The sequence below is a fragment of the Flavobacteriales bacterium genome (assembly GCA_016699575.1).
GTDB lineage: Bacteria > Bacteroidota > Bacteroidia > Flavobacteriales_F > PHOS-HE28 > PHOS-HE28.
In genome coordinates, this window is record CP064979.1 from 287,362 (window position 1) to 345,032 (window position 57,671).

The 57,671-nt window shown below is 58.0% G+C and carries 49 protein-coding genes and 2 tRNA genes (2 of these 51 only partly in view); 26 read left to right on the top strand and 25 right to left on the bottom strand.

From position 1 onward, the window contains the following. The 3 genes from IPJ76_01300 to IPJ76_01310 all read left to right on the top strand — a co-directional run. A protein-coding gene (locus IPJ76_01300; protein QQR86890.1) for an OmpA family protein crosses the window boundary here: on the top strand, positions 1-1,011 show its 3' portion. 753 nt of this gene lie to the left of the window's left edge; 1,011 of the gene's 1,764 nt are visible here — the last part of the coding sequence; its start codon lies off the left edge, out of view; its stop codon occupies positions 1,009-1,011. Between the two features lie 110 nt (positions 1,012-1,121). Beyond that, complete coding sequence (locus tag IPJ76_01305; GenBank protein ID QQR86891.1) at positions 1,122-1,763, top strand: response regulator transcription factor; 642 nt, start codon at positions 1,122-1,124, stop codon at positions 1,761-1,763. 109 nt (positions 1,764-1,872) lie between these two features. Further along, complete coding sequence (locus IPJ76_01310; protein ID QQR86892.1) at positions 1,873-3,528, top strand: CTP synthase; 1,656 nt, start codon at positions 1,873-1,875, stop codon at positions 3,526-3,528. 3 nt (positions 3,529-3,531) lie between these two features. Here IPJ76_01310 and IPJ76_01315 read toward each other — a convergent pair whose 3' ends face one another. Beyond that, complete coding sequence (locus tag IPJ76_01315) at positions 3,532-4,008, bottom strand: DUF4293 domain-containing protein (GenBank protein ID QQR86893.1); 477 nt, start codon at positions 4,006-4,008, stop codon at positions 3,532-3,534. Positions 4,009-4,178: 170 nt separating this feature from the next. Between IPJ76_01315 and rho the strand changes: the two genes are divergently transcribed. Next, a complete protein-coding gene (rho, locus tag IPJ76_01320; protein QQR86894.1) occupies positions 4,179-6,116 on the top strand; it encodes a transcription termination factor Rho in 1,938 nt (645 codons plus the stop codon). Beyond that, positions 6,116-6,589 (top strand): DUF4199 family protein, encoded by a 474-nt coding sequence (locus IPJ76_01325; protein QQR86895.1) that lies wholly within the window; start codon positions 6,116-6,118, stop codon positions 6,587-6,589. The genes rho and IPJ76_01325 overlap by 1 nt, the downstream gene beginning before the upstream one ends. 3 nt (positions 6,590-6,592) lie before the next feature. Here the strand turns inward: IPJ76_01325 and IPJ76_01330 are convergent, their stop codons facing one another. The 3 genes from IPJ76_01330 to IPJ76_01340 form a co-directional block, all read right to left on the bottom strand. Next, complete coding sequence (locus IPJ76_01330) at positions 6,593-7,978, bottom strand: peptidoglycan synthetase (GenBank protein ID QQR86896.1); 1,386 nt, start codon at positions 7,976-7,978, stop codon at positions 6,593-6,595. Between the two features lie 84 nt (positions 7,979-8,062). Continuing rightward, positions 8,063-8,218, bottom strand: a complete 156-nt coding sequence (locus IPJ76_01335) for a hypothetical protein (GenBank protein ID QQR86897.1) — start codon at positions 8,216-8,218, stop codon at positions 8,063-8,065. Further along, positions 8,211-8,735, bottom strand: a complete 525-nt coding sequence (locus IPJ76_01340; GenBank protein QQR86898.1) for a zeta toxin family protein — start codon at positions 8,733-8,735, stop codon at positions 8,211-8,213. The genes IPJ76_01335 and IPJ76_01340 overlap by 8 nt, the downstream gene beginning before the upstream one ends. Positions 8,736-8,782: 47 nt before the next feature. Between IPJ76_01340 and IPJ76_01345 the strand changes: the two genes are divergently transcribed. Next, positions 8,783-9,652 carry an MBL fold metallo-hydrolase gene (locus IPJ76_01345; GenBank protein ID QQR86899.1) on the top strand — a complete coding sequence of 290 codons (870 nt, stop codon included), beginning with the start codon at positions 8,783-8,785 and terminating at the stop codon, positions 9,650-9,652. Here IPJ76_01345 and IPJ76_01350 read toward each other — a convergent pair. From IPJ76_01350 to IPJ76_01365, 4 genes are all read right to left on the bottom strand, one after another. Next, entirely contained in the window at positions 9,649-11,430 is a 1,782-nt protein-coding gene (locus tag IPJ76_01350) for a T9SS type A sorting domain-containing protein (protein QQR86900.1), read from the bottom strand. The genes IPJ76_01345 and IPJ76_01350 overlap by 4 nt on opposite strands. A gap of 53 nt (positions 11,431-11,483) precedes the next feature. Beyond that, on the bottom strand, positions 11,484-12,149 hold the full coding sequence (locus IPJ76_01355) for a hypothetical protein (GenBank protein ID QQR86901.1): 666 nt from the start codon (positions 12,147-12,149) through the stop codon (positions 11,484-11,486). A 47-nt stretch (positions 12,150-12,196) separates the two neighbouring features. Next, positions 12,197-13,321, bottom strand: a complete 1,125-nt coding sequence (locus IPJ76_01360; GenBank protein QQR86902.1) for a peptidoglycan DD-metalloendopeptidase family protein — start codon at positions 13,319-13,321, stop codon at positions 12,197-12,199. Positions 13,322-13,476: 155 nt separating this feature from the next. Further along, complete coding sequence (locus IPJ76_01365) at positions 13,477-14,064, bottom strand: nitroreductase (protein QQR86903.1); 588 nt, start codon at positions 14,062-14,064, stop codon at positions 13,477-13,479. A 55-nt stretch (positions 14,065-14,119) separates the two neighbouring features. Here IPJ76_01365 and IPJ76_01370 point away from each other — a divergent pair, with 55 nt between their 5' ends. After that, the gene (locus tag IPJ76_01370; GenBank protein QQR86904.1) at positions 14,120-15,118 is read left to right on the top strand and encodes a T9SS type A sorting domain-containing protein; all 999 of its coding nucleotides are present in this window, start codon (positions 14,120-14,122) and stop codon (positions 15,116-15,118) included. A 10-nt stretch (positions 15,119-15,128) separates the two neighbouring features. Here IPJ76_01370 and IPJ76_01375 read toward each other — a convergent pair whose 3' ends face one another. From IPJ76_01375 to IPJ76_01385, 3 genes are read right to left on the bottom strand one after another with little or no spacing between them, the layout of a single operon-like run. Beyond that, positions 15,129-16,388, bottom strand: coding sequence for a polysaccharide biosynthesis C-terminal domain-containing protein (locus tag IPJ76_01375; GenBank protein QQR86905.1), 1,260 nt, complete (start codon positions 16,386-16,388; stop codon positions 15,129-15,131). Beyond that, positions 16,385-18,058: a hypothetical protein gene (locus tag IPJ76_01380; GenBank protein ID QQR86906.1), complete on the bottom strand. Its 1,674-nt coding sequence runs from the start codon at positions 18,056-18,058 to the stop codon at positions 16,385-16,387. Before IPJ76_01380 ends, IPJ76_01375 begins: the two co-directional genes overlap by 4 nt. Position 18,059: 1 nt before the next feature. Continuing rightward, positions 18,060-19,217 carry a glycosyltransferase gene (locus IPJ76_01385; protein ID QQR86907.1) on the bottom strand — a complete coding sequence of 386 codons (1,158 nt, stop codon included), beginning with the start codon at positions 19,215-19,217 and terminating at the stop codon, positions 18,060-18,062. A 73-nt stretch (positions 19,218-19,290) separates the two neighbouring features. On the opposite strand from IPJ76_01385, the gene IPJ76_01390 reads away from it, so the two are divergent. Continuing rightward, positions 19,291-19,364, top strand: a tRNA-His gene (locus IPJ76_01390). 79 nt (positions 19,365-19,443) lie between these two features. Here the strand turns inward: IPJ76_01390 and IPJ76_01395 are convergent. From IPJ76_01395 to IPJ76_01420, 6 genes are all read right to left on the bottom strand, one after another. Then, a complete protein-coding gene (locus IPJ76_01395; GenBank protein ID QQR86908.1) occupies positions 19,444-20,904 on the bottom strand; it encodes a T9SS type A sorting domain-containing protein in 1,461 nt (486 codons plus the stop codon). Beyond that, on the bottom strand, positions 20,901-22,409 hold the full coding sequence (locus IPJ76_01400) for a hypothetical protein (protein QQR86909.1): 1,509 nt from the start codon (positions 22,407-22,409) through the stop codon (positions 20,901-20,903). Before IPJ76_01400 ends, IPJ76_01395 begins: the two co-directional genes overlap by 4 nt. Beyond that, entirely contained in the window at positions 22,406-26,665 is a 4,260-nt protein-coding gene (locus tag IPJ76_01405; protein QQR86910.1) for a hypothetical protein, read from the bottom strand. Before IPJ76_01405 ends, IPJ76_01400 begins: the two co-directional genes overlap by 4 nt. 208 nt (positions 26,666-26,873) lie before the next feature. After that, positions 26,874-27,362: a DinB family protein gene (locus IPJ76_01410; GenBank protein ID QQR86911.1), complete on the bottom strand. Its 489-nt coding sequence runs from the start codon at positions 27,360-27,362 to the stop codon at positions 26,874-26,876. Positions 27,363-27,398: 36 nt separating this feature from the next. Then, complete coding sequence (locus IPJ76_01415; GenBank protein QQR86912.1) at positions 27,399-27,647, bottom strand: GIY-YIG nuclease family protein; 249 nt, start codon at positions 27,645-27,647, stop codon at positions 27,399-27,401. 181 nt (positions 27,648-27,828) lie between these two features. After that, a tRNA-OTHER gene (locus tag IPJ76_01420) sits at positions 27,829-27,911 on the bottom strand. Between the two features lie 106 nt (positions 27,912-28,017). Between IPJ76_01420 and IPJ76_01425 the strand changes: the two genes are divergently transcribed. Next, positions 28,018-29,448, top strand: coding sequence for a site-specific integrase (locus IPJ76_01425; protein QQR86913.1), 1,431 nt, complete (start codon positions 28,018-28,020; stop codon positions 29,446-29,448). 226 nt (positions 29,449-29,674) lie between these two features. Here IPJ76_01425 and IPJ76_01430 read toward each other — a convergent pair whose 3' ends face one another. Continuing rightward, on the bottom strand, positions 29,675-30,307 hold the full coding sequence (locus IPJ76_01430; GenBank protein ID QQR86914.1) for a hypothetical protein: 633 nt from the start codon (positions 30,305-30,307) through the stop codon (positions 29,675-29,677). Positions 30,308-30,391: 84 nt separating this feature from the next. Here IPJ76_01430 and IPJ76_01435 point away from each other — a divergent pair, with 84 nt between their 5' ends. Next, entirely contained in the window at positions 30,392-31,051 is a 660-nt protein-coding gene (locus IPJ76_01435; GenBank protein QQR86915.1) for a hypothetical protein, read from the top strand. A gap of 531 nt (positions 31,052-31,582) precedes the next feature. Here the strand turns inward: IPJ76_01435 and IPJ76_01440 are convergent. Further along, positions 31,583-32,716 carry a hypothetical protein gene (locus IPJ76_01440; protein ID QQR86916.1) on the bottom strand — a complete coding sequence of 378 codons (1,134 nt, stop codon included), beginning with the start codon at positions 32,714-32,716 and terminating at the stop codon, positions 31,583-31,585. 129 nt (positions 32,717-32,845) lie between these two features. Between IPJ76_01440 and IPJ76_01445 the strand changes: the two genes are divergently transcribed. From IPJ76_01445 to IPJ76_01465, 5 genes are all read left to right on the top strand, one after another. Next, positions 32,846-33,043 (top strand): hypothetical protein, encoded by a 198-nt coding sequence (locus IPJ76_01445; GenBank protein ID QQR86917.1) that lies wholly within the window; start codon positions 32,846-32,848, stop codon positions 33,041-33,043. An 82-nt stretch (positions 33,044-33,125) separates the two neighbouring features. After that, positions 33,126-34,694, top strand: a complete 1,569-nt coding sequence (locus tag IPJ76_01450) for a type IV secretory system conjugative DNA transfer family protein (GenBank protein QQR86918.1) — start codon at positions 33,126-33,128, stop codon at positions 34,692-34,694. A gap of 32 nt (positions 34,695-34,726) precedes the next feature. Further along, positions 34,727-35,461, top strand: coding sequence for a hypothetical protein (locus IPJ76_01455; GenBank protein QQR86919.1), 735 nt, complete (start codon positions 34,727-34,729; stop codon positions 35,459-35,461). A 158-nt stretch (positions 35,462-35,619) separates the two neighbouring features. Then, positions 35,620-38,364 carry a relaxase domain-containing protein gene (locus IPJ76_01460; protein ID QQR86920.1) on the top strand — a complete coding sequence of 915 codons (2,745 nt, stop codon included), beginning with the start codon at positions 35,620-35,622 and terminating at the stop codon, positions 38,362-38,364. Beyond that, on the top strand, positions 38,348-38,737 hold the full coding sequence (locus IPJ76_01465; protein ID QQR86921.1) for a hypothetical protein: 390 nt from the start codon (positions 38,348-38,350) through the stop codon (positions 38,735-38,737). The genes IPJ76_01460 and IPJ76_01465 overlap by 17 nt, the downstream gene beginning before the upstream one ends. Positions 38,738-38,768: 31 nt before the next feature. On the opposite strand, the gene IPJ76_01470 is transcribed toward IPJ76_01465, so the two are convergent. Both IPJ76_01470 and IPJ76_01475 read right to left on the bottom strand, forming a co-directional pair. Next, positions 38,769-41,063 (bottom strand): AAA family ATPase, encoded by a 2,295-nt coding sequence (locus tag IPJ76_01470; protein QQR86922.1) that lies wholly within the window; start codon positions 41,061-41,063, stop codon positions 38,769-38,771. A gap of 155 nt (positions 41,064-41,218) precedes the next feature. Then, positions 41,219-42,043, bottom strand: coding sequence for a hypothetical protein (locus IPJ76_01475; GenBank protein ID QQR86923.1), 825 nt, complete (start codon positions 42,041-42,043; stop codon positions 41,219-41,221). 653 nt (positions 42,044-42,696) lie between these two features. Between IPJ76_01475 and IPJ76_01480 the strand changes: the two genes are divergently transcribed. Both IPJ76_01480 and IPJ76_01485 read left to right on the top strand, forming a co-directional pair. Further along, positions 42,697-42,888: a hypothetical protein gene (locus IPJ76_01480; protein QQR86924.1), complete on the top strand. Its 192-nt coding sequence runs from the start codon at positions 42,697-42,699 to the stop codon at positions 42,886-42,888. 255 nt (positions 42,889-43,143) lie between these two features. After that, positions 43,144-44,460 (top strand): integrase, encoded by a 1,317-nt coding sequence (locus IPJ76_01485; GenBank protein ID QQR86925.1) that lies wholly within the window; start codon positions 43,144-43,146, stop codon positions 44,458-44,460. Here the strand turns inward: IPJ76_01485 and IPJ76_01490 are convergent. The 3 genes from IPJ76_01490 to radC all read right to left on the bottom strand — a co-directional run bounded on the left by IPJ76_01490 (position 44,423) and on the right by radC (position 47,194). Beyond that, positions 44,423-44,929, bottom strand: a complete 507-nt coding sequence (locus IPJ76_01490; GenBank protein QQR86926.1) for an antirestriction protein ArdA — start codon at positions 44,927-44,929, stop codon at positions 44,423-44,425. The two genes, IPJ76_01485 and IPJ76_01490, sit on opposite strands and share 38 nt — an antisense overlap. Before the next feature lie 420 nt (positions 44,930-45,349). Further along, on the bottom strand, positions 45,350-46,504 hold the full coding sequence (locus IPJ76_01495; GenBank protein QQR86927.1) for a toprim domain-containing protein: 1,155 nt from the start codon (positions 46,502-46,504) through the stop codon (positions 45,350-45,352). Between the two features lie 12 nt (positions 46,505-46,516). Next, on the bottom strand, positions 46,517-47,194 hold the full coding sequence (gene radC / locus IPJ76_01500; protein ID QQR86928.1) for a DNA repair protein RadC: 678 nt from the start codon (positions 47,192-47,194) through the stop codon (positions 46,517-46,519). 327 nt (positions 47,195-47,521) lie between these two features. Here radC and IPJ76_01505 point away from each other — a divergent pair, with 327 nt between their 5' ends. The 6 genes from IPJ76_01505 to IPJ76_01530 all read left to right on the top strand — a co-directional run bounded on the left by IPJ76_01505 (position 47,522) and on the right by IPJ76_01530 (position 54,899). Then, positions 47,522-49,810, top strand: a complete 2,289-nt coding sequence (locus IPJ76_01505; GenBank protein ID QQR86929.1) for a TonB-dependent receptor — start codon at positions 47,522-47,524, stop codon at positions 49,808-49,810. 6 nt (positions 49,811-49,816) lie between these two features. Beyond that, positions 49,817-50,719 carry a DUF4249 family protein gene (locus IPJ76_01510; protein ID QQR86930.1) on the top strand — a complete coding sequence of 301 codons (903 nt, stop codon included), beginning with the start codon at positions 49,817-49,819 and terminating at the stop codon, positions 50,717-50,719. 244 nt (positions 50,720-50,963) lie between these two features. After that, on the top strand, positions 50,964-51,644 hold the full coding sequence (locus tag IPJ76_01515) for a response regulator transcription factor (GenBank protein QQR86931.1): 681 nt from the start codon (positions 50,964-50,966) through the stop codon (positions 51,642-51,644). Then, positions 51,641-52,891, top strand: coding sequence for a HAMP domain-containing histidine kinase (locus IPJ76_01520; protein ID QQR86932.1), 1,251 nt, complete (start codon positions 51,641-51,643; stop codon positions 52,889-52,891). The genes IPJ76_01515 and IPJ76_01520 overlap by 4 nt, the downstream gene beginning before the upstream one ends. Before the next feature lie 69 nt (positions 52,892-52,960). Beyond that, positions 52,961-54,175, top strand: a complete 1,215-nt coding sequence (locus IPJ76_01525; GenBank protein QQR86933.1) for an acyloxyacyl hydrolase — start codon at positions 52,961-52,963, stop codon at positions 54,173-54,175. An 85-nt stretch (positions 54,176-54,260) separates the two neighbouring features. Beyond that, positions 54,261-54,899, top strand: coding sequence for a PepSY-like domain-containing protein (locus IPJ76_01530; protein ID QQR86934.1), 639 nt, complete (start codon positions 54,261-54,263; stop codon positions 54,897-54,899). On the opposite strand, the gene IPJ76_01535 is transcribed toward IPJ76_01530, so the two are convergent. Next, positions 54,786-55,325 carry a hypothetical protein gene (locus tag IPJ76_01535; protein QQR86935.1) on the bottom strand — a complete coding sequence of 180 codons (540 nt, stop codon included), beginning with the start codon at positions 55,323-55,325 and terminating at the stop codon, positions 54,786-54,788. The genes IPJ76_01530 and IPJ76_01535 overlap by 114 nt on opposite strands. A 9-nt stretch (positions 55,326-55,334) precedes the next feature. On the opposite strand from IPJ76_01535, the gene IPJ76_01540 reads away from it, so the two are divergent. The 3 genes in view from IPJ76_01540 to IPJ76_01550 are tightly spaced (each overlapping or abutting the next) and all read left to right on the top strand, a layout consistent with a single transcriptional unit that may run on beyond the window. After that, positions 55,335-55,967 carry a DUF1003 domain-containing protein gene (locus IPJ76_01540; GenBank protein QQR86936.1) on the top strand — a complete coding sequence of 211 codons (633 nt, stop codon included), beginning with the start codon at positions 55,335-55,337 and terminating at the stop codon, positions 55,965-55,967. After that, on the top strand, positions 55,964-57,244 hold the full coding sequence (locus tag IPJ76_01545) for a TolC family protein (GenBank protein ID QQR86937.1): 1,281 nt from the start codon (positions 55,964-55,966) through the stop codon (positions 57,242-57,244). The genes IPJ76_01540 and IPJ76_01545 overlap by 4 nt, the downstream gene beginning before the upstream one ends. Next, a protein-coding gene (locus tag IPJ76_01550) for an HlyD family efflux transporter periplasmic adaptor subunit (GenBank protein ID QQR86938.1) crosses the window boundary here: on the top strand, positions 57,241-57,671 show its beginning. The gene runs 496 nt beyond the window's last position; 431 of the gene's 927 nt are visible here — the first part of the coding sequence; its start codon is at positions 57,241-57,243; its stop codon lies beyond the right edge, outside the window. The genes IPJ76_01545 and IPJ76_01550 overlap by 4 nt, the downstream gene beginning before the upstream one ends.

Consider the following 57,671-nt stretch of genomic DNA (forward strand, 5'->3'; position numbering starts at 1 on the left):
AAGAAGGACGGCATGCAGCTCTTTCTCAGCGACAACGGCAGCAACTGGGCCACCGCACAGCCTATCATAAATAGTTGGAGCGTCCAGGACGAAGGCATTAAAGAGACCTACAAGTACCAGAACCCGCCAGCGCTGAAATGGCCGGCCATGGAGTACATGCAATACACCGGCAGCACCCCTGAACCGCGCAAACCCATTTCGCCGGCCATGCCGCGCGAACCGCTGAAGCCGGTGCGCGAGCGCTACACCACGGCCTGGAACTGGTGGACGTTCACGAGCAAAGCGGCCCATGCCGCCGAAGACCAGGCTCGTTTCGACAAGGCGCACGAGGCCTACTTGGCACGCATGGAGAAGTTCCACAGACAAGTGAAGCAATACAAGGCGGACAGTGCTGCTTTCCCGCAACGGCTGGAAGAACACGCCGAAGCCATGGGCAAGTGGGCGTGCGACGAGGAGGCTTCGTTGGCCGCTTGGCAACGGGACGTGTACCAACCAGCCTTTGAGCTCTACGAGCGACGGAAGGAAGCAGTGCGGCCGCGCAACGACAGCATCATGGCAGCCTGGCGGGTTGAACGCGACAGTGCGTTCTCGGCCTACGTGGCCAAAGCCGACAGTACGGGCACCGGGGCGACCAGTGGTCTCCTGAACGCCTACGTATTCGCAGTCTCCTCGCTGGGCTGGATCAACTGCGACAGGTTCTATGGAAGCGAAGAGCCACAAAGCATCATCGCCTTCCGCGATCCGGACGCAACTGAAGAAGAAGTCTTCCTCGTGTTCACCGGCATCAAGAGCATCCTGGCCATTGGCAAGTCCGATCAAGACCGCTACACCAGCCCACGAGTACCCGTTACGGAACCGGCCATCCTCTTTGCCTACAAAGTGCAGGACGGCAAGCCGATGCTGTGCAAGAAACCCGTGGACCGGGGCCAGCGGCAATCGTTGCAGTTCGAACCAAGCAGTTTCACGGAGATCAGGAGCGTTCTCAAAGAACTTGATGGGCGAGGCACCTAATGGACCTGTGCCTTCGTCAGTGCTGTGGGTTGGCAGGAAAGAGCGTGCGGCCGGGCGGGAGTCCGGCCGCGCGCGTTGTGCACCAACGCGCAGCTTGCTTTCTTAGCGGCATGTCCCCAGTATCCATTGTTGTGGCCGATGCGCAGACGCTCGTGTTCGAAGGTCTGCGCAAGCGGTTCTGGAACGACCCGGTGCTGAGGTTCGCTGCGCACGTTCACAACGGGGCGGAGCTACTGCGATACTTGAACGAGCATGAAATAGGACTGGTGCTCATGGACGTCTCCATGCACATCATGGACGGCATCGATACCGCGCGGACGATGCGCACCCGCTTCCCACTGGTCCGCATACTGGCCCACAGCGCACTAACGGAGATCGAATACGTGAACAGCATGCTCATCGAAGGCGCCCGGGGCTACTTGGTAAAGGGCTGCTCGGACGACGAAATGCGCTCGGCCATCGAGCTGGTCATGGACGGTGGGCGCTACATCAGTCCAGCCGCGCGTGACAGTATTGCGCGTGGCTACCAGCACACGGACAAGCGGGTTGATGGCGAGTATTTGAGGCTCACTGAGCGCGAACGGGCTGTCATCAGGCTCATCGCCCTGGAGAAAACGAACGACGAGATCGGCGCCGAACTCTTCATCAGCACCGATACGGTGAAGTCGCATCGAAAGAGCTTGATGACCAAGCTCGATGTGCGCAGTACTGCGGGACTTGTGAAGTACGCCAAGGACCGGTGTTGGGTGTGATCCGCGCCATCCCGCCTTCGACTTCGGGCGGTGTTGCCCCACCGGCAGTTTCCGTTCCTACATTTACGCCCCGTGATCGCGGCCCGTCCAGTGGCCCTCTCACCATGCGATGACGGGTTCCACCAAGTACATTTTCGTTACCGGCGGCGTTACCAGCAGCCTGGGCAAAGGCATCATCAGTGCTAGCCTGGCCAAGCTGCTGCAAGCACGTGGCTTCTCCGTCACCATCCAGAAGCTGGACCCCTACATCAACGTTGATCCCGGTACGCTGAACCCGTACGAGCATGGCGAGTGCTATGTGACCGAAGACGGTGCAGAGACCGACCTTGACCTGGGCCATTACGAGCGCTTCCTCGGAACGCCCACGAGCAAAGCCAACAACGTCACCACGGGCCGCATCTACCAAAGCGTGATCAGCAAGGAGCGGCGCGGCAAGTACCTCGGCAAAACGGTGCAGGTGATCCCGCACATCACGGACGAGATCAAAGACCATGTGAAGGCGCTGGGGAAAAAGGGGATCTACGATTTCGTGATCACCGAGGTAGGCGGAACCGTCGGCGACATAGAGAGCCTGCCGTACATCGAAAGCATCCGCCAGTTGCGTTGGGAACTGGGCCACGACGCGCTCAACATCCACCTGACGTTGCTCCCCTTCCTGAACACCACAGGCGAGCTCAAAACGAAGCCCACGCAGCACAGCGTGAAGGAACTGCTCAGTCTTGGCGTGCAGCCTGATGTTCTCGTGTGCCGTACGGAGCATCCCATGGGCAAGGGAATGAAGGAGAAGATCGCCCTGTTCTGCAACGTGGCCACCAACGCAGTTATCGAAAGTGCTGATGCATCCACGATCTACGACGTGCCGTTGTTGATGCAACAAGAGGGTTTGGACACGGTGGTGCTGGAAAAGCTGGGCCTCACGAACGCCCCCGAGGCCGACCTCACGCAGTGGATCGCCTTCCTGCACCGGTACAAGAACCCGAAGCACACCGTGCGCATTGGCCTGGTGGGCAAGTACGTGGAACTGAAGGATGCCTATAAGAGCATCAAGGAAGCGCTGGAACACGCCGGTGCCGAAAATGAGGCCCGCTTGGACATCCGATGGGTGCATAGCGAACGTCTGACAAAGGAGAACGTGACCGAAGAACTGGCCGGCCTGAGCGGCATTCTTGTGGCGCCCGGCTTTGGCAATAGGGGTATTGAAGGCAAGATCGAAGCGATCCGTTTCGCCCGCGAGAACAAGGTCCCATTCCTGGGCATCTGCCTGGGCATGCAGTGCGCCGTCATCGAGTTCGGGCGCAACGTGCTGGGCTTTGCCGACGCCAACAGCACCGAAATGGCCCCCGACACCGGGCATCCGGTGATCGCCATGATGGAAGACCAGAAGAAGATCACCGACAAGGGCGGCACCATGCGCTTGGGGGCCTACCCGTGCACCGTGGGCGAGGGCACACGTGCGTTCGATGTCTATGGTCGGACCGACATCACTGAGCGGCACCGGCACCGGTTCGAGTTCAACAACACCTACCTGGCCGAGTACAAACAGGCCGGCATGCTACCGAGCGGTATCAACCCGAAGAGCGGCCTAGTGGAGATCGTCGAGTTGAAGGACCACCCGTGGTTCGTCGGTGTGCAGTTCCACCCGGAGTACAAGAGCACGGTAACGCAGCCGCACCCCCTGTTCATCCGTTTCGTGAAGGCCGCCATGGACGCAGCTTTTGCGCAAGTGACGAGCCCAACGAGCCGGGCCAAAGCTGTGGCTGGCTGAAGTTCAGCGCAAGCGGTCGGCGCTCTTCACCAACTCCTCGTCGGCCTTGATGCCGCGGACCGCCAGAAAAGTGAATGCCAAGGCAATGAGCGGAAGGAAATATCCAATGCCGACTCCGCCCGCACCGCCCTTCTCCTCAATGACCGCCTGCATGCTGTGCTCGCTCATGAACACGGCCGCGAACAAGGCGAGCAGCACCATGTAGCAGAAGTTGGCGAAACGGAGTTGCCGTTTACGGTCCTTGAACATGAAAACAGTGGCACCCAGCATGAGGATGGCCAAACCGGCTACCGCTTGCAACGGCACGAGGGGTTTCGGCGCAAAGAGCGCATCCTGTCCACCCACCATGGTACCAAGCACACCGAACGTGACTTCCGTTGGCTGGTCCGGCAGCTTATAGATGCCGATGGCGAAAACGAACATCAGCGCCACACACAGTGCGGCGAGAGCTAAAAACAGGGTCTGCTTGCGTTGGATCATGGCCGGGTTGCGCGGCGAAGATGGCACCACGGAACTTTCGCCTATCATTGCCCCCGACTTTCTGCGGTGGCCCGGTTCCGGGACACTGCCCCTCTCCCTGATCATCGCTTACTGACCGATAGGTTCACCCGGTGCACGAGCACCGTTCCACACCCCCGACATCCTTTCTCATGCACGACGCGAAGGCGCTGAACGACATGAAGCTGGCCGAGCTGCGCGAGCTCGCCAAGAAGCTCAACCTCAAAAAGGCCGACACCCTGCGCAAGCAGGACCTCATTGACAAGATCCTCGGCGAGCAAGGGGGCGGCGCAAAAGCCGAAAGGCCGGAGCCCAAAACCGCGGCCGAAGATCCGCTGGCCATGGAGGCCGTGGCTGACGAAGTTGAGCCCGTGGAAGATCCGGAGCCCGACGAGGACGACGATGATGAAGAGGAGAACGGCGCCAACGGGGAAGACGGGGATGATGAAGACGAGGATGATGAGGACGGCGATGATGATGAAGAAACGGAAGGCGTGAACGGAGGCCCGGAAGCCCCCCCCGCGCCAACGCAGCCCAGCGATCCACAGGAAATCCGCCGCCAGCGCGAGCGGGAGTTCCGCGAGCGCAGGGACAGCAAAGGCCAGCGCGACCCGCAAGCCGCCAAGCTGGAAGGTGGCGAACGCAACGAAGGCCGTCGTGATGACCGCAACGACCGCGGCGACCGCAACCATGGACAACCGAACGACCAGCAGCGCCAAGGCGGCCAACGGGACGACGGCAACCGCAACGACCGTCGCGACCGGTGGCGCGACCGCGACCGCCAACAAGGCGACCAGAACCAAGGCGGGCAGCAACAGGGCAATCAACCCCGTGATGACCGCAACCAAGGCCAACGCAACGACCGCCAACAACAGGGTGACCAACAGCGCGGTGGCGATCAGCAGCGCAACGGTGACCACCAACGCAACGACCAGCGCCAGGACAACCGCCCGCACCGGGAGCCACCACCGCAGTTCGATGCGTTCGTGGAGACCGATGGTGTGCTGGAGATCATGCCTGACGGCTATGGATTCCTGCGCAGCAGCGATTACCACTACCTGGCATCGCCGGACGATGTGTACGTGAGCCAGCAGCAGATCAAGGCGCACAGCCTGAAGACCGGCGACACCATAAGCGGTTATGTGCGCCCACCGCGCGACGGCGACAAGTTCTTCCCGCTGGTGAAGGTGGACCGTGTGAACGGCCGCGACCCCGATTGGGTTCGTGATCGCGTGCCCTTCAAGTTCCTCACGCCGCTCTTCCCCGATGAGAAGTTCGATGTAACCACCAAGGGCGGCAACCTCAGCACGCGCATCCTCGACCTGTTCTCGCCCATCGGCAAAGGCCAGCGCGGCCTGATCGTAGCGCAGCCCAAGACCGGTAAGACCATCCTGCTGAAGGACGTGGCCAACGCCATCGCGGCGAACCACCCAGAGGTGTACCTCATCGTGCTGCTCATCGACGAGCGGCCGGAGGAAGTCACGGACATGGCCCGCAGCGTGCGTGCCGAGGTGATCGCCAGCACGTTCGACGAACCTGCCACACGCCACGTGCAAGTGGCCAGCATGGTGCTCGAAAAAGCCAAGTGCATGGTGGAATGCGGCCACGATGTGGTGATCCTGCTGGATTCCATTACCCGTCTGGCTCGTGCCTACAACACGGTGCAACCGGCCAGCGGCAAGATCCTCAGCGGCGGTGTCGATGCGAACGCACTGCACAAACCGAAGCGCTTCTTCGGCGCTGCACGGAAGATCGAGAACGGAGGCAGCCTCACCATCCTTGCCACGGCGCTCACCGAGACCGGCAGCAAGATGGACGAGGTGATCTTCGAGGAATTCAAGGGCACGGGCAACATGGAACTGCAGCTCGACCGGAAGATCAGCAACCGCCGCATCTTCCCCGCCATCGACATCCTTGCTTCCGGCACACGCCGCGATGACCTTCTGCACCACAAGGACGTGCTGCAACGCACTTGGGTGCTGCGCAAGCACCTGGCCGACATGAACCCGGTGGAAGCGATGGAATTCGTGAAGACGCGCATGGAAGGCACCAAGAGCAACGAAGAGTTCCTGGTGAGCATGAACGGGTGATGCGCTACACCGCCATCATCGCGTTCGCGGCCATCACCCTGCGCTGGCTGCTGCACGCCGACAAGGTCATCACCGACGGGCACTCTTTCACGCCCATCCACTTGCTCGCTTTGCTGCTCGCGGTCTTCTTCGCGCAGCACCTCTCGCTGCGGTCCAATGCCGCCTCGACATTTCCGATGCTCGTGCGCGCAGGCTTCCGGAATGCTGTCGTTTATGCGCTCAGCATCGCGGTATTCAGCTACGCGCTCTACACCTGGATCGACCCGCTCTACTTCCCCATCGAGGTGAACGAGCGCATCGACATGGCCGTAGCCGACGGTGTGCCAGAGGCGGAAGCACGCGCACGCATGCAGTCCATGTTCACCCCACTGAACTATGCCACGTTCACGCTCATCATATACATGGCGGCGGGCATCCTCTTCGCCTTGGTCATGGGCGCCGTGCACCACAAGGTGCTGCGCAAGCTGCGCTGAACACTACGCAATGAAGGCTTCGGCCATGGCCTGCTGATCGAGGCCGCCGAAATTGCCGCTGCTCATCATCAGCAGCACGGCCTTGTCATCGGCCCATGTGCGCACGCCGCCCATCACTTCGATAGGATCGGTGAGAACTCTGAGGTCCGCACGGCCGAACGCACGCTGGATACGTTCCGGTGGGATCGGCGGTAGGCGCTTCAGCTCCACGGCGTGCGGATCGTAGAACACGATGGCATGATCGGCCATGTCCATGGTGTGCGCATATTGGTCGAGGAAACCTTCGCTCAGGCTGCTGAAGGTGTGGAGCTCCATGCACGCCGTGAGCTTACGATCGGGGAACTGCTCTCGCACGGCCTGCACCGTGGCGGTAAGCTTGCTCGGAGAGTGCGCGAAGTCCTTGAAGACGACACGTGAACCGCTCTCGGCCAGTTTCTCCAAGCGTTTGGCCGCGCCGTGGAAGGTCGCGATGGCCGAGTAGAACTCCCGATCACCGATGCCCAGTTGATGGCACACGTGCCGCGCGCCTTCCAGGTTCTGCAGGTTGTGCTTGCCGAAAACCTGGAGGCGGACATCGCCCTGCGTTGTTTCCAGCACGGTGACACCGTTCTCGATGCGGTGCTTCGGAGTTCCGTATGGAATGCTCGCAGTGGGCGCCCCTTTCCCCATCGGGGAAGGGACGGGGATGGGGTCGGCCAGCTTGCGCACCTCAGGGTCTTCGCCGCACCATATCAATTTGCCACCCGGCTCTATGCACCGGATGAACATGCGGAACTGGTCCACGTAGCTCTCGAACGTCTTGAAGACGTTGATGTGGTCCCATGCGATACCGCTGATCAGCGCAATGTCGGGCTTGTACAGATGGAACTTGGGAACGGGCTGCAGGGTGCTGGCCATGTACTCATCGCCCTCGATGATGGCCACCTTGCTCGTGGGGCTGAGGCGCACCATACAATCGAAACCGTCGAGCTGTGCGCCAACGAGGTAATCGAACTCCACCTTGCACTGTCGCAGCACATGCACGATCATGCTGGTGATGGTCGTCTTGCCGTGGCTGCCACCGATCACCACACGGGTCTTGTCCTTCGTTTGCTCGTGGAAGAAGGCCGGGTAGCTGAAGACCGGCAAGCCCAGTTCCTGCGCGCGCTTCAACTCGGGATTGTCAGCGCGGGCATGCATGCCGAGAATGACCGCATCCAGGTCCTTCGTGATGTCCTCTGGATGCCACCCTAGCGCACTTGGCAGGAGGTTCAAACGCTCCAAGCGGCTGCGGCTCGGCTCGAAGATCTCGTCGTCGCTGCCCGTTACGTCGAAACCCTTCTGGTGCAGCGCAATGGCCAGGTTGTGCATGGCGCTGCCGCCTATGGCGATGAAGTGGACGCGGTTCATGGCGTGAAGATCCCATACGGCCATCCCCCGAAGCAGCCCTGCACAACAATGTGTGAACGCCGGGGTGTCAAACCATTGACCCGATCACGGCTTCACCAGCACCACCTTCCCATCGATCCACTCGACCAAAGGAGTGCCGTGCATCTTGGCCGACTTACAGGCATCACGATAAGCCCGTTTCAAAGCCCGCTCAACTGACTTGGCGAACTCGGTTTTCGGTTTCAAGCGCTTCTCAGCCATTTGATTGATCAACTAGAACAGGGCGCCTGCCCTGATTATCATACACAGCCCATGAATCCACAAGGGTCTTGTAAGCGGCACCGAAATTATGCCAACCACGCTTGAAACGCCGCCGAATGTCGTGGGCCGGCACATGATGTCCGCCTTGTTTCACACGCAAGGCCACACGTTCAATGGCCATTTCCGCGCTCGGCAACTTCAGGAACACCAACTCCAATCGGTATCCAACGGCTTTCCAACGCCGCAGCCGACCAACGTAGGACAAGCCGCTCAGAGTGGTCTCGAAGGCAAAATCCGCCCTGGCCGACACCAAGCGGTCAAGTTCACTCAACAGTATCCGTCCAGCACGCACTTGCACAGCCGACGGATCCAAGGGCGACAATCCAGCAGCGATAAGGTCCGCGTTCACGAAATGCAGAACGTCCGCCTCATTGGGCAGAAATTGACGCGCGAACGTCGTCTTCCCTGCCCCGTTCGGACCAGCGATCACAATGCACCGTGGACGACGTTTGGCCATGCATCGCAAATGTGCAGCCTCCAACCGTACAAGCGATCTTCGCCGCTATGAACCTCTACCCCATCGACACCGGTTTCTTCAAGCTCGACGGCGGCGCCATGTTCGGCGTGGTGCCCAAAACGTTGTGGGGCAAAATGCACCCGCCCGATGAGCGCAACGCTTGCACCTGGGCCATGCGCTGCCTCTTGGTGGAAACCGGTGGCCACCTCATCCTCATCGACAACGGCATCGGCGACAAGCAGGACGCCAAATTCTTCAGCCATTATGACCTGCATGGGGGCGACACCCTCGACAAGTCGCTCGCCAGGCACGGCTTCAACCGCAACGACATCACCGATGTGTTCCTGAGCCACTTGCATTTCGATCATTGCGGCGGCAGCATACGTTGGAACAGCAAGCGCGATGGCTTCGAACCGGCCTTCCCCAACGCCACCTACTGGAGCAACGAGCACCATTGGTCCTGGGCCATCCGCCCCAATGCACGCGAGAAAGCCAGCTTCCTCCAAGAGAACATCCTGCCCATTGAGCAAAGCGGTCAGTTGAAATTCGTTCCCATTGCTCGCGGCCAGGCCCATGAGAACGTGCTGGTGAAGGACCTGTTCCCGGGTTTCGACGTGCTCACGGTGAACGGCCACACCGATGCGATGATGATCCCGCACCTGAAGTGCAAGGGCCGCACGGTGGCCTACATGGCGGACCTGCTGCCCAGCGTGCACCACGTCCCGGTCGCCTGGGTGATGGCTTATGATACGCGACCACTGCTCACGCTGGATGAAAAAGCCGCCTTCCTGAGCAAAGCCGCAGCAGAGCAATACGTGTTGTTCCTGGAGCACGACCCCAACAACCAATGCTGCATGGTGCAGCAAACGGAAAAGGGCGTGCGCTTGGAGCGGGCCTTCAGCCTCTCCGAACTCTAGCGCTCCACCACGAAACGTCCCACCGGGATACCTGCATCGGCGGTGAGCAAGTAGCTGCCAGGAGCCAGACCACCTACATCGAGGCGCAGAAGCATGCCGGGAACGTTGGCCACCTGGGCTACCCGCCGACCGGAAAGGTCGAGGATGTTCAGTGCATGCACCTCGTTGGGGAGCCCGAGGACGGTGAGTTCGCTGCGTGCAGGCACCGGGTAGATCTGCACACCGGCCAACCGGTTCTCAGCAACACCATCGGGCAAGGCCGTCTCCACGCAGATGGTGAAATCGCCGGCCTCAACGCCACCGCCGTTCCATACGCGCACCAAGTAGTCGGTGCCAGCATCCAATCCACTGAAAGTGTATTCGCCGATGCTGTCCGTGAAGCAGGCGATGTAATCCGGCTCACTGCAAGCTTCATACAAAGCCACGCTGAGAGTGGTGGCATCACCGAGCGCTGTGATGATGGTATGCTCGGTTTGCAGGCCGGTATTGAAAACGAACCACGCGTCGTTCACGTTCTCGTACGGATCGCAGCCGGGGTTCGGCAGCGGCGAGGCGTAGGCGCATACCAAGGTCGCTACAGTAGGCGCGCACTGATCGATGGGCTGTGGCACCAGCACGGTAGGGCTGTCACAATCATCGTTGGCCAGCGTGGGTGAACAAGGTGGGTTGCAGGATGCGGAGAGCGAAAAGTTTCCCACCGCTCCGTTGTAGCCGTGAACCAGCACCCCGTAGCTCACGCCCATCTCCGCAACGAACGTGGTCACGGAAGTATTGCCATTGCACGACGGTCCGTCATCATTGCCGGCCATGCAGGTGAGCGCATTGCAGTTGCCAGCGAACACACTGATCTTGCTATCGAAGTTGGCATCGTTGCACGTGCTCAGGGTCACTTCATCACCTGCACCAACGAGGTAGTACCAAACACCTGCCGTGTTCACGTTCGCAGATCCGCACTCCGGGGCGATGGACACGATCGAGCCTTCGGTGGTACCATCCAGGGTATCACCACAAACGATCAGCAACGCATCGGCACAAAACGCATTGGCCGGTGGCGGTAGTTCCAACGTGGTGAACGCAAAGGGACCTCCCCAAGCGCTAGTGTCTCCACCGCCGCAATCCAGCATCACGTATACCTCGTAGTCCGTAGAATCATCGAGGCCGGTGATGTTCGCCGGAGGGCCATCGACACCGATGGTGCCTGAGGTGAGCGTTCCGGTGCCGGGCGTAAAACCGGTCGGACCATGCTCGATGATGAAACCCGTTGCGCCGAGCGGATCGAAGAACACGAACGCCTCCACATCGCTTGGGCTGATGAACACGTCCTCGGCCGTGGGACAGGTCGGGCACTCGAGCGTGAGCGTGAAATCACCGGTCTCGCCGTCGTAGCCCTGAACAAGGATGTAGTAGGTAGTGCCGCTCACCGACTGGAAGTTCACGGTGCTGAGCAGGTTGCACTGCGCATCGTCGTCGTTGCCATCCACGCACACCAGATTGCCGCAGGAACCGCTGTACACGTTGAGGCGCGTGTCGTACGAAGCGCCGCTGCAGGTGGTAACGGTCATATACGCCCCGGTTCCAGGAAAGGTGAACCACACACCTGCTGCTTCAATTCCGGTTCCACAGAATGCGACGGTATCCACGGCCGCACTATCGGTATTCCCATTGAGGCTTTGGCCGCACCCGATGGTGATGGCCCCGGTGCATGCGTCGTTCGGCACCTGGGCAACTAGAGCGGAGCAGCAAAGCAGTGCGGCAAACAGGGTATTCGTTCTCATCATAGGGGGCGCTGGAGTGGCGCCGAATATACCCGGCCGTTCCGCCTCGGGAACTGTCAATTGCGGTTCCTGCGTCCGCGCCGTTCCGGGTCTTCGTGGAAGAAGTAACGCACGTCGAAGGTGAGGTAGGTGCCTACGATACCTTGCCGGGTGCTGTATTCACCGCCATTGATCCGCATGGTGTGCTCCGCGATGGCCATCTCGCCGAATGGCCGGTGATAGGACGCGCCCAAGTAGAAGTAACCGGACTTCGGAGTACGGTACTCGAAACCCAAATTGGCCACTACAGCCGCCTGCAGCCAATTGTTGCGGAACCAGAACGTGCGCAGTTCAACGTCGTTTTCCACGGCATCGGTGGGGTACATGTCCGCGCTGGCGCCGGCCGCCGCGTTCATCCAGGTGCGCTCACCCAAGCGCACGTACACCAACCCTTGCACGGGGATCTCATAGCCGACCCACTTGATGGTGTTGCCGCCGCCGAGCGCCGTGGTGTCGTTGGTGAGCGACCATCGGTAATTGCGCTGGATCTGGTTGATGCCCACCTCCAACGACAGCATATTGGTGAGCCCTGCTCGGACCACGCCGCCGAACGCGATACCGCCTTGAAGTTCCACCTCGCCGTTCAACGCGCCCTCCTGCCATGCGGTAAGCGGCTTGAAGAAGCTGAGCGGGAATACCGGCTTCACCTGCAGCCCGAACGTGGTGACACGCTCTTGGGCCATGAGCGCAAGGGAGAACGAGATGAAGAAAAGGGCGGACGGGAACCGGATCAGCGCGCGGCGATGAGCAGTTGCTGGCCAACGCGCAGCATGCTCCGTCGTGATATCCCGTTCAATTCGCACAGTTGCTGGATGCTGACGCCGTAAAGGTCAGCTATGGCATTGAGATGATCGCCCTTGCGCACCGTATGGAACGTGGTGCCCAACGGATACGCAGCATAGCTCCAACGCGTTTTGGCCAGCACCAGTGTGTCGCAGAGCAATTCGCCGTTCCTCAGATCGATGAAACGACCGGCATCGATGGGCACGCCTTTGAACCGCACCTCCAAGTGCAAATGGCTGCCATGACTGCGACCGCTGTTGCCGCCGAGCCCGACCAACTGACCCGCGTCCACATGATCGCCCACCTTCACCTTCAAGCGGTGCAAGTGCGCGTAAAACGTCTCCAACCCGTTGTAGTGGCGCACGACAACAAGCCTACCGAAGCTGCCGTACGGCCCACTGAAGCGCACCACACCTGGGAACATCGTCCTTACGGTATCCCATACGGCAAGGTCCAAGTCGATGCCGTTGTGCGGACGACCATCGCGCCACCCGAACCGGCTAGTGAGCACCCCGGGCACTGGCATGTGGAAACCACAAAGGGCGTCATCGTCGGTCAGTTGCACCAGCACCACACTGTCGCCCTTGCTCAGTTCGGGGCCATAGGCGTTGGGGTTGGTGGTGTTCCAAGCACCATAGATCTCGTCGGCCGGATGGGCCAGGCCTGTGTACCAAGGCAGCGCGAAACCGTGCGCCACTTCATTGGCCGTGGGCATCTGGCTGGCGTAGAGGTTGATCTCATTGATGAGCGCATAGGGCACCGTATCAAGCTCGAAAAGCGAGTCGATCATATCCACGATGCCGTGATCGTCCAACGACCGGATCCGCTTGAAAAGTTCAAGATCGCGGATCATGTCGGACGGTGCGTCCTCCAAGGCGCAAAGGGAGTCCAGCAGATGGTCGAGCCGTTCGTCCGTTAGGGCCTCCCCTCCTTCCAGCAGCTTTTCGTTACCGTACTGCACCACGGCCGCCACCGTATCCGTGCCACCTCCACCGTCCGCGGCCTTTCCGTGGAGCGGAAAAGCCAGCGCCGCGCACAGCACAAAGCAGAACATTTGAAGGGGGCGGAACATGGTTTTGCAGAGCAGGCATTTGCGGCCCAGCGGGCCGTACTACGTTGAAAAGGGCCGCGAGGATACCTGCGACCCGGAAAGCACCCTCCCCGGATCCGACAAAAGGGCAGCTTCGCCCGGCGAGCGCATCCCCGTCTTGACCGGTCACAAAAGGCTCATTCGGCCTTCCACACCACGAAGTGATCGAGCGGCTTGCGATACCCCTGCGGCCATTCCATGGCGGGGTAACCTGCATAGAACAGGCCCAGCACATTGTCCCCGTCAGGCATGCCCAGGAAAACCCGCATGGCATCGCTTGTCAGCACGGCACCCGTGGCCCAGAATCCCCCTAGGCCATAGGCAGCGCACGTGAGGTACATGTTCTGGACCCCACAGGCCACAGCGAACTTTTCCTCCTCCTCACTGATCTTCTTGTTCGGATCCCGGGCCATGCCCAACGCGATGACCACCGAGCTCTGCAAGGGCCGCTGTGTCACGTTGTCGTACTTCTTCTGAAGGAATTTGTCCGGAGGTGTGCTCCGTGCATACTCCTCGCCGAGGAACGCGCTCAATCGATGACGGGCAGCGTCGGTGAACACATGGAACCGCCACGGTTGGGTCATGCCATGATTGGGCGCCCAGGTGGCGTTGGAGAGCATCCGCTCGACGATGTCGCGATGGACAACGCGGTCGCTGTAGTCCTTGGGGAAGATCGTGCGGCGGTGACGGATGACCTCGGTGAGCTCGCTGACGCTGAATTTCATGGGGCAACGAATGTATCGGCAGTGGCATCTACGTTTGCGACGAACCCAAATGACAATGAGGATCACTACCGCCCCCTTCCTGCTCTTCGCTGCGCACGCCATTGGACAGATCACTCTTGTGCCAGCCGAGCACGATCCTTTGATCGGCACCGGCTTCAGCGTGAACACCGGTACGTACATCGCTCCCGGGAGTGCGGGCGCAGGTTTGTTCTGGGATTTCAGCGCATTGTCGGCAACGGGCTCGGACGAGCTCCAGTTCGTTGACCCCGCAACCACTCCGAACGGTGCGGATTTCACCACGGCCACCATCGCCATGGTGGACAACGATGGCAACTACAGCTACTTCCAAAGCGATGCAACGGGCTTCACGTTGGTGGGCAACGACGATGGTGCTATTGCATTCCCCTTGAGCGATGGCGCCAAGTATTGGCCTTTCCCGTGCGACTATTCGGACACCTGGAACGACATCCTCGCCGGCACCATAGTCATCGCAGGCCAGAACGTGACCCGCGCCGGCACCATCGAAGGCATCGCTGACGGCTACGGCGACCTTGGTTTGCCTTGGGGAACGGTGTACGGCGTGTTGCGGGTGGCTCTGCACGAGGAATACCAGGACGCCACGCCGCTCGGTACCGTGGTGCACGATGTGATGACGCACCGCTTCTTCACCCGCTTTCTGCCCTTCCCAGTGCTGCAGATCACGGATGCGAGCACAACGGTGAACGGAAGCACGACCACCTCACAGACGACCCAATGGGTGGACAGCACCGTGGTGGGTCTGTTCGAAGCCAGGACCGCTACTACAGCGAGCCTCGTTCTTTGGCCGAACCCAGCATCCGGGATGGTCACTATGAGTACCGGAGACACTGAAGTCTTGCGTGTGGAGGTGACCGACGCAACGGGCCGGTTGGTGCTGTCCGTTCCGTATGGCAGTGCCACGCGGGATCCAGGAAATCACCGTTTGGATGTATCCACGCTGTGCGCAGGCAGCTATGTGGTAAGCACCGTCGGTTCTTCGGGCCGTCGGTCTTCCACAAGGCTTCTGGTGCGCTGAAGAAGTCGGCTCACGACCGCTGAACGAGGCGAGCGGCGGAGCGCAGGTCGGCCATCGTCGGCAGAAGTTCGAGCCACCGCGTTCCGGTAACGCGCAGAAAGACCAGGGCTTGGTACAGCGTGTTGGTCATGTACGCCAAGGACGCTGTGACGGCTGCCCCGTGCAGGTGTTTCTCTGGAATGATCATCAGCCCGACCACAATGGTCACCATCAAGCCGAGCCCGCTTCCGATCGCATTGTGCTGGTTGCGGCCAGTGCCCGAGAAGAACATCCCGAGCGCTTGCGAAACGCTCATGGCCAGGATGCCGGGCGACAGGTACAGCAGGATCATCGGTATCCCACTGAAGTCACCTCCAAAGACAGCTTCGTAAATGGCGTTGGGCACCAATATCAACGCAACCATGGAAATCGCCGCGAACATGAACGAGGCCTTCAAGAAGACGATGGTGCTGGCACGTTGTTCCTTCAGTTCCGGCGTGTTGCTCAATTTGCCATAAAGGACCGTTGCCAGCCCGCGCGGGGCAAGCCAGGCACTTTCGGCCACTTGGGTACCAACGGTGAATACCCCGAGCGCCGGGGTTCCGGTGATCCGATCAATGAACCAGTACGAGCAACGATAGGTGAGCAGTTGCAGCGCGTTCGCAAGCTGAGTGAAGCCGCCGTGCCTGAAGAGATTGCGCCACACCGGCACATGCTCCTCGCTTGTGCGTGCATCTTCAGCGCGAACGAACACCACCAGCGAAGCGAGAAGAGTAGCTCCATTGGCGATGTAACCAGCGTGCACGTATGCCATCGGCGACCTGTTCTCCTCGGCTGCCGATAAAAGAGCGAACGAGGCCAGAAGCACAACGCTCTGAAGGATGGAGATCCAGCTGAACGCCTTGATGCGCTGTTGCCCAACCAGCAGGCCCATGTGCACGGTGAAGAGCATGGTGAGCAACGCCAACGCGATGACGTGCAGCGCGAATGCATCCGGCACGACGCGGGTCAGTCGGATAATGCCATACGAGATCAACGCGGACACCACGGCCCACGCATAAGCCCGCCAAAGCAGATCGCGTCGCCGCACGCGTGCTGCCAGGTAGGTGAGCGCAGGGCCGCAGACCACATTGCCCAAGAGCACGGCCAGCGTTATGCCGAGCACGATCAGCCCTATGGTGCCCAAGCCCTCCTTCCCCAGCCGGTGGCCCGCCACCGAGAAGATCAGCAGGTTGCTCAACGCCACCACGATGCGCGCTGCAATGGACCCTATGGCCGATCGCACCATCATTCGTCGTCCGCTTCATCCTCCTCGGGCAGTGGTCGACCGCGTTGGGCCTGTACTGCTTGCACGTACCGTTTGCCATCGAGAAGCGTGATGTTCCCTGCGGCGGATACCGTGTGAAGGCCTTTGTTGAAAGAGGTTCCACGCAAAGGCTCCAAGTACTTAACCGTTGTTTCAGCGAAGTCGGTCGGTGAGAGGCGGTCGATACGATTGAAGGCGATGCGTCCGCCGTACGTGCGACTGCTGTCCTGGGCCGGGCGCCAGAGTTCCTTGCCCCGCCTGAAAGGTGTGCCGCCGGGCCGGGCCGTCCGGATGTCGTGCTTCAACGGGTTGAGCACATGCGCAACGAACGGACCGGTGAGACTGTCGCTCCAGAAAGCATGCAGTTCAACATTGGTGAGCGGCGCCTTGGTACCGAAGAGCCACCAGCGCCCGTCGTGCCGGAAGAGCGTCGGGTCCACAAGGGGCTCATCGAGCAGCTTGGTCACCGGTTCCAATGCATCGTTGGCCTCGTTCACTTTGTAGAGCATCACGCGACCGTCAGCGATGGACTCAGGAACGCAAAAGACCGTTCCCTCGTGCTCCACGATGAACGGGTAGCTCAAGTGCCTGCCTTCGTCCAACATGGTGCGGCTGCGCTTCAGCACATTATCGCCCTTCGGCCTGATCCGTGCCACGAACCCTTGGCGTGTTCGGTAGTCGTACTTCTCGTAGAGCACGTTCAGTTCACCGTTGCGCATGTAACCGAAAGGATCCGCCCGGAATTGCCCTTTGGCGGGTTCGGGGAGCCACCTGGCGTTAAGGCTGGGCTTCTCCTCCAGGAGCGTTGCGATCGGCTGGTTGAGCACGGCGATGTTCCACTGCTCCTGCATCTCGGTGCGGCCACGGTGGAAACGCCACTTGTTGCGGGCCATCTGCACCAGGAAACGGATGAAGGTGAGGTTACCGGGATATTTGAACACCGGTGCATCCGTGCGACTATCCACCCCATCCGCCGCACTGGCATCGCCGTTGAGCAAACGCTTCGCTACTTGCGCCGGCCAATGCGCGCTGGTCGTCAGCACGGTATCAACGGTCTCCACCAACGAGTGGTCCACCGTGCGGAACCAACCCTTGTGAAGGATCCTGCCACCATCGAGCTTGTCCGTGAGGCGCTGAAGGATCGCGCCCGTGACGCCATCGCCGTGCATGATCTCCCAAAAGACAGGCGGCCCACCGCGGTACTTCGTTTCATCGCCGTGATGGAAGCTCCACACACCGTAACGCGGCAGTTGCAGGATCTCCCCGCGGATGATGTTGAAGCCGAAACGCAGCAGAACATCGGGATGATGCCCAGCGATGACGGACAAGTCGTGCTGGATGAAGCGTTCACTGAAGCCCTTGCGCTGAACGTCAACTTCAACCACCGGCACGGTCCCAAGCAGTGTGCCCAGGTCTTCGAGCACCATTGCCTTGGGCTTGAACCAGCGCTTGCGGTACTGCAGGTACAGGAACATGCGCCAGGGATAACGCAGTGCACGTTGCAGCACACCGGCTTGCGGAAGGTCCTGTGCCGACCGGTTCTTTACAAGCACCACGATGCGCACCCCAGGGACCGCGAGCAACTTGCGGATGGCTTCCGCCTCCCACGCCCTGAACGTTGTGCCGTTGCACAATATGCCGATGCGCAATTCCATGTCAGGCCTGGTCGGACAGCATGCGTTGATAGAGCGTGAGGAATCGCTGGCCGATCCACGCGCTGCTGTATCGTTCGTCCACTGTTGCTCTGATGCGGTCGGGGTCGTACCGATGATGACCGGCAACCATGCGGCGCACGGCATCGGCCAAGGCAGGCACATTGTCCACCGGAACGAGTTCTCCGTTGTGCCCGTCAATGAACGACTCCGGACCGCCGCACCGCGTAGCGATGACGGGTTTGCCGAGCATCAGAGCTTCGCCTGTCACAACGCTGAAGGTCTCGTGGCGACTGTTGACAATGAGGAAACCGGCCTTCGCCATTTGCTGCATGGCTTCCTCTGAGGAGAGTTGACCAAGAAAGGTGACACGATCATCGAGGTTGAAGCCTTTGCACCGCTGCCGCAAGCGCTGTTCATCTTCTCCCCCGCCCACAATGGTGAGCTTCAAGTCGGGCAGTTCGTTGCGCAAAAGCGCCATGCACTCGAGCACCCCGGAAACGTTTTTGACGCGATCCACCAGATCGGCCACCATGATCGCGTGGTGCGCTGGGCCACGCTGCGCCACGGATGTTCGTTCGAGGGGAAGAACGTTGGGGATCACCTCATAGAGTTCCACCAGGCCCAGATCGCGGATGGCCCTGCCCAACCGTTCGCTCACCACGGAAACGGCTCCGGCCTTGGCGAAAGCGCGGCGCGTGAACCAGCGGTTCAACCAGGGGCGCCCAAGCCAACGCCCGTCGAGGAACTCGCTGCTGTGCTCGGTGATCGCATAGGGAATGCCCAGTTCCTTTTTCGCCTTGTAGGCGAGCAGGCTGGGCCGGGTGAGGACTTGCACATGGCACACGAGCGGCAGCCCACGCTCGCGAAGGAAGCGTTGCCAGGCCCTATCGGCGGCTTTGCGATAGCGCAGGAAATTCAAGGGCGTGCGCCACAAGGCCCACCCTCGCTCCAAGGGACGGTAATAGGCCCGAAGGGTCCAGACGCCGTTCTCCTCGCTGACCTCCTCGTAGTAGCCCGTGGCTGTGGCCGTGTCCTTCAGCACCGCCACCACGCTTACCTGCGCCACCGCAGCTACGGCTTGCGCGTGGCGCCGGATGAACTCGCCCAGTTGAACATCGCCACGTCCGGGGTAGTACTTGGGCAGGAAGACCACGTGCATTCGCGGCAAAGTAACCAGCCCTCACCTACGCTTCTATATTTGCCGCCCCTTCGGCGAAAGCTGATGGGAAACGGTGGGTGTAGCTCAGTTGGTTAGAGCGCCGGATTGTGGTTCCGGAGGTCGTCGGTTCAAGCCCGATCATCCACCCGAAGGCCTCGCGAAAGCGGGGCCTTTTGTTTTGGGCTTATCCAAAAGGCTTGCGGCGCCATGCTGGCAGGCAACTTTCTCACTGCTCCACCACCACCAACGCATGCCCAACTCTACCCTGCTCCGTGCGCACCCGCACCGCATATATGCCCGGCGCTTGGCCACGCAAGTCCAGCGTGTGCGTATTGTTCTGCACCTCCTGCTCCTGCACCAGCCGCCCTTGCGCATCCAGCACACGCAACGTTGCGCGTTGCACGCCCCCCGGCAGTTGCACTTGCATTTGGCCGTAGCTTGGGTTGGGGTACACCTGCAACTGTAGTGGCAGCTCCCGCTCCTCCACCCCCACATTAAGCCCGTGCAGCCTGCTTACAAAGCGCTGCTGGGTGTCGTTGGTGGTGCCGTCGTCGTAGCCAACGTATGCGCCATAGAGGTACCAGTTGCCGATCGCGTCGGGCACCATGCCCACCGAGGCGTGAAGCACTGAGAAACCATCATTGTAGTCACCACAACCCTCACCGAAGAACGCATCACTCTGCAAGTTGCCATCGGCATCCAACAAGGCGACTCCGTTGCGTACTTGATCTTCAACCTCATAGAACTGGCCATGGATGACAATACGGCCATCCGTAAGTCGCGTGTGCCACATTGGAGAGTACGCACCAAAGGTCTCTCGCGGGGCGGACAGGTCATTGTTGAAAGTTGCATCAAGTGCCCCGTCCGGCATCAAACGGATAAGCTTCAGTGTGTCTGTGCTACCGCTGGGGAGGAAATAACCAGATGCGATCACACGCCCATCCCCCAAGACCGTAAAACTGAACGCCATTCCATAAGGGAGGTCGGGAAGGAACGTCGTGTCCAACGCCCCATCAGCTTCCACGCGGAACACGCTCCCCACGGGCTGCCCGTCGTACACGGTGCAAAGCCCGCTGCACAGGAATTTGCCATCTGGCTGCTCCTTGATGGTGTATATGGCGTTGTTTCCAACACGGTGCGTGCGTGTGGTATCCAAATACCCCGTGTTGCTCATCCACACCAAACTATGCAGCCCCGTGAAACCCCTGATGGTGTCTTGGAGGCTGTGCCATCCGGCGAGCAGCACCCGTCCGTCGGGGTACACATGGTAGTCGCCGCCTTGGCCGGTGCTGAAATATGGACCCAGATTCAATGGTATGAAGTTGTTGTCCAGGATTCCATCCAACATCAGGCGCCTCACGCCATTGCCGTTCTGCGCGTAGATCCTATCATTCCAACGTGTCAGTTTTCCGCCCATTTGGGCGTAGGTATTGAACGTCAAGTCACGTGACCCGTCAAGGTTCAGACGCGCCCCAGCCTTTTCATCCCAAGGCGGGTCCCCAGGAAAGTAGATCCTTCCTGAAACCACCACTTTGCCATCGTCCATGACCAGGAGCGAGTTGACGTTCTTCTTTGTGATCGTCGCTCGGAACGTGGTATCCAGATCGAACGGCTGCTGGGCTTTTCCCTGCATGGTGGCCAAGGCCACCATGCAGGAGAAAGCACCCGCAAACGCATTCGTTCTCATGGCTGGAGGATGGCCCGTTGCACGGCCACCACTTTGTTACCATCGATCAACTCTACTTGGTAGGCGCCCGCAGGAACCGCGCGAGCATCCCAGATCACTTGACCCTCGGGACCGCTAGCTGTCAACTGATCCACGATCCGGCCGGTCATGTCGCGGATGAGGAGTTGTGGATTACCACCCGCTGACGTGACACGGTATGTGCACGCAAGCCAATTCGACGCCGGGTTTGGCTGAAGGGTCAAGCTTCCCAAAGGCTCTGGATCCAACTCCTCCACCCCCACGTTAAGCCCATGCAGCCTGCTCACAAAGCGCTGCTGGGGGTCGTTGGTGGTGCCGTCGTCGTAACCAGCGTAGCTGCCGTAGATGTACCAGTTGCCGATGGGGTCTTGAGCCATGGAAATGGTAGAATGCGAGTTGGGAAAGGTCCCATCGTCGTAGTCGCCGCACCCGGTTCCGGAAAACGGATCACTGAGCAGGTACCCATTGCTATCCAACATGGCTATGCCTCGGCGTACCTCTCCGTTCACGCGATCGAAGTTGCCGTGGATCACTATCCTGCCATCGGGCAACGTTGTATGGAAGACTGAAATGTAGTCGCTCAGGAAATTGAGTTGGAGATCACGCACATCCAAGGTGCTGTTGAAGGTCGGGTCCATGGATCCATCAGGCATCAAACGGACAATGTGCAGGGTATCCGTCTCGCCGTTGCGCCGCATAAAACCGGAGGCCAGAACTCGGCCATCGGCCAGCACCGTGAAGTCCTTGGCGTGCCCCCAAACAAAGTCCGTTTGGAAGCTAGGGTCCAGTGCGCCATCGGCCTCAACGCGAAACAAGCGACCGACCGATGAACCTTCATACACAGTGCAGATGCAACTGCTCAGGAATTTTCCGTCCGGCTGCTCCTCAATACGGATTACCTCGCCATCACAGTTGCGGTGCACTGCAGTGGTATCCAAATAGCCAGTGTTACTGAACCAAACCAGTTCGTATGTTCCTACATAACCATGGATGCTGTCCTGTAAGTCATGCGATCCGGTGATCAAGACACGGCCATCAGCGAATACATGGAAGTCACCACCGACTCCGGCAGAGAAGTACGGTGCCCCGGCCATATCAAAAAGGGCATCCAATTGACCGTCCAACCATAATCGTCGAAGCCCTTGGCCGTTGCGCACGTACATCCGATCATTCCACGCTTTCACAACCCCGCCCATTAATGGGTACGAGGCAAAGTCCAGATCGCGTGTGCCGTCGCTGTTCAGACGACAACCCGAACGGGGCGCAATCCAATTTGGGTCCCAAGGAAATCTGAGCTGTCCGGACAGGATCAAATCACCATCCGGGAGCACAAGCAGACTGTTCACCCCAAGTGGATAGTTTCCCCCGGATGCGACCATCGCAGCTCTGAAGGTTGTATCCAGGTCGAAGGGCTGCTGGGCTTTTCCCTGTATGGTGGCCAAGGCCACCATACAGGAGAAAGCACCCGCAAACGCATTCATTCTCATGGTTGCAGGATGGCCCGTTGCACGGCCACCACTTTGTTACCATCGACCAACTCTACTTGGTAGGCGCCCGCAGGAACCGCGCGAGCATCCCAGATCACTTGACCCTCGGGACCGCCAGCTGTCAACTGATCCACGATCCGGCCGGTCATGTCGCGGATGAGGAGTTGTGGGGTACCAACCGCTGATGTGACACGGTATGTGCACGCAAGCCAATTCGACGCCGGGTTTGGCTGAAGGGTCAATGATGGACCGCTCTCTGCAGCCTCATGGGCTACCTCGTACAACGATCTGAGCGAGGCTTCGTTACCGCCGGTCAACGGCGCACGGCAGCGGTCGTAAGCAAAACAAAGGAGGTTGCTGGCCCACACAGCCGGGCGGTCGTGCGCATCGGAGATCATGCTTTCCAATTGATCCTGCTCCTGTACAGCAAGGTCCGCAGTTGTCCGCCCGTCGAGTGCAACGCCTTCCAACAGTGCAATGATGTCGAGCATGCGTTGGCGCTCCATCGCCTCGGGTGTACGCAACTCGTGCTCCACCACTATACCCTCGATCACAGCGGTGGCTTGTGCAAACTGTCCTTGCTGTACATAGGTCAACGCTTCCGCATAGCGGCCTGCTTTGGTCCTTACCTGCTGCCAAACAGCCCTCAAACTGTCCACATCTTCATAGGTGGTGTCATTCCTCCAGTAGTCGATGAGAGCGTTCGCATGCTGCGTCATTGCCGCGTGATGCTGGGCCATGGTGGCTTCTACCGTGAAGCGATAGGTACGCTCATCCCAACTGGCGTAAACCGCGGTAAGCAGGTAGGCGGGCAGCGGGTGGCCACTTTCCTCTTGCATCCATTGTACAAACCTGTCCTGCTGCGTTGCTTCCGGGTTGGCAATAAGTACCTCAGCCACCATGGCTGCAGGCATGATGTTCCGCTCCACCATTTCGCGAAGGACTTCCGTGCTCAGGTATGGGCTCTTGGCCAACAGGTAGTCGCGAAGATCCCAGGCTTGGTTTGGCCAAGTTGTGATGATCTCGTGAACGACTTCATCTGTGCTTCCACCATCAATGAGTTGGCCGTAGAGGTACCGAGTGTTGCCATAAGCCAACTTCTCGGCAACAATTTCACCTTTCACTTGATCAGCCTCGGCCTGATCCCGCAAGCCCCTTGGGCGATAATTACCAGGAGGACAAGGCGCATTGGACAATGCTGTTGCCAGTTGCTTGTTGACCAAGGGGATGGTGAAACAGAGCGGGTCATCATCCAGGGTTTGCCCGTAGATGTAGTTCAACACGGCGTACTCGCTGGTGCGCATGTAATCCCCCTGCGGGTCGATGCAGGTTTGGTCGAACACATTGGCTCCAGGGGCATTCAGTGCACCTTGGAGTGTGCGGATGCTGTGGAAGTCCTGTGCATCCGGGTCAGGATCAGAAGTCACTTTCCTGTCCCAGAAGTCCCGAAGATTACCGGAGTTCGTGTTGCAGAGCATCTGGAAGCCAATGAAGTTCGACTGCCCATTGTACGTGTCAGCGCAAATTCCTTCGCCTATGAACGCCCGCTCAAGTCCACTCGCAGAGTTGCGCCGAACCACATCGTTGTGGTCGCCGCTGTAACCCACCACAATGCCTTCAGTAGCCATGTAAGCGCCGTTCTGTAGGAGAGTGTTGTCCTCGATCCGGAAGCCGTAGCACTTGTACGTGTAAACCCCTCGGTGGAAGTCGAACCAGTATTGCTCATCCGGATTGGTCAACGGCATTTGCGCGACGCTGCCACCCAGCTCGAACGAATTGCGTGTGATGCGCGCGCCCACCACCCCGCTGGCGAACACCCCGCACACGTTGGCGCTGAAGGTGCTACGGTCCACCACGAAGGCGCGGGTGGTAAGGCTGGTGAGGGCGTGTACGCCATGGTCCAAGCCGCTGAAGCTGCTGGGGGTGTAGCTGCCCACAGGGCATTCCTGCCCTTGCTGGATGATGACGTTGCATTTCTCGCGCACCTCGTAGTGCGCATCGAGGCTGTAGATGCCCATGCCCAGTTGGTGGCTGTTGGTTTCGGTGGTGCGCAGGTTACTGAAGGTGCAGCCCAGGAAGGGGATGCCGTCAACGTACCAGAGGTTGGCGTGGTGCTTGAAATCGAAGGCCACGGGATAGTCGCTATCCACGCTGAAGGTAGTGCTGGTGAAGCGGCTGCGGTTGCGCTGTGTTTGGGTGCCTTGTGTATTGATGCCTTGGTAGGGCAGGAAGCGCACGCCGGTCTTGCAGTTCTTAAAGACGCTGTTGCTGCAGATGATGACACCGCCGCTCTTGAGGCCGTTGAAACCCACACCAACACGCTGGCCGGTGAGCGCTCCGATATCGGCCTTTTCCACAAGGGTGTTCTGCAGGATGAACTCGCCTTGATGGTCGGCGTGCGCCCCGCCGAACTGGTGCTGGTTGAAGATGCCCTGCACTTCAACGCCCTGCCACATATAGCCGGGGCACGCGGTGGTAAGCGTACAACCAACGGCGGTGAAGGAGGCGCCGGGTTCGATGATGAGCTTGGCTTGGGGGCCGAAACGGAAGGTGAGTCCTTGCACGTTGATGTGTGCATCGGTCTGCACGCGGAATTCGCCGTTGACGAAGATCTCTGAACCTGCATCGCAGAACAGGTTGTTGCCGGGTTGCCAGTTGTAGTTGCCCGGCGGTATGCTCCAACTGCGGTCGTAGTACTGGGCGCGTTCGTCGCAGCACAAGCCGCCGCTCCACAGACCGGGCGTGGCGAACTGGGTGATGTGTTTGTTCACCATGCGGTACTCAACGGGGTCGGCTCCCACATCATAAGTGGCCACAGAGCCGAGCTGCTGCAGGTTGGGCATCCACACGCCGTTGGCCGGGTCGTCGGGGTTGCTGAATGCGCTGAGGTAGTGGTTGCCGTTGGCATCTGCACTTACCATGTACAAAGCAGGTGGGCCGCCATTGGGGCCTTCGTTGATCTCCAACCGCGAATTGAACAGGCCCTGGCTCACGGCATCGGGCCCGATGGGGATGAACTGGGGCAAACCACCCGGTGGGGCTGTAACATCGAAATAGCCGAGGGCTGAACTGGGAGCCCCGCCGTACTCCTCGTGATCGGACTTTAGGAACCAGAGATATTGCCCATTCGGAGAGAACTCAAGACCACTCGTGCGGTGTTCGGTGATGGGGTTACCGAAGACATCCTCGGGAACCATGCCCGGTTCAATGTGACCTACTTCGTACAACCTGGGGTTCCAACCGGGCAAACCGGGGGCAACGTAATTGAACGCTGCTGTTGGCAGCGCCGCCGAAAGTCCCGCGATATCGAAATCGATGACGTACACGGCCACATGCTTCTCGGGTGGCGGGCTCGTGGCCCAAGCCGAGGTGTAGGCCATGCGCAATTGAGTTCCGTTCTGGTGCATATCCAACTCACCCCGGTCGGACTGATCACCGTCCCTGAAATCCCAGATCGTAACTTGACCGTTCTGTCCTCCTTCGATCTTGTCCAGATCGAGCACCCTTCGGGGACCAGAAGCGGAGAAAAGGACCAAACTGATCGAGTTCCAAGTATCCAAGCCCATCAGATAACGATCGTCATTGGCAAGGTCGATGACCTCCGAGCGCATGTGGTCGATCCCTAGTCCTGTGTACGACAACCCATAATAGAAGAGGTAGCCTGTTGGACCATTACCGTAGATCATATTGCCACCCATGGCCGTGATGGCACCGTTGTCCATCTCGAACGGGCCATTGTAGTAGTCATCCTCGCTCCAGAAGCGCCCCATTATCGGTTTTCCTACGGCCGCATAGTGGGCGCTCCCTCCAAGTTCCAGGTCGTTGGGCAGAGCAAGATCAAGAACGCCTATGGTCATACCACCGTCGGTGCCACCCAAGGCATGGTCGAACACTTGGGGCGAAGCGACATAGAACTTGGAGCAATGCCCAGGAACGGGGATGAAGTGCACCTCGGCGGCCTGCTTCGGTAAACACACTTGGCAGTTCCCATCGTCGAGCACTCCGTCTTCATCATCGGCGAGCAGGTAGCCGTCCTTGTTGTAGAGGTTCCCGTCCACGATGAAGAACAGCAGCTCACCGTTCTCGTCGAACTGCACGTTCTGGTGGTATTGTGCCGTTTGCCCTTGGTACTCGAACGCATCGTTCACGGCTGCATCGGGGCATTGCGGGGCCGCGCTCTGCACGATGCCGTTATTGAGCACGTCGCCGAAATCGAGCACTTGGTTGCCATTGAACCACAGCGGCTGCTGCGCCACCCCTTCAGTATTGAGCGAACTCCACCCGATCGGGGGGGGGGATACAGATGGAAAGCACCAACACGGCTCGGAGAAAGGAACACGTCTTCATGGGCTTGCGGGCGTTAGGTGGACCCGTATCACGAAGGGAAGCATTCAGTCGGAATTCCACAATACCCAATTCAGGGTATTTTTTGGGGAAGTCTATACCGGTCAGGTGGCAACTGCCTCACATCGTTTTCACCCCGTGCAGCTTGCACAACCACCCGAGGTGGCCGGTGTGGCTGCTTTCGTGGCGGATGGCATGCGTGATCACATCGCGTATCTGCGGCCCGAACGGCAAACCCGTGGGGTTGGGGGCGCTCAGCGCCACCTCATCCAGCGTACGCACATGCGCGATCGCTTTGGAGTGCACCGTGTTGAAGACATCGAACACCTCGGCGAACGGTGGACATTCTGACGGCGGCAACCCGGCTCCTCCGAGAGTGAAGTTCTTGGCCCATGAGAACTTGATGAACTCACCGCCTGTGCTGCGCAGCAAAAGGCCGTTCTCCGTGGTGGCAAGGTGGGCGATGAGCCAATAGGCAGAGTTCAGCTCCTTGCCCTCACACACGAAGCGCTTGTGCAGGTCTTTGTCCTTCAACATATTGAAGTAGGACAGCGTGTACTCGCGGGAGCGGTCCATCATGTGAGCGAGGACCTGGGCTTCGGTGGGCATGGGCATGGTTTGTTTGGGGGCATCGGGAATACCCGGTCATAAGAGGTGGTGGAGTGAGAAGGCCCTACCAGAGCCGGACTTCAAGTAGCGCTCAAAGGTGAAGGCTTTGTACTTGTCGTTGAACCGGCAGCACCACATGAGTTCCACCGGAAGCAACTTGGACGTGGCCGGCACCGCACCGGCTTGGTGCCGGGCCATGCGGTCTTTCAGGTCCGAAGTGCAACCTGTGTAGTGCTTGCCGTTCGAGCATTTCAGGATGTAGACACAATGATGTTCTGAAGCCATGGTAACGCTATCAAAAGTGATGGTATCAGCGCCTTCAGGAAGGCGAAGGAACGCTGAGCGAGGATGCGGACAGCGTCCGCCGAAGCACGCCGAGGTGCACGCAAGAGGGAAGTGCGGACCACAGCGGCCCGCCTTCGCACCTTTTCGCTTGAGGCCGAAAAGGCGCTTCGGCGGGCGAAGGCGGAGAGGGAGGGATTCGAACCCCCGGTACCCTTGCGGGCACATCTGTTTTCGAGACAACATTGCTTCAGTCTTCATTTCTCCTGCAATGCCCTCAAACGCTCCAGGAAGCCATATTTATCAACGCTTGCGGTTCACCTCATCAAGTTGCTGTTTCAAGCCTTTTCTTTGACACCTGTTTGACACCGCCATGCAACCCGTCAACTTCTCCATCCAGCTCTTCAAGGGCAAGACCCTTGGGGATGGCACTCACCCCATTATGGCCATGACATCGGTCGCCGGGGAAGTTAAGCGGATCAGCCTGCCCCGCATTCTGGCTGGAGATCCACGCCCTGCGGTCGCCTCGACCCAATGGGACGATGAGGACCGTCGCGTGACTCGTGCGCACAAGGAACGCAAGCGCATCAACGACATTATCCAGCACTTTGAAGTGCGGGGTCGCGAGATCATCGCCCGTATGCTCGCCTTGGGTCAAGCCTTTGACCATGAGCGGTTCAAAAGTGAACTGCTGCTCAGCGACGACCAGCGCCGGGCTCATGAGCAGTCCAGGACAGATGTATTCGCGATGTTCAACACCATCATCAACGAGATGGAGAAGGATGGGCGCGTTGGCACCGCGAGCGCTTATCGCGATGCCATGAATTCCCTCCGGCTGTTTCAGTGCAAAGGGGACAAGGTGAAAGCCCGAACGACCAAGACGCGTATGCCATACTCTGATGTGGCATCGATCGCAGGGGTGAAAGCTTGGGCCACCTTTATGATCGCCAGGGGCAACAACGAGGCCTCGGCGGGTATGCGCCTGCGCCAGTTGCGAGCCGTTCTCTACCGTGCTCGTGCTGAACGCATTATCAGCTTCGATGACATCCCTTTCAAGAACGTGTGGAACCCCGGTGGGCTGAAAGTGTCCAACTACCAAGGTGATCTCGCACCACAGCCATTAGTCGAAGAGGAAACCGCAAAACTCCTCAACGCTCGTCCAGAAGAACCACGTTCAGCTTGGGCGGTGGATGTGTACCGCTTGCTCATTGCCATGTGCGGCCCGAACATGGCAGATCTGGCAGCACTGACCAAGGAGAATGTGCGCGTGGGACGCATCCACTATCGGCGCATGAAGTCGCGGCGCACTCAACAAGAGGCGATCGAGGTGAGCCTGAAGATCACACCGGCGATGGCCGAGATCCTTGAGCGTTACAAGGGAGATGGACATTACCTGTTGCCCATCTTGGGGCCACAGTATCGCACACCAAAGCAGCGCAAGTTTGCCATCCAACAAGCGATCCGGATGATCAATGACCGGCTGGTGAAAGTTGCGCAAGGGCTCGGTATCGAAAGTCACGTCACCACAAAGACTGCTCGGTACACATCTGCCACGATGCTGAAGAACCTAGGGATCGCTCCAGACGTGATCAATGAACTTCAGGGCAGGGCGAATGCAGGGATGTTGAAGCACTATGCACCCGCGCACCGTTACCGTGTGCTTGACGACGCGCAACAGAAACTGTGGGCGTTGGCGACCAACGAGCCTACCGACAAACGGAAGCCTCAACGTGCGCGTGTCTCCCTCCCTGATCAGCCCACCTTCCAGCCGGTCGCCGTCAGCGAAGGATCAGAGGTACTCTAACAATTGCCTACCGACTGTTTCGCACCAAGTGTTTACGGTGTGCTGTTGACTGCGCGCAGGATCAACGCACGACGTGGACGCTACGTCTCGGAGCGATCCGCGTGGTGCGTGTGCGGGTCGTTGCTGACCGATTGACAAGGAAGCGGAGTGCAGCCGAAGGCGGAACGAGCGACTGCGGAAAGAGGTGAGCAACGGCCTTGGGTCTTGCGCGTGGGTTGAGCGAACCTTAGTCCTTGTCCGGTTCAATTGAATCCTTGTCTTTGATCTCACGCTTATCCAATGTCTTCACAGGGTCGTCTTTGTAGCGCAGTCTGTACGCGCGTTCTTGTGATGCATCAAGATCCTTCACGTTGCCCCTTTCTTCTTTTCCCGCAACTGCTTTCTCAGGCTCTGGTGCGTCCTGCTGGTAGCGCGTGCGGTATGCGTGGCGCTGGGATTGATCTAGGGTTTTGCGTTCTCCTTTAGCCAATGGCCGATCCGTAATCCGCTCTCGATACGCCCTTCGGAGAGAGCTGGCATGAGCCTGCGAGGCATCAACGTCCTTTTCTGCTTCGTGCTTCTGGTCGCCGTAGAGCATGTTGTCAACGGCGAGATTGGATCGCTCACGCAAATCCGGAGGGGCACCTGCGAGCTCGCGTTCCACGTTCTTCAACATCGCCTCTTTTACCTCGGCAATCTGCTTCTCCAGTTCCAGTTTGCGCTCACCCCGTGTGTGCGTTGCGACCGACCCGCCTGATGGCTTCAGTTCTGGCCCCTTGTCGGCTGGCAGGTTGTTGAGTTGCCATTCCAGGACAGTGATCCTGTCTCGTGCATCGGCCAGATGCTGGTTTACAGCCACCTCCTGAGGCGAAAGGCTCATTGCTCTTTTGTGCTTGATCCGGGGATGAAGTTATGCTATCCTGATAACCACTTTCACCATTCCGCACCTCCGAGGTAGCCAAGCATGACCTACAGCATGGAAGACGATCTCGAAGACCGCCGCATTCTCGATGCGCACTACAAAGGGGACACCACACGCGAAGAGGCCGAGAACGAGTATGGTCTGGCCATCGCTCTTGGCTGGTCGGATATCGTGACCTGTGTTGGGGTCTATCCACAGCACGAGCAACGCGCCAAGGATGCGATTGCCCAGATGCTGGGTTACCTGCCACATCCGAACATCATCATCCCGCATGAGGTGTTCGTCCGCACGTTGATCGAGCAGCACGCTGTCGGCATGATCTCCGACAAGGACTATCAGCGCGAACTTGTGACACACATCACCCATATCCGCAACGACGACATGAACAAGTTAGGCTGGATCGGGAAGCGGAACCTTACGACGGAAGAATACCGCCGCTACAGCAACACGCTCACTGACTACAAGAACCGCGTAACGGACAAGGTTGCCGCGTTCTTCGGCGAGGTGCCCGAATTGGTCTATTCCCTGCAAGCGGAGATGATGGTCAGGCAGGCCATGTACATGCACCCGTGGGCTAACATCCCCGAGGTAACACCCTTTGACTACCGGGCCTTCACCATTATCGCCTACCGCAAATCCTATCTCGACCACGGCGCACCAGCCGCCAATCAATCACCACTCATGGGAAGGAGATCCTCATAGAATTTACCTGTCTAATGCAGCGGTGGCTAAATGAGCGCGGTCACATCAGGGCGTTCTTCTCAACTGTAGATCGTGGGCTCTGCCCTGCAATGTCGCCCAAATCCCCTTGAGTGCAGCATATGAAGCAGCGTCCCCGGTGGGAATACCTGCATCCTTTGCAACCGCAAGACACTCGGACAATGGACAGGGCGCATAGAAGCGTAAGTCATTCGCAATCTCGTCATTATTCAGGGCAGCTTCTCGAATTAATCTCTGCAGATCAACAAAATGAGGTATCATACGTCGATTGGATATACCACGAGCTACTCTTTGCCCGAACATGTCAAGTCCATTCACAAGATAGATCAAATTCGCACTCTTGATTTCTAGCTGTGCGACTGGAGATGCATCATCATCATTCGTGTAATTCTCAAAAAGTCTTTCTCGCTGCAATCCCGAAAACAAATCGTATGGAATCATATACCACATCTCCTATACTCTATCGGCATAAACTAGTCGTTCCCATAGATTGTACCATATTCCAGTGATTTGTCAATGCTTATTCTGAGGCTTGGCACCAACAGCGGTTAACTTCTCCTTGCTGTAAATCGATTCAAACCCGGAAACAACCTTGTCAAGCCGGACTTCCAAGCTCTTCCAAGATATCTCCAAGAACTCGTAGCGTACGCCGTCTTTAGGATCGACAGCCCATCCAGTTCTTTGGAACCCACACCTCTTCATCAGCGTGTCACCCTCAGCTGACCCTCCAATAGCACAGATCACTAAATTCTCTTTGAGATCAGCAAGGCTGGCAACCATCATCTTGAAAGCTGACGCTAACTTCGGCAGTACATCTTGGACGGTGCATGCCAAGCCTTCGATATAAATCCAGTTCACGGAGCTCTTCTCCTCCAATGAATAAATGTCATCTGCTGTAATCCTGTTCTCATATATTTCTCCATTCTTCAATGCATTATAAAAATTTCTTTTGAGCGGAAGCAAATTGATGTTTGCCCATAGGTCTTCGTCATCCCTGTAGATATAGAATACGCACGGATTCTTGTCATGCCAAGGCTTCTTGACATCGAATCCATTTATTGGGCATGGATAGACACGCCTTGCCAACAGTTCAATCTCCGCAATCTCTGACGCGCTTGCCGTCCTGATAACGTTGCCGCGTGTCTCGTCGTGAAACATGATCTCATGCTTGTTTGGAAGATCCAGCCGCTTCCTGAAAAAATGTAGCTTGTACAGCTTCCTGTTCGCTTGACTCAGCACTTCCTGGTATTCACTGTCAGTCAGCTTGATTTTGCCCTCATATTTTCGGGCTGCAACGATAGCAATTGAATCAGCTCCATATTTCTTCGCAAAGTCGTCCCAAGATTCCTGGTTATCAATCACCGTCACCTCCTTGACCATGTGGTCGAGCATCGCCCTAGAGAACGCGAAGCCCTTGGGTTGCAGCAGGTACTTATGTATCCTTTCTGCCAGACTTCCTGCGTACGGGTCATGATCCTTTGCTCCAACCCGATAGACAGTGTCCTTGTGCTTTCCCGACTTGTGGCGAGTATAGATGGCCGCTGCAATCTTGTTTCGAGTCGGCTCATGCCCCATCCCGAAGAACTCGTAGTCCAGCATCCTCTTTAGGAGCAGGAACAGATAGGGATTGACCCATTCCTTCTTCATACGTCCAAAAGTAGGTCGTCTATGGTGTGCCGACGGCGCAATCAGGCTCGCCTGCTCAAGTGTCCAAAAGTTTGGACATGCCCACCCATCTACGTTTGCCTCGTCACGAATTCAAACAACCCAAATCACATGAGCCTCAACAGCAACGACCGCAAGCAGATCGTCAAGGACGCGATCAGCGATGGATACCGCAAGAGCACGGACGGTACCAAACTGATCGACGACAAAGGTGGACGGATCAAGTTCGCCGAGTCGGGTGGCAGCGTCAACGTGAACGGTACCACGTACAATACCCCGAGTGGTGCGCGGAACAGCACCAAAAGGTAAAGATCCCCGACCACGACGATGAAAGAGGGGCATCACGCCCCTCTTTTATTTCTGAACCTCACTCCAACGAGCGGACAACCCCATGAACCCAACGCACGCACTTGCCGGAAGTCAGCACGAGCTAGGTTGGAACCTTGATAGTCCACTGCTTCAGATACCGGAAGAAGGCGGAAAGCCCTTCGCGTGGACGATACGCAACGCTGTTGAAGGCGTGCAGGTATTCGGAGGCATCGGTTCAGGCAAGACCTCCGGTTCCGGACGCGTGCTGGCGCTCAAGTACCTCGCCAATGGCTTCGGTGGTCTTGTGCTGACAGCGAAGACCGATGAGAAAGCGCATTGGCAGGAGATGTGTCGGCTTACGGGTAGAACAGATGACCTGATCATCGTCGAGCCCGGTCAGTTGAACCGTTTCAACATGCTGGAGTACATCTCAACGGACAGAGACAGTTCGCTCGCGCAGAACATAGTGCAGGTGCTCCACACGGTGATAAGTGCGAGTCAAGAGAAGTCCAGCGGCAAACAAGAAGATGCTTTCTGGGAGACGGCGCTCGATATGGTGATGTTCAACATCGTCGATCTGTGCCTGCTCGCCTACGGCAAGGTGACGCTTCAACTGCTGCATGATGTGGCGCAGGCCATGCCCCAGAATCCCGATGGGCAACCGACACCATCTCGTACCGACAAGAAAGACTACAGCGCCTATGACCGCGCCTTTATCACGGCGCAACAAAAGGTAGACCGGCTTGTGGAAGAGTTTCGCAAGCGTTTCCCAGCAGCCGATCTGCAACACCTGACCGACGGTGAGCTTACGCAACAGGAGGATGAGGCAATCCCTGAGCTGCGCCGTATGCAGCAGCTCGACAACTTCTTCTTTGAGGTGCTGAACAAGCTCAGCAGCAAGACACGATCCATCATTGACTTCTCGCTCCTGGGCTTTCTCTACGGGTTGCTGCAAGACCCTTGCAACACCTTGCTGTTCCGTCACGCCTCGACCTTCACCCCGGAAGATTGCTATACCAAGGGCAAGATCGTCGTGATCAATCTGCCGGTCAAGAAATACCACGCCGTTGGACGCGACTGCCAGATCATGTTCAAGTACATCTGGCAACGGGCGATGGAGATCAGGGACACGCACCACAATGGTCGCCCGGTGTTTCTCTGGGCAGATGAGGCGCAACACTTCCTGCACGCGCATGACGCCGAGTATCAGGCCACAGCGCGCAGCAGCCGCATTGCCACGGTCTATATCTCACAGAACCTGCCCAACTATTACGCGAATATGAGCGGTGAGCGCAGCGCACACCGCGTCAAGAGCTTCATCGGCACACTTGGCACCAAAATCTTCCACGCCAATGCCGACATAGAGACCAACACCTATGCCGCCGATCTGATAGGCGAAGCCTATACCGAAGAGACTCAGTCGGCCAAGTCCGTTGCAGGCGGATTCAGCGCATCGGAAACCACCTCCTGGGTCTTGCGCAAGATGGTGCGCCCCGAAGAGTTTGTCGGACTCAAGACCGGCGGCCCGGATAACGATTACAAGGTGGTGGGCTATATGCATGTCCAGGGCAAGCGCTTCGCAAGCGGATTCAATCACAAGGCCGTCACCTTCTCACAACACTACGTAGCCCTCAACCAAGCGACCCGTTAATCAAAACAAAAACCCCAACACCTCGAACTCCGATGAAAAAGAACCTCTACTACCGTGCGACGATGAGCCGTCGCAACGTTATCAAGGAAGCCATCTTCAACTTCTTCCTTGGCATCTGCTCGTACCCGCGCCTCGTCTTGGAAGTGTTCCTGCGCCGGAACATGGGCGAGCGCTATTTCACACTCGCCTCGGCCATCACCGTCGGGCTCATCTTGGTGCTCTTGCCGTTTGCCGAATACGCCTTCCGCCGCTCCTTCGGTTACGTGCTGGGGCACAATTGGGTCTGGTACGCTTTCGTTGCGGCCTATGGCTACTTCTCCTATCGCCGGTACTTGGAGGTGAAACACGAGCCGTCAGTCTTCGACTTTGCTCGCTACAGCCTGAGCGACGGCATCCTGTTGCCCCAGTTCCGCAACTCCGGCTTCAGCATTCGCGTCCAAGAAATCTGGATGGAGCCGTTGGCGGCCTTCATCCTGGGTATAGTTCTGCTACCCCTTGGTCAGTCCATGCTAGGATCGCTGTTCATCGTCTGCGCCGTCGTCTACTCGGTGAGTAAAGCCGGTGCCTATTACAAGGGTGATAACTTCATCATGGACAAGATCGACGAGATGATCTGCAACGAGGATCTGAAGCGTGCACTCATCGACAACGAAGAGTCCAATCGTGGCATCCGCTTCCGTAGCAAGTTCCCCAGCAAGCAAGAGCTGCGCGTCCAACTTTCGGACGCCGTTGTGGAAGAAGAGGAGTACGCTCCGGAGGTCGTTTAGGGTCGTTAGCACCGCTAAGGGAAGATGTCTGATGCATTTTCTTCTACTGGCTTTAACCGCATTCCGTTCGAGACACTGCCATAGTCGACACCTGCAAAGGCTTTAACCAAGGGCGATCTTTTCCCGCCATCCCCTCCCATTGCGCTATACCACTTCCAATGATCCGTATGGTGCAAAGTGTGTCGGCTGCGCATGCCAAGTCCTACTACTCCGACGCGCTGCTCAAGTCCGACTATTATCTCGAAGACCAAGAGCTTGGAGGTAACTTCCAAGGGCGGCTTGCTGCACGCTTGGGATTGGCTGGCCGTGCGACCAAGGATGACTTCTTTGCCTTATGTGAGAACCGGCATCCGCTAACGGGCAAACCACTCACCCCAAGGACGAAGAGCAATCGCACGACCGGCTACGATATCAACTTCCATGTGCCCAAGTCGGTCTCGCTGGTGCATGTCCTGTCCAAGGACGACCACATCCTGGAAGCCTTCCGAGGGAGCGTTGCGGAGACGATGGCCGACATAGAAGCCGACAGCAAGTCACGCGTGCGGAAGGACAAAGTCTACACCGACCGCCCAACCGGCGAGTTGATCTGGATGGACTTCATCCATCAGACGGCGCGACCAGTCGAAGGCCATCATCCTGACCCGCACCTACACGCGCATTGCTATGTGTTCAACGCCACCTTCGATAAGGAGGAGGGGCGCATCAAGGCGGGACAGTTCCGCGACATCAAGCGCGACATGCCGTACTACCAGGCGCTCTTTCACAAACGACTCTCCGACAAGCTCATCGAGTTGGGCTATGACGTGCGCCGCACCAAGAAATCGTTTGAGATCGAAGGTGTGCCGCAACGGGCCTTGGAACATTTTTCCAAGCGCACGGACGAGATCGGCAGGATCGCCCACGAGAAGGGGATCACGGATGCGAAAGCGCTTGATGGACTCGGGGCACGTACCCGCTCCAAAAAGCAAAAGGGCCTGAGCATGACGGAACTGAAGGCGAACTGGCGGGAGCAGATTGCAAACTTGGGAATGTCCACGTCAGAGGGTGGCAAGTCCATCCGCTTTGCGGGGGCCAAAGAAGAGAAAGAGGGGATCGCGCAGCGGAGCTTCGATCATTCCTTGCGTCACCACTTTGACAAGGCATCGGTGATGCCCGCACGACGACTGCTGGCCACCGTCTACACGCAATGCATCGGCCATGCAAAGGCGACCATCCAACAAGCGAACGACCTGTTCGATAAGAGTCCTTCCTTGTTGCGGGTTGAGGAGAACGGTCAGGTGCTTTGCACCACCAAGGTCGTCCTCTCCGAAGAGAAGCGCATGGTGGCTTTGGCACGGACAGGGATCGGCAAGTTGACGCCGCTTTACGCTGAAGCACCGAAGATGAAACTTGACGGTGCGCAACGCAAGGCTGTTGAGCACGTCCTGACAACCTCTGATCGCGTGTCCATCATCCGAGGCGCGGCTGGAACTGGTAAGACCACGCTGATGCGTGAAGCAGTGGCTTGGATGGAAAAGGCCGGTAAGCGCGTCACGGTCGTGGCACCAACATCCATCGCCTCGCGCGATGTGTTGCGCAGTGAAGGATTCTCCAAGGCGGATACGGTCGCCTCCCTGTTGCTGAACAAAGAGCTACAGCACGGATTGAAGGACGGCGTGCTGTGGGTGGATGAAGCGGGTATGCTAGGGACAAAGGATATGACCGCGCTGTTGGAACTGGCCACGAAGAAAAATGCACGTGTGATCTTGGGCGGCGACACGCGACAACATTCCAGCGTACAGCGAGGGGATGCGTTGCGCATCCTCAACACGGTCGGCAAGATCAGAACCGCCGAAGTGTCCAAAATCTACCGGCAGAAGAACGTCGATCACCGGGAAGCCGTGAGCATGCTCGCTGCTGGTAACGTCAAAGAGGCGTTCGACAAGCTCGATCGCATGGGTGCCATCGTGGATGTCGATCGGCAAAAGCCCAACGACAAGTTGGTGGATGACTACCTCGACGCGCTGAAACGAAAGAAGTCGGTACTGGTGGTTTGTCCGACCAATGGTCACAGACGGGGACTGACGGAAGACATCCGTAACCGCATGCGTCAGGCCGGCATGATCGGTAAGAAAGAGATCAAGGCGGATCGCTTGGACAACCTGTACCTCTCAGCGGCAGAGAAAGAAGACTGGCAGAACTACAAGCCGGGGCAGGTCGTCCAGTTCACCCAGCATGCACCGAAGATCAAGCGCGGCAGTCAGTGGGTGATTGAAAGCGCTTCCGAAAGCCAGGTCATGCTCAAGGATGAGCGTACGGGTTCAACCGTGGAACTGCCGCAAGGCCGTTCCCATTGCTTCGATGTCTTGGAACGATCACAAATCGAAATGGCTAAGGGGGATGCGATCAAGATCACGCGCAACAGCTATGACCGGGAAAAGAGACGCATGGACAACGGGCAAGTGTTCGATGTGCTGTCCGTGCGTAAGGACGGGCGCATTGAGCTGCAGAGCAAGGGGAGTAAACAGGTCTATCAGGTCACGCGCGACTTCGGCCATCTCGATCACGCGCATTGCGTGACTTCCTATGCCTCACAGGGCAAAACAGTGGATGAGGTTCTGATCGCACAACCCCAAGTGACCTTTCCGGCAACGAACGCCAAGCAGTTTTATGTTTCCGCTTCAAGGTCAAGGGAACGCGTCAAGATCTACACCGACGATAAGGAAGGCCTGCTTGCTCAGGTCCAACGCTTGGGTGATCGGACTTCCGCCTTGGAGATCGCAAGCCTGATCGACCATCAGGATCACGTCTTGCACAAGCTGCGAGAGGATCGCCAAGCACCGGAGCCTCATCGCGAACCGGAGCCGAAAAAGGAGCTGATACAACCTTTCCGCAAAGAGCGCGACTATGAGCCAAGACTTTAGGTCGCGGTACGGTGAGATGCGGGCCAATGACCCGACGACTCCCGAACAGGATCCACAGAACAAGGCCGTGAGCGAGAACTATCCCGCGCACAGCAACACCCGCAACATCGTCTTTGAGCGGCCCGATGGCCGACGGTTCTTCTTGAACTACAGCTACCTCGTGTTCAGCGAGGAGGTCGAAGCAGGGACAAGTATCGTCCTGGTCTTCACCACGCACACCGTCAAGCTGAACGGGCTTCGACTGAATGGCTTGCTTGATGAACTGGCCAGTCACTTGCCTAAGACTATTACCGCAACTGAAGTCCGGTACAATGCTACGCTTGAGGACAACCAGCCGGTAGTCAACGAAATAATTCTAATCGCTAACGGATAAGCATGCCTTGCCGCCGAGCAGGGTTCAGCACTCAAGCTCTTCTCGCAAATTTCATCGTTCGAGTAGCATGATCAACAAGTTCTTGATCATTGATGGTCGCCGTCGCATAGGCCGGGTTGGTGTCATGGTGAAACCTGTTCGCATAGTCCATCAAATGGCGAAGCTCGACCGTGTCTACCTGATTTAAGATTGTGGCGCTGGTAGTGAGTGCTTGGTCGCACTCATTGTGGAAGTGTCCGAGCAGTTTCCCTGGTGGAAAATGAGCGGGATACGCAACGCGAAGGAAAGCTTCCAGAACATGGCGCAGAGCCGCCGCAACTTCGCGCTCTTTTCCAGAGTGCCCCATGGTGATATAGTGCTGGATCATGGCGTGCCGCTTGTCGTGTTCGGTGATGCAATCCTGATGAACATCCCATGCATCTATAGATGATGCTGATTGACCACTGCGAATGATTCTCAGTGCGCTGCGGGTATCCTTGTCCGAACCCTCCCATATCTGGCACAGGAAAGGTTTGGAATGGGACAACACAATCACCTGCTTCACGCGCTTGGCCAGGGTGCGCATTTCCTGAACGGTGGCAAGTGACCTGTGTTCGTCGAGACTGGTCATCGGGTCGTCAATCACCACAATCTTTTGAGCAAGCGCCAAGTCCTGATCGAGGGAAGCAAAGTAGAACGCCAATGCCAAAGTGTTCCTGTCACCAGCGCTCATGCTATTCTTGAAAGATGGCCCGTCATCCGCGATCAACGGAACGGTTACATTGTTGATAAGGACACTGTATGTGCAGGATGATCCGCCCCTGTGGTTTTGAGAACTCACTCCGGCGAGCCGGAAGCCTGCATTGAATCTCCCGAGGTAAGTGTTAATCGCCGCTTCATACCGCGTGAAGATGCTAGCGCGGTATTGATCCAGAGCCGCCCTTGCCTTGTCACGTAATAGTTCGGTCGCCTTCTTGGCGCTCTTTTCGTCAAGATATGCCTGGCATAGCGGCGCGATGGTCGGGCTATGTCGCGCCAAGGTCATCTTCAACTTGGTCAGCTCGGCATTCAAAGTGACAACATTGGCGGTGGCGGCTTTCTCCTTCACCGCGGAAATCTGCGCATTGCTATCCGACAGAGTTCTGGATATGGCGGCTATGACATCGCGATGCGCGTCATACGCGGCAATGTCGTCCACGATCTCCTGCGTGAGGGCCATCTTTTCGAGCGGCGATGCCAGCTTGGCTCGAAGGATGGCTAAGACAGGCTCGCGCGAGGCCTTCCAAGCGCGCGCGATTTCGGCGGTATCAACGGTAATGACTGGCACCTCAGTGAATTTCCGCCAGAAGTCGCCAGTCTGAATGGCCAGTCGCACGGCACGTTCAAAGGCTGACTGTACTTCTCCATCATGGGCGGTTGCCACCGCCTTACCGTGGTCTGTGATTGCCTGTTTCAGTGCAGCATAGCCCTCACTGAAATAGGCTTGATAATGCGGGATTATGCGGGCATGCTCAAGCCCCTGAGCACAGAAGGGGCATTCCTCGCCCGTTTCACCAGCCGATGCGGCCGGAATCTTCTGCATCCCCTCACCAACCCAGGCTTCAGCCCCCTTACCCAGCTTGGCAAGATGGCGCTTCACAAGGGCGGTGGTGTCCGCCTGCAATCCAGGTAGATCACTTTGAAGCACCGCATTTATGGCCGCAGCGTCGAAAGCCGGCAATTCAAGCGCTTGGAAGCTTGGTTGCTGCTTGATTGCATCGGCGGCGCGGGCAGCGGCCAGATTGCGCTCGGCCGCCTTAACCTCGGCCTCGATATTGACGTTCACCGGCAGGGCACAAAAGGCGTCCACAGTCAACGTGCCGCGTTCGGCTGCCGGTATGGCGGCCTCTTTTGTCTTCAAGGCGCGGTTATGCACCTCAACCTCATCGACATGAGTTTTCAAGGTAGCATTCAAGGCGACGCCTTGTGCACCCAGTATAAGCTCATGCAGGTTTTGCTTGTGGCCCGTCTCAATCTCGATGCCTGAACAAACATTCTGCGCGACGAAATTGTCGTCAAATATGGCGATGTCCGAAAGCGGAGCTGACCATGCACCATTCTGAAAGGTATGCGACCGACCATTCACATCGATGACGACATGGGGCGAATGCGGAGCACCTAGTCTATGGCGTTCGATAATCGGAGTCGGGCTATTCGTGCCCAATGAGCGCAGAATGCTGGCTAGCGTGGTCTTTCCCCGGCCGTTCTCGGCATAGATCAAAGTCAGCTTTGTAAGGCCCGTTTGCTGGCCCGGAGACACGTTCTCGAACTGGCCAATATTCCTAAGGAGTTGTATGCGGTCTACCATGCTCTTCGCTTTCCTTACATGCTGCTCATCACGTGCATCGTTAGACACTAAGCCAAGTTCAAGGAGCGTCTTAACCTTAGGTCATGTGAGTATAGCACAGAATCACGCAAGCAGCAACATGCGAGGACCTCTGATCAAACCTCTCGCCATAGTTTCTACAGGTCAACGCTCATAGTGCGATGCGTCAAGCCCGGCTCAGTTGCGCAGAGCCAATCGAACGCTTCGGTCGCTCGGGTGCCCCGTTCGCTACAGTCGAACCAGCTATACAACTGCCTGTATCCGTAAGCGCGGATGTAGGTGGCCGCATCATCGGCACACGCAAAGTCGTGCAGGATGATGCTGTCTTGATCGAACGGTGTGTCACTGCGGCTTCTCACCACCGCGCGGTAGTCGAAGATGGTCTTGAACACGTTGACCCCTTCGGGTTTGTGTACACGACCACGGATAAAGCTGACCGCGACTGGCGATGTCATGCCGGTGACGTGCGGGCTGTAAAGTGCAAAGCCTCCATCTTCGTTGCGGAAACCAAGCGCTCGATACTCGTTTCTGGTAACTGAGTTGCGCACATGGACTTGGTGGAACATCTCTCCGGCCTGTTTGCGGCCGATGCCTTGACGCATAGCGTAACGGATCAATGCTCCTTCTTGCAACGCGATCTTGGATAGCAGTGTGTAGTTGCCCGCTTCCGTTTCATCCGTCAGACCGAACAAGGTCACGAGCGAGGGATAGCCGATGTTGAATCGCAACCAATGCAGCACGTCGTCTTCCGCGCTTTTGAAGCCTTGGTGAATGAGCCAAGCCTGCACCAGTTCAAAGGGTCCGCCCTTGTTGTCGGTCGGCGTGTCGCTCCAGGAGTTGTGACCGTGATCCACCTTCAGGCTGGCAACGGCCCAGGGTGGATTGAAGGGGGATCGGAAGAACGAGTATTCATGGTTCTCGGCGGCAGGCCTCAAGCCGATCTTGTTCAAGATATCGCGCATGGGAATGGTACGGGCATAGTCAAGGTTCATGATGTCTCCTGATCATGGTGATGGTGGGCGGCGGGTTGATTGGGGCATGAGAGAAGATTAGGACTGGTCGTCAACTTGCAGACTGTTAGGTCTGATGCGCTCGTCGGCGAACCGGTTAAGGCTCGACAGACGGTAGCGCACGGCATTGCCGAACTTCACCGGTTGCAGGTCATAGGTTCGTTGACAATCCCACACGGCAAGAGTTCCCGGTTTGAATCCGGTATACGCCCACGCTTCGACGCGAGTCAGCAACGGATCGAAGCGGTACAAACAGGTGGGGCAGCAGCCCGTGGCTCTATTGGAAGGGTTGGGATGTGTAGTGCGCATCAAGTCGCTGACGCGGTCATATATGGAAAGCAAGACATCGTGCTTGTGTGGTGTGGACATTGAAGACTCCCTTCGTGGACGGTGTGGATGACCGATTGGTCGAAGGGCTCTGTATATCGATAGCCAAGGGAATCTGACAGAGAATCACGGGTGATTAATGCTCGTTAATGCGACGTGCCTACGCCTGTATGTAGCCGGTCACGTACAGGTCGACTTTCACCGGCTTGGATGAGATGCGCTTTCTTCTCGAACGGATCACCTTGCCGTTAGGCTTCCACCCCTAGCCAGGAGGCCACATGAGCAAGCAAGAGACCGATACCGATGAGCGCCTTGACGAAGCCTACATCGTTATGGCTGGCATCATCCGCAATGGGGGTGACAAGTACCTGCCCATATTCAAACGACTGCACGAGGAACGAGAGGTTCGCAGAGCACGCAAGGCCCTCAAACAAATCGCTTTACAGGTCGCTAGTGACATGGTACTGTGATCGTAAGCTGGGTTGTCACATTTCACTCGATATCGCTGTCACACATATTTGAAAGCGACACGACGGAAGTGCTTGATAGTACAGAAGAATCGGTCGTTCCAGAAGTCACCAAGTGACCACTTCGGGTGCGCCATATTCTCTTTGTTTAAGAGGTATTTATCGCCTTTAACGGCAACGAGTATTTCGCTTTTCGCAACACTGCGATTAAGGCCGATATAGAAGAAGTGTCACACATTTTGTAACACATGGTGACACATGCCCTATATCCTGAAACGCGGCGGTCAGTACTACTACAATCGGCGCATCCCTGACTTCGTCCGGCACCTGGATCGCCGTGACACGGTGCGCATCTCACTACGCACCGACAGCCGACAGCTCGCATGGCGCCAGGCCGTCGTGCTCAATGATCAGGTCGAAGCCTATTGGCAAAGTCTTGTTGATGAGACCGCACCTCATGACAACAGTCGCTTCCGGAAGACCGTGTCGATCGCTCGGCAGCTTGGCTTCACATACCGACCTATGCAAGCCGTTGCCGCTCTCCCTTTGGAAGAACTCATCGGTCGCGTCCTCGCGGCCAAGGACGCGACGCCCAAGCAAGTCGAGGCGTTGTTGGGAGGTAAGGAAGGCCCGCTAATGCCGCTGAGCAAGGTGCTCGATAGGTTCTGGGAACTCGCCAAAGACAAGATCGTCAGCAAAACACATGACCAAGTGCGCAAGTGGCGCAACCCACGAATACGCACCATGAATCGCTTTGTCCGCTTGGTCGGCGACAAGGAACTGAAGGAGGTCGGTCGGGATGACATCGTCGCTTTCCGCGATTGGTGGCTCGACCGCATCCGCACAGAGGATCGAAACACACAGAGTGCCAACAAGGAGTTCATTCACCTCAAAGCGATTCTGGAGACAGTATCCGAACACGACAAGGTTGGACTCGATATCAGGCATCTCTTTAGGAAGGTAAGGCTGGAGACGCGCTTTCGGCAACAACGCTTGCCCTTTACTTCGGAACAGATCGTGGCCTTGTTGCACGACGACAAGCTCCACGCCATGTTGCCGGAGTTTCGCTGGTTCCTGTTCGCTGCCGCCGAAACGGGGGCGCGACCTTCGGAAATCGTCGGCCTGATGCCTGAAGACATCAAGCTCCATGCGCCCATCCCCCACATCACCATCACCGACCGCAAGGAGCGGACGTTAAAGAACGCGCACAGTGCACGCTCTATCCCCCTGATCGGCTATGCACTCGCGGCGTTCAGAGCATGTCCGAACGGGTTCCCGCGCTACCGCGACAAGCCAGATCATCTGACCAATGCCGTCAACAAGTTCCTACGCTCGAACAATCTCTTCCCTTCGGATAAGCACTCCGTGTACTCCTTTCGACACAGTTTCCAAGATCGCATCCTGAACGTCAACGCGCCCGACCGTGTGCAAGCAGAACTCATGGGGCACCGCTTCCAACGACCCAAGTACGGGAATGGCCCCACCCTGGAGCACAAGAAGGAATGGATGGACCGCATCTGTCTAACCCAGGCATCGTCTATCCGCAACGATAGACAAGACGACGACCAGCGATGACGGTCTCGTTGTAGTCCACGCTGAGGTCGCGTGCGATGGCATCCATATCGAGGTAGTTCCGGATGTTGTCGGGGATGGTTCCGAACAGCCCATTCTCCACGAACTCCTCTGCCAGGTCTTTCAGTGAGTCCATCTCATAGATATCCATGTCTAGATCCTCTGGGCAATCCTTGTCGAGATCGAACTGATAGCCGCATTCACCGACGGCGATTGCGACGCGGGTCTTCGCATCGTCATCCCAACTCTCCACAGCCTCATAGAACTGGCCAATGGCACCCTGGTGAATGCCAAGAGCTTTGAATAGTTCCATGTCGGCGTCATCACCGTCGATGAATTGAATTTCGAACTCCTCAACGTGTTGACCGAAGGGATCGCGTAAGTCCTTCGACTGCTGCAGATAGCTTTCCAAGCTGTCGAAATAGAAGCCGATGGCGCTCATGTTGTATGGTTGTGCGTATAGTTTGGTCATTTCTAGTTCTCCTACTTCATAGGGTTGCGTGTATCGCCGAACGGCGCTTCATGAACCCTTGCCACGCGGCGAGTGGGGGGTGAGCAAGGGACAGGGCCAAAGCCGCCCGAGGGGAATCACCCGGCTTGCACAAGCGAAGCGCGGAAAGTCGGGGATACTGGCGGCGTAGCTCGTGAGCGTAAAAGCGCGAAGCCTTGGCCCGCGCAAGGGGGAACACCCTATAGCGATCTGCTAGAGATGAGGCATGATACCTCAGCCTGAACAGGGCAGAATGCAACTTCGGCATCCACACTGCAGGCGGCATCAGGCGCCTTCAACAATGCTAAGGGCTGCCACACGAACAACCTTCACCTTGTCGGTGGGAACTGTACCAGACCTTCACCTGACCGAACTTTGAAGAAACGCACATAGCAAATAGGTCTATGGATGCGGAGCAAAGCTCCGATCGTGCGTAAGCGTCTCACTGGAGTCGTTCGGCACCCAGGAAGGAATAGTTGCCGCTTTCTTATGCGCTACATGCGCGGCGTTCAGGTCGTTGTGCTCGCTGTAGCGCGACGACATGTCTATCACTGCATAACGTGCGCTCAATGCGTCCGCGTAGCGCTGGGTGATCGCTCGTCCTGTGGGGTCGTTGTCGAACCAGGTGAACACGCTTGTGATCGATCGTAGCCGTGAAGCCTCCACAAGGTGCTGTAGACCTCTTCGGGCAAGTCCTGCGCTGTTCAGGATGAGCGCCGCTTCGCTGGGTCGCAGCCCGCATGTGTCCGCATAGGTCAGGAAGTCGAAGAACCCCTCGAACAGATGCAACGCTTCCGGTTCTTGCTCGGCATCGCCAAAGAGCGTTGTGGTGCTCTTGGAGCCGATCACCGTTTTGTAATCGCCTCGGATGCTACGCACTTCCCACGTGTTCGGATCATCGGTCGGAAAGCCCACACCGAACAACGGGCGCAGACGCTTCTCAGCCACGGGCTGATAGTAGATCTCTGAACAATAACGTCGAGCTGTGTCGATACGGATGCCGCGCTCTGTGATGTAGGACAGGATAGGTGCATAGCTGAGCGGCTTCTTCTTGACGAGCGTGAAGCGCGCCGACTCTGTCGTTCTTGCTTTGGTCGGATGCGCTGCGACATTTGCGGCGCTCTCACCAGCAAAGCGTTCCAGCCAGCGCAAGGCTTCGGACACGCTTGCACCGTTCAAATGTGCTTGTGCCAAGGCGATCACATCCCCACCAGCACCGGTGCCGAAGTCTTTCCAGGTGCCGCGTTGCGGATGTGCCACAAAGCTGGCCTCACTGTCTCCCTTTCGCAAAGGCGAGTGGAACCAGACATCCTTTCCGCCCTTTGCCGTTCTGACCGGCTCGCGCGCACCGATGGCGTGGAGTACAAGGTCGATAGGAATGGTCTTGGCCTGTTCAATGTTCATGATGCGTGTCCTTTCCGAATGGGTTGCAAGGCTGTCGTGGTGTTTTCTTCTTTCACGGCGAAGGCAGTCTAGCGCGGCTGCGTGCGGTAGCGGAGAAAGGCACTCCCCCGTTAAAGCCTGTGTAAGGCCGGGCCGATAGAAAAAGACCCGCACGGAACAACCCTTCTACAACTGCCCATTGTCCGCGAACGAGTAGTAGCCGCCATCCGTGACGATGAGGTGATCATTGACTTGGATGTCCAAGAACTTGCCTCCTTCCACAAGTTTCCTGGTGAGCATCAAGTCCTCCTCGCTCGGGCGTAAGGCTCCGCTTGGATGGTTGTGTGCCAAGATCACGCAACACGCCTTCGCGTTCAAGGCACACTTGAACACGATCTTGGGGTCTACCACGGTCGCGTGCATACCGCCCTGACTGATACGCTGCTTTCCGATCAGCCCATTCGCACGGTCCAGGAGGAGGAGCCAAAACTCTTCATGATTGAGGTCTAGGAGGAGTGGTCGAAGTATATCATACGCAATCAGCGAGGTGCTCACACGCTCACGTAGCGCGCGCGGCGTTTCTCGCCGCCGACGTCCAAGCTCAAGAGCCGCTTGCAGGATGGCCGTGCTTTGTGTGCTCATGCCCGCTGAGGTCATGTCCATGGCGGACATTCTTCCAAGCTGATAAAGGTCTCGATCAGCCGCCTCTAGAAGTTGATGGCTCAACTCCATGGATGACTGCGTTCGGCTAGCGCGGATAAGTACCGCAAGGAGTTCAGCGTCGCTACATCCACGAGAACCTCTTTCCAAGAGTCTCTCTGACGGTGATGTGTTGGCAATGAAGGAAGGGAAGTCGTTGAACATGGCCTCCCTCCTGCACGGCTTCGCCGACGCGACAAGGCACCGTGGAATAAAAGCAAAGCGGTTATGCCGCGAAAGGCCTTGTGGCTAGTCGGCGAAACGTGCTCTCTTGGCCGTGGTCAAGGGCTTCCTGCTAGGGCCAAGTGGTTCAGGATGGACGGATCGCGAGTTGAAGATCGCGATTTTCGTATGCCATTTCGATCATTCAGCACATCATGTTATGCTCGTCGTTCTGTTGGATCGCGGGCCTCCCGGTTGCACGTGCTACAGCGCAGCCACATTCCGCACAGTATTGCGCCGGAGCATTGCAGGCACAAGCCGCAAGCTCCAATGAAGATCCCCCATGTTCTCCTCGCTCTGTCGGTGTCATGCGCGGCACAAGCACAAACCTTCACCATCAGCGGCCATGTGAAGGATGCCACATCGGGTGAGGCGATCATAGGTGCGAGCATCTTCGTTACGAACACGAAGGCCGGAACAGCCGCGAACGAATTCGGCTTCTATTCCATCAGCCTTCCAGCAAGCGACACGCTGAACATCGTGATCGCCAGTATTGGCTACACGGCGCAGGCCAAGCGGATCAAGCTATCGGGCAACCTCGTACTGGATATCCTCATGGTGCCATCGGCCACGCAGTTGGCCGAAGCGGTGGTGACAGCGAAGCGGTTGGACAAGAATATCACCGACACGCGAATGGGCGTGATCGATGTGCCGATCGAGAAGTTGAGGGTCTTGCCCGCCATCCTTGGCGAACCCGATGTGCTGAAGATGATCCAGCTCTTGCCGGGTGTACAAGCTGGTCAGGAGGGCACAACAGGCTTCTATGTACGCGGAGGGAATTCGGACCAGAACCTGGTGCAGTTGGATGGAGCCGTGGTGTATAACCCCAACCACTTGTTCGGCCTCTTCAGCACCTTCAACAGCAATGCGCTCAACAGAGTGGAACTGACAAAGGGTGGCTTCCCCGCGCGTTATGGCGGTCGCCTGAGCAGTGTGCTGGATGTGACCATGAAAGAGGGCAACGACCAGAAGATGCATGTGCATGCGGGGATCGGCCTGATCACCTCCAACGTTACCGTGGAAGGTCCGATAAAGAAGAACGTGGCCAGTTACATCGTCTCTGCCCGTCGCACCTATGTGGACCTGATCCTGAAACCGCTGAAAGTCTTCGGTTCCGGTAACACCTACAACTTCTACGACCTGAACGCTAAGGTGAACTGGCGTCTTGGTGCCAAGGACCGTGTTTTCCTCAGCGGCTTCACCGGGCAGGACAACGCGACCTACACCGACGCTAGCAGCTTGAACTATGGCATTCGGTTCGGCAACGGAACTGTGACAGCCCGCTGGAACCACCTCCTCGGCCCGAAGATGTTCGTGAACACATCGGCCATCTACAACAGCTACCTGCTCAATCTGTCCAGCGTGCAGGGCAAGTACTACTCGCAGTTCTATTCGGCTATCAACGACATCGGCGGCAAGACGGAGTTCGAGTACTTCCCAAACCCCAGGCACACGATCAGCTTTGGCCTGCACTACATCTACCACACCTTCAGCCCAAGTGGCAAGAGCGCCAAGATCCCGCGCAGCCAGCAGATCACCAACCTGGACCTGAACCGGATCGCGCAGACCTACAGCAGCGAAATGGCGGCATACCTCAACGACAACATCAAGGTGACCGAGCGCATCGGTGCCGAACTGGGCGTGCGACTTCCGTACTACATCACCAAGGGAGCGGAGTACCTCCGTGTGGAGCCACGCGCCAGCCTGCGCTACACGGTGAACGAACGCTCTTCCATCAAGGGCGCGTACACGGTGATGAACCAATTCCTGCACGTGGTGCCCAGCAGCACCGCCACCTTCCCCACGGACATCTGGATCCAGAGCACGGCACGCACCAAGCCGCAATACAGCGAGCAATACGCGCTGGGCTACTTCCGCAATTTCCACGAGAACGCATGGGAGACCAGCATCGAACTCTACACCAAGAACATGAAGAACCAAGTGGCCTTCAAGGAAGGTTCGCAGTTGTTGGAGCAGACCGTCATCGACAGCAATCTTGTGTACGGCAAGGGTTGGAGCCAGGGCGCGGAACTCTTCATCAAGAAGAACCAAGGCAAGCTCACCGGTTGGGTATCCTACACGCTTTCGTGGACCAACCAACAATTCGCCGCGCTCAACCGGGGCAAGGAATTCCCTTTCAAGTATGATCGTCGCCACAACCTCGCGTTGGTCGGCACATACGCGTTCAACGAGCATTGGACCTTCAGCGCACAATTCGTGTTCACCACCGGTGCCGCCTACACACTGCCGACCGGTCGCGCCACGGTGCTCGGTGGCGGCACGCTCTACGATGGCATCTACTATGACTACACCGACCGCAACAACGCGCGCCTCAACCCTTACCACCGCCTCGACCTGTCCGCCTCCTACAAGAAGCAGCACCGCATGTTCAAGCACGATTACATGGGCACATGGACCATCGGCCTCTATAACGCCTACAGCCGCCAGAACCCATACTTCGTGTACCTCACCACCGACCCGGTTACCAAGCAACCACAGGCGAAGCAAGTGAGCCTTTTGCCCATCATACCCAGCCTGAGCTACAACCTCGAATTCTGAGCCGACATGAGAACCTCCATCCCCGTGATCGTCGGTGCCGTGTGCACCACTTTTCTCCTGTTCTCCGGTTGTACCAAGGACATCACCGTTGTGCCATTGGCCTATGATACCAAGCCGGTGATCGAGTGCATGCTCACACCCGGTCAGGTGCCGAAACTCTACATCTACCGCTCGGTGCCCTACTTCGATGCCGCCGTTACGCGCAAGTCGCTCTTCATCCGAACTGCGAACGTCACGATCACAAGCAGCTTGGGCACCGATGTGCTCGTGGTCGATTCCGTGGAAGACCTCTTCGCCTGCGAGTACAACTACTTCTTCAAGGGCAACATCGTCACACAGCCCAACATCACCTTCTCGCTGAACATCGACGCGGAAGGAAAGACCTACACCGCGCAGACCACCACTGACCAGACCGCCACCACCATCACCTCCACGGGTTACACGCCCGTGTTCAACGACATCTACGGCGAGCACGAGGGTGTGATCGTGGACTACAACGATGTGCCGGGTGAAGAGAATTTCTACCGCTACCAGATGGCGCGCATCATCGACAGCACCACCACCTTGGGTGAAGGCGGCTTGTTCAGCATCTGCACCCACGGTTCCTTCTTCCCGGTGCTGGAGATCGGCCGCGCCATTTACAAGGATGCCAACCAGGACGGGCTACCACAAGAGATCGTGATCGAACCCGCCTACAAGCACAAGAGCGGCGACATCGGCTACATCCGCATGCAGAGCGTGGACAAGAACGCGGCCGTGTTCTACGATCAGCTCGATCGCCAGAAGCTCTCGCAGTTCAACCCCTTCGTGGAGCCGGTGTTCCTAACGCCGATACAGTTCCCAGAGGCCCTCGGGGTGTTCGGGTCGTACGCGTTGAGCGATTCGGTGGTGTTCGTGTTCCCGGAGTGAGGAACAGTGGATCACTGAACGGTCCGTTCAGAACTGAAAGAGGCCGCGCATTTGCCCGGCCTCTTTCAGTTCACCCCCAGCACGGGCACCGGGACGTTCGCAAACCCGGCACCCGCGCCTCAGAGGCAACACACGGTACCAAACCAAAGGATCGTGTGGTACAAAGGATGCCCCGATCCCTGTCCACATTCTGTGCGCGCACCCGCTCAGGATCCGGACAGGATCCCCAGCATAGCTTGCAAGCATGAAAGTGCTGTTGATCGAGGACGAACAGGAATTGCGCCGCTCCATTCGCGCGTTCTTGCAGGATGTCGGCTTCCTCGTGGAATCCGCCAACGACTTCCCTTCCGCCATGGAGAAGGCGGAGCAATACGCCTATGATGCTGTGCTGGTGGACATCACCTTGCCAAAGGGCAGTGGCTTGGACATCGTGCGGATGCTACGCAAACAGAACCCCAACACCGGCATCATCATCATATCGGCCAAGGGCTCGCTGGATGACAAGATCCTCGGCCTGGACCTCGGTGCCGACGACTACTTGCCCAAGCCCTTTCACCTTCCGGAACTGGTCGCACGCTTGCGCGCGCTCATCCGCCGCAAGCAGTTCGCGGGTAATCAGGCCATCGAACTGGACGAACTCCGCATTGTGCCGGATGACAAGCTGGTGGAAGTCAACGGCCAGCGCGTGGACCTTACCGTGATGCAGTTCGACCTGCTGCTCTTCCTTGTGGCCAACAAGGACCGCGTGCTCTCGCGCACCGCCATCGTGGAGCACGTCTGGGGCGAAATGGCCGACCGCTTGGACCACGATCATTTCCTCTACTCGCACATGAAGAACCTCCGGAAGAAGTTGTTGGAGAAGGGCAGCAAGGACCGCATCCAAACAGTGTACGGTCTGGGGTATCGGTTAAGCTCACACGCATGAAACTGCTGCAACGTACCTCGCGCTACCAGTTCGTCCTTGCCATCCCGTTGGTGATCATGGGTACGGCCATCGGCTACGTCGTGCTCAGCGCCGTGGTGGCAGCTCAGGTCGATGAGCAGATGGAACACCAGACACAACATATCGTCCAGCAACTGCGCAAGGGTGAACGCACCTTCACTTCCAACGCACCGGATGAATTCATTTCGGTAATACCAGGACAGGTCTCGGAGCCCATGACGGTGGACACCGCCATGCTCGACCCGGAGGAGGATGAGATGGCGCCGTGGCGGTTGATGCGCTCATCGGTGCGCTTGCCCGATGCCGGGTCCTTCACCATCGCCGTGGGTCGTTCGCTGGTGGAAACGGAAGACCTTGTGCTTGGCGTAGCGGTGAGCATGACCCTGCTCTTGGCGCTGGTAGCCTTGGGCAATGTGCTGCTGAACCGCTGGCTTGCCAAGCGCTTGTGGCAACCCTTCCACGATACCTTGGATGAGTTGGGGCGCTTCCAACTCGACGGAACGCGTTCTGCTCGTTGGCCCAAGACCGATATCGAGGAGTTCGCAACGCTCAACGGTGCGCTCTCCAACATGACCGCGAAGATGCGTTCCGACTTCACCGCGCAGAAGCGCTTCACCGAACAGGCCGCGCACGAACTGCAAACACCACTGGCCATCTTGCAAGGCAAACTGGACCAGCTCATCCAATCGCCGAACATCGGCGAGCAGGAAGCCGGTGTGATCGACGGCCTGTTCCAAGCGCGCGAACGCATGGGCCGCACCGTCTCCAACATGCTGCTGCTCGCCCGCATCGGCAACCAGCAGTTCCCGCCGCAAGCCATCGACTGGTTCGCGCTCTTCCAGGACCAACACCAAGCCTTGCAAGACCTCATCGCCCAGCGCGGCATCCGGTTCAACCTGCGGCAGGATCAACCGTGTTTGTTGCGCTTGCACCCCTTGCTCGCCGAAGTGCTCGTGTCCAACCTCGTGCGCAATGCCGTGCAGCACAACATACCTGCGGGCACGGTGAACGTGGTGCTCGGTGCGGATGGTTTCATGGTCGTGAACACCGGGCCTGCCCTCACCACCGATCCCGGCAAGCTCTTCGAGCGCTTCGCCAAGGACGATCCCACCAGCAATTCCACCGGCCTCGGCCTATCCATGGTGAAGGAGATCGCCGACCAGAACGGGATCCAACTTAGCTACGGGTATGCAGCGGGCGTACACACCTTGGTGGTACGAGGCGAATGATGTGCGCGATCGTTTGGCCAGCTTGGTCTTGATCCCGCTTAAGTTGTGCGTGGTCATCGTATTTCCCTGATGAAGACATCGGTCCTTTCCCTCGTTGGTGTATTCATCGGGTTGCTCCACCCATTGGGTAGTGCAGCCCAAGCGCCCAATGGACCTGCGATCCAGAAAGCAAACTGGTGCATTGTCCCGGCATTCCAATACGGATACGTCTTCCCTACGAACCATTTCTTGCGCGGAAGCAATCGCGAGCAGGAGCCCATCCGCGCTTTCGGCGCGGCTTCCATACGGCTTGGCAAGCAGACCACGGGCAACAAGCCATGGCAGCTGAACTATGCGAATCCGGTCTATGGTGTTGGCATCAGCGCCATTCGCTTCAGCGAACCGGAGGAACTGGGAAAGCCCTTTGCCGTCTTCGGTTACTTCAACGCCCCCTTCCATCGGTGGACGAAGCTGTCGTTGGAATATGATATCGCTTTGGGCCTTGCTTTCAACTGGAAGCCCTTCAACCCGGTGAACAACGCGAACAACCTTTCCATCGGGGCCAAGGAGAGCGTGTACCTGGATGTTGGTGTGCAGGCGGCGTTCCGGTTGGTCGGTCGGTTCTCCGGTAGTGCGGGGTTGAGCATCGCCCATTATTCCAACGGCGCCCTCAAGAAGCCGAACCTTGGCGTCAACACGGTTGCGCCCCGGATGGCCTTGCGCTATGACCTGTACACGGTTCCCTTGTCGCGACCGGTCAAGTCACAGCGCGCACCCTTCACTGCTTCCACCCAGCTCGACCTATCGGTCTTTGCCGGGTCGCAGAACGTGATCTACGACTCGCTTCCCGTGGATGTAGTCGAGGGGTACGAGGGGGTGAACTTCCTGGCCATGGGGGTGAACGTGTGCTTGGCGCGGCACCTTACGCACAAGAGCAAGATCGGCTTCGGCTTCACCGCCGACTACAACGGTGCGCACGATGCGCAAGTGAGCGTGGACAATGGCGAAGTGGAAGCAGCGGACAGCCCTTTTGCGGACAAGCTCCAGCTCAGTGTGTTCCCTTCCTATGAACTGGTCGTACACCGCGTATCGGTGCTTGTTCAACCTTCGTTCTATGTCGCACGCAAGAACATTCCACAGCAAACGCCGTGGTTCTACCAGCGCATCGGCATCAAGTACCATGCTTACCGGAACCTCTTCGTCGGTGTGAGTTTGCGCGCCTACCAGTTCAACGTTTCGGAATTCCTGGAGTGGAACATCGGGTATCGCTTCATCCGGAACAAGGGCAACCCTCTAAGCCCATGAGCACGGGTGGCGTAGGTCCCGGCCGAACGGATCCACATTCCAGACAGGATCATGAACTCTCTTTGAACCGTAAACCCGAACCAACATGAACTACGCACTGCCGACCTTGCTCATGCTCTCGCTCAGCATGAACGCCTGCGCACAGAAAGTGAGCGAAGCCGATGTACCCCAACCCGTGAAGGCCGCCTTCATGAAACAATTCCCCAAGGCCGAACACGCCAAATGGGAAATGGAGGACAAGAAGGACTACGAGGTGAACTTCCAGCAAGGCGCCACCAAGTGGTCCGCCAAGTACGCCGCCGATGCCAAGTGGCTGGAAACCGAACACGCCATCAAGCCGGAAGAACTACCCGCGCCGGTGCGCGCTGCCATCGCCGCCAACTACGCGGACCACAAACTGGAAGCCGCCGAGGTGGCCGAGAGCCCCCAAGGCATCGTGTATGAGGTGGACCTGGAGAAAGGAGAGCACAGCATGGAAGTGGTGTTCGCCGCGGATGGCAAAGTGGTGAAGAGCCTGGTGACGGAAGAGGTGAAAAGGATGAAGGGCCGGACGAGAAGGACTGATCGATCGGTCAAGCGGGCCGGGGCGCAAGCTCCGGCCCGCGCCAATTCAATCCACCGCTTTCCCTGCGTTGCGCTTGCGGAAATGCTCGCGCAAGCTGCTGAAGTTGGCGATCACGAGCACGGTGAGGAAGAACGCGAGCATCAGTTCGCCCATCGCTAGGACCCTGGCCGAAGTAGAGACCGGCAGGATATCACCGAAGCCCGCTGTGGTGAAGGTGCTCATACTGTAATACACCATGTCTACCGCCCGATGCCACAACGACCCCGCCAAACCGACGCCCGATAGGGCCGTAGGATCCACTTCGAGCAAAGCGAGATTGTCCAACGCGAAGGAGGCCACGAACAGCAAGGCGTACAAGCTGATCATGGCGAAGAGGTGCTGCTGGTCAAGATCATGGTCCGACGTTCGGGCGATACGGCGGAACATCTCGAACATGCCGAACACGGTCTTGCCACATGCGAACAACACCACGATCAACTCATCCCAGAACACATCCCGCAGCTCGCGCTGCACGAAGAGCAGCACTATGTATCCCGAGAGCAGGATCAGAACGAAGATCACCAGCGGGCGAACAAGTGCAGCCATGCTTCAAAGATGATGATCGCCATGGGAGCCGATGGTCGTAACCTTGTTTCAACCCGATCGCCAATGGCCATGAACGATAACGCCGCGTACATCAAACGCATGCTCGCCACTGAGGATGCGCAACTCGCGCGCCTGCACCGGATCGTGGAGGAAGCAATGAACGAGGAACGGAGCCTGGCGGCCCGCATCGCGGAGGAAGGGCGGGAGGATCGGCGCGGCTTGGGTGAACGCCTTGCCGACCAAGTGGCGTCATTCGGCGGTAGCTGGACCTTCATCCTCAGCTTTCTGGGCATCCTCGTGGTCTGGATCATTCTCAATGCGATCTTCTTGCACGAAAAGGGCTTCGATCCCTACCCCTTCATCCTGCTCAACTTGGTGTTATCCTGCATCGCCGCGTTGCAGGCACCGGTGATCATGATGAGCCAGAACCGCAAAGAAGCGAAGGACAGGCTGCGGGCCGAGAACGACTACTTGATCAACCTGCGCGCCGAACTGGAGATCCGCAGCCTGCACCGCAAATTGGATCTGAGCATCGAGGACCAGTTCAAGCACTTGTGCTCCATTCAACAAATGCAACTCGACCAGTTGGAGCGGTTGGATCAGCGCTTGGTACGCATGGAAAGCAACCTCCCGAAAGGATGAACACCATTTTTAAGGGGCACATCGTCGTTCGCGGGTCATCGTCGGTTCCCCGAACGGTGCTGCTTCTGTTGTTGGTCTTTCCGGGTGCTGGACTGGTCGCCCAGCAACAGGGCCTCGACTTCTACCTCGCCACAGGTTTGGAACGCAGCCCGTTGCTGAAGGACTACGGCTACCAACTAAGCGCGCTGGACCTGGATAGCGCCAAGGTGCGAGCCACCTTCGGGCCGCAAGTGAGCGGAACCGGCCAGTACCTCTACGCACCCTACGACAAGCACTGGGGCTACGACGTGAACGTCACCAACGGCGGCTTGTATTCCGCCGTGGTTGGCGCCAGGCTGCCCTTGTTCAACAAGAACCAGAAGCAGGCGCAACTATCCGGCATCGCGGTGCAACACAACAGTGTGCGCACCGGCGCGGCGGTCACAACGCTGGACTTGCGCAGGAGCATAGCAGGGCAATACATCGCGGTATATGCCGATCAACGCGCGTTGGAATTCACCGAAAGCCAGGTGCGCTTGCTCACCGAGCAGGAACAGGTACTGAAGCACTTGGCCGAGCGTGGCCTTTACCAACAAACGGACCTGCTCGCCCTGCAAGTGAGCCTGCAAGCCCAACGCATCGCGGCGCGGCAGGCACAAGCCCTTTTCCGCAACGACCTCTACGCCCTCAACCAACTGTGCGGCGTGCAGGATACCACCACCATTCGCCTCTTGCCGCCGGAGCTTGTTCCCAGCACCGCCTTCAATGCCGATGCTTCGCCCGTGATGCAGCAATTCCGCTTGGATAGTGTCAGCAACACCATCGCCGACCGCACCATCGACCTGGCATACCGGCCAAGGCTGAACATCACCGGCGATCTGGGCTTGAACGCCATTACCTACACCGATATCCCCAACCGTTTCGGTGGCAGCGCAGGCATGAACCTGAACGTGCCCATCTACGATGGTCGACAACGGCGCTTGGAACACGACCGCATCGCCTTGCGCGAACAGACCCGGCAAGCCTATCAGACCTTCTACCTCGATCAATTGGCCCAACGCCACGGTCAGTTCCAGGAAGCATTGCGCCGCGCCGAAGTGTTGCTCGCAGAACTGCAACAACAGTCCACCGAAGAGGAACGGTTGATCGCCTTGTACCGCTTGGAACTGGAGGGTGGCCTCGTGCGCCTTACCGACTTGTTCCTCGTGTTGAACAACCACGCGGCAACCGTATCGGCGCTCATCCAGTCCGACGCTGATCGCGCACGCATCATCAACGAACTCATCCACCTGAAATGATCCGGTGTCACCGTACATATCCTGCGGCTGCGGCCATCCTGCTCTTGCTGGCTTCCTGTGGTACTGATGCGGGCGCACCTGCCGCAGCGGACCTGGGTCCGCGTACGCCTGTTACCATCACGCACGTCCAGCGCGACACCATCGCGAAGAGCGTATTACTGAACGCCACCGCGCAATTCCTCCGGAAGAACTCGGTGCGCGCCAACATCACCGGCACGGTGGACCGTGCCTTCGTTGCGCTCGGTGATCATGTGCGTGCGGGCCAGCCGCTCTATGTCATCCGCACCAAGGAGGCGGAAGCGCTCGGTGCGTTCGCGGCGCAGGACAGCACCTTCCGCGTAAAAGGTCTGATCACGATCAAAGCAGCTTCCGATGGGGTGATCGTACAGATGGACAAGCTGCTGAACGACTATGTGAACGACGGCGA

What these genes read in the sequence shown, in the direction of transcription:
- IPJ76_01305 (QQR86891.1), top strand. Translation starts at nt 1,122, where the DNA reads ATGTCCCCAGTATCCATTGTTGTGGCCGATGCGCAGACGCTCGTGTTC.
- IPJ76_01310 (QQR86892.1), top strand. Translation starts at nt 1,873, where the DNA reads ATGACGGGTTCCACCAAGTACATTTTCGTTACCGGCGGCGTTACCAGC.
- IPJ76_01315 (QQR86893.1), bottom strand. Translation starts at nt 4,008, where the DNA reads ATGATCCAACGCAAGCAGACCCTGTTTTTAGCTCTCGCCGCACTGTGT.
- rho (QQR86894.1), top strand. Translation starts at nt 4,179, where the DNA reads ATGCACGACGCGAAGGCGCTGAACGACATGAAGCTGGCCGAGCTGCGC.
- IPJ76_01325 (QQR86895.1), top strand. Translation starts at nt 6,116, where the DNA reads ATGCGCTACACCGCCATCATCGCGTTCGCGGCCATCACCCTGCGCTGG.
- IPJ76_01330 (QQR86896.1), bottom strand. Translation starts at nt 7,978, where the DNA reads ATGAACCGCGTCCACTTCATCGCCATAGGCGGCAGCGCCATGCACAAC.
- IPJ76_01335 (QQR86897.1), bottom strand. Translation starts at nt 8,218, where the DNA reads ATGGCTGAGAAGCGCTTGAAACCGAAAACCGAGTTCGCCAAGTCAGTT.
- IPJ76_01340 (QQR86898.1), bottom strand. Translation starts at nt 8,735, where the DNA reads ATGGCCAAACGTCGTCCACGGTGCATTGTGATCGCTGGTCCGAACGGG.
- IPJ76_01345 (QQR86899.1), top strand. Translation starts at nt 8,783, where the DNA reads ATGAACCTCTACCCCATCGACACCGGTTTCTTCAAGCTCGACGGCGGC.
- IPJ76_01350 (QQR86900.1), bottom strand. Translation starts at nt 11,430, where the DNA reads ATGATGAGAACGAATACCCTGTTTGCCGCACTGCTTTGCTGCTCCGCT.
- IPJ76_01355 (QQR86901.1), bottom strand. Translation starts at nt 12,149, where the DNA reads ATGGCCCAAGAGCGTGTCACCACGTTCGGGCTGCAGGTGAAGCCGGTA.
- IPJ76_01360 (QQR86902.1), bottom strand. Translation starts at nt 13,321, where the DNA reads ATGTTCCGCCCCCTTCAAATGTTCTGCTTTGTGCTGTGCGCGGCGCTG.
- IPJ76_01365 (QQR86903.1), bottom strand. Translation starts at nt 14,064, where the DNA reads ATGAAATTCAGCGTCAGCGAGCTCACCGAGGTCATCCGTCACCGCCGC.
- IPJ76_01370 (QQR86904.1), top strand. Translation starts at nt 14,120, where the DNA reads ATGAGGATCACTACCGCCCCCTTCCTGCTCTTCGCTGCGCACGCCATT.
- IPJ76_01375 (QQR86905.1), bottom strand. Translation starts at nt 16,388, where the DNA reads ATGATGGTGCGATCGGCCATAGGGTCCATTGCAGCGCGCATCGTGGTG.
- IPJ76_01380 (QQR86906.1), bottom strand. Translation starts at nt 18,058, where the DNA reads ATGGAATTGCGCATCGGCATATTGTGCAACGGCACAACGTTCAGGGCG.
- IPJ76_01385 (QQR86907.1), bottom strand. Translation starts at nt 19,217, where the DNA reads ATGCACGTGGTCTTCCTGCCCAAGTACTACCCCGGACGTGGCGATGTT.
- IPJ76_01395 (QQR86908.1), bottom strand. Translation starts at nt 20,904, where the DNA reads ATGAGAACGAATGCGTTTGCGGGTGCTTTCTCCTGCATGGTGGCCTTG.
- IPJ76_01400 (QQR86909.1), bottom strand. Translation starts at nt 22,409, where the DNA reads ATGAGAATGAATGCGTTTGCGGGTGCTTTCTCCTGTATGGTGGCCTTG.
- IPJ76_01410 (QQR86911.1), bottom strand. Translation starts at nt 27,362, where the DNA reads ATGCCCACCGAAGCCCAGGTCCTCGCTCACATGATGGACCGCTCCCGC.
- IPJ76_01415 (QQR86912.1), bottom strand. Translation starts at nt 27,647, where the DNA reads ATGGCTTCAGAACATCATTGTGTCTACATCCTGAAATGCTCGAACGGC.
- IPJ76_01425 (QQR86913.1), top strand. Translation starts at nt 28,018, where the DNA reads ATGCAACCCGTCAACTTCTCCATCCAGCTCTTCAAGGGCAAGACCCTT.
- IPJ76_01430 (QQR86914.1), bottom strand. Translation starts at nt 30,307, where the DNA reads ATGAGCCTTTCGCCTCAGGAGGTGGCTGTAAACCAGCATCTGGCCGAT.
- IPJ76_01435 (QQR86915.1), top strand. Translation starts at nt 30,392, where the DNA reads ATGACCTACAGCATGGAAGACGATCTCGAAGACCGCCGCATTCTCGAT.
- IPJ76_01440 (QQR86916.1), bottom strand. Translation starts at nt 32,716, where the DNA reads ATGAAGAAGGAATGGGTCAATCCCTATCTGTTCCTGCTCCTAAAGAGG.
- IPJ76_01445 (QQR86917.1), top strand. Translation starts at nt 32,846, where the DNA reads ATGAGCCTCAACAGCAACGACCGCAAGCAGATCGTCAAGGACGCGATC.
- IPJ76_01450 (QQR86918.1), top strand. Translation starts at nt 33,126, where the DNA reads ATGAACCCAACGCACGCACTTGCCGGAAGTCAGCACGAGCTAGGTTGG.
- IPJ76_01455 (QQR86919.1), top strand. Translation starts at nt 34,727, where the DNA reads ATGAAAAAGAACCTCTACTACCGTGCGACGATGAGCCGTCGCAACGTT.
- IPJ76_01460 (QQR86920.1), top strand. Translation starts at nt 35,620, where the DNA reads ATGATCCGTATGGTGCAAAGTGTGTCGGCTGCGCATGCCAAGTCCTAC.
- IPJ76_01465 (QQR86921.1), top strand. Translation starts at nt 38,348, where the DNA reads ATGAGCCAAGACTTTAGGTCGCGGTACGGTGAGATGCGGGCCAATGAC.
- IPJ76_01470 (QQR86922.1), bottom strand. Translation starts at nt 41,063, where the DNA reads ATGGTAGACCGCATACAACTCCTTAGGAATATTGGCCAGTTCGAGAAC.
- IPJ76_01475 (QQR86923.1), bottom strand. Translation starts at nt 42,043, where the DNA reads ATGCGCGATATCTTGAACAAGATCGGCTTGAGGCCTGCCGCCGAGAAC.
- IPJ76_01480 (QQR86924.1), top strand. Translation starts at nt 42,697, where the DNA reads ATGAGCAAGCAAGAGACCGATACCGATGAGCGCCTTGACGAAGCCTAC.
- IPJ76_01485 (QQR86925.1), top strand. Translation starts at nt 43,144, where the DNA reads ATGCCCTATATCCTGAAACGCGGCGGTCAGTACTACTACAATCGGCGC.
- IPJ76_01490 (QQR86926.1), bottom strand. Translation starts at nt 44,929, where the DNA reads ATGACCAAACTATACGCACAACCATACAACATGAGCGCCATCGGCTTC.
- radC (QQR86928.1), bottom strand. Translation starts at nt 47,194, where the DNA reads ATGTTCAACGACTTCCCTTCCTTCATTGCCAACACATCACCGTCAGAG.
- IPJ76_01505 (QQR86929.1), top strand. Translation starts at nt 47,522, where the DNA reads ATGAAGATCCCCCATGTTCTCCTCGCTCTGTCGGTGTCATGCGCGGCA.
- IPJ76_01510 (QQR86930.1), top strand. Translation starts at nt 49,817, where the DNA reads ATGAGAACCTCCATCCCCGTGATCGTCGGTGCCGTGTGCACCACTTTT.
- IPJ76_01515 (QQR86931.1), top strand. Translation starts at nt 50,964, where the DNA reads ATGAAAGTGCTGTTGATCGAGGACGAACAGGAATTGCGCCGCTCCATT.
- IPJ76_01520 (QQR86932.1), top strand. Translation starts at nt 51,641, where the DNA reads ATGAAACTGCTGCAACGTACCTCGCGCTACCAGTTCGTCCTTGCCATC.
- IPJ76_01525 (QQR86933.1), top strand. Translation starts at nt 52,961, where the DNA reads ATGAAGACATCGGTCCTTTCCCTCGTTGGTGTATTCATCGGGTTGCTC.
- IPJ76_01530 (QQR86934.1), top strand. Translation starts at nt 54,261, where the DNA reads ATGAACTACGCACTGCCGACCTTGCTCATGCTCTCGCTCAGCATGAAC.
- IPJ76_01535 (QQR86935.1), bottom strand. Translation starts at nt 55,325, where the DNA reads ATGGCTGCACTTGTTCGCCCGCTGGTGATCTTCGTTCTGATCCTGCTC.
- IPJ76_01540 (QQR86936.1), top strand. Translation starts at nt 55,335, where the DNA reads ATGATGATCGCCATGGGAGCCGATGGTCGTAACCTTGTTTCAACCCGA.
- IPJ76_01545 (QQR86937.1), top strand. Translation starts at nt 55,964, where the DNA reads ATGAACACCATTTTTAAGGGGCACATCGTCGTTCGCGGGTCATCGTCG.